This window comes from Duncaniella freteri (assembly GCF_004766125.1).
Taxonomy (GTDB): domain Bacteria; phylum Bacteroidota; class Bacteroidia; order Bacteroidales; family Muribaculaceae; genus Duncaniella; species Duncaniella freteri.
Genome location: NZ_SJSA01000002.1, coordinates 865,072 through 922,742, shown reverse-complemented (window position 1 = coordinate 922,742; position 57,671 = coordinate 865,072). Strand labels below are relative to the sequence as shown.

Annotated in this window: 60 protein-coding genes and 1 pseudogene (2 of these 61 only partly in view); 8 read left to right on the top strand and 53 right to left on the bottom strand. The window is 43.4% G+C overall.

Annotated features, from left to right (window positions below; translation table 11 throughout):
- From EZ315_RS14110 to EZ315_RS14090, 5 genes are all read right to left on the bottom strand, one after another.
- Positions 1-176, bottom strand: the beginning of a protein-coding gene (locus EZ315_RS14110) for a DUF3408 domain-containing protein (RefSeq protein WP_135472651.1). Its footprint begins 265 nt before the window's first position; 176 of the gene's 441 nt are visible here — the first part of the coding sequence; its start codon is at positions 174-176; its stop codon lies off the left edge, out of view.
- Entirely contained in the window at positions 173-1,255 is a 1,083-nt protein-coding gene (locus tag EZ315_RS14105; RefSeq protein WP_135472650.1) for a DUF6371 domain-containing protein, read from the bottom strand. Before EZ315_RS14105 ends, EZ315_RS14110 begins: the two co-directional genes overlap by 4 nt.
- 89 nt (positions 1,256-1,344) lie before the next feature.
- A complete protein-coding gene (locus tag EZ315_RS14100) occupies positions 1,345-2,712 on the bottom strand; it encodes a DUF3987 domain-containing protein (RefSeq protein WP_135472649.1) in 1,368 nt (455 codons plus the stop codon).
- Between the two features lie 3 nt (positions 2,713-2,715).
- A complete protein-coding gene (locus EZ315_RS14095; RefSeq protein WP_124075868.1) occupies positions 2,716-3,099 on the bottom strand; it encodes a helix-turn-helix domain-containing protein in 384 nt (127 codons plus the stop codon).
- A 187-nt stretch (positions 3,100-3,286) separates the two neighbouring features.
- A complete protein-coding gene (locus EZ315_RS14090) occupies positions 3,287-4,540 on the bottom strand; it encodes a hypothetical protein (RefSeq protein WP_135472648.1) in 1,254 nt (417 codons plus the stop codon).
- Between the two features lie 188 nt (positions 4,541-4,728).
- On the opposite strand from EZ315_RS14090, the gene EZ315_RS14085 reads away from it, so the two are divergent.
- Together EZ315_RS14085 and EZ315_RS14080 are read left to right on the top strand one after the other, a co-directional pair.
- Positions 4,729-4,986: a ribbon-helix-helix protein, CopG family gene (locus tag EZ315_RS14085; protein ID WP_135472647.1), complete on the top strand. Its 258-nt coding sequence runs from the start codon at positions 4,729-4,731 to the stop codon at positions 4,984-4,986.
- Positions 4,983-5,270 carry a type II toxin-antitoxin system YafQ family toxin gene (locus EZ315_RS14080; RefSeq protein WP_135472646.1) on the top strand — a complete coding sequence of 96 codons (288 nt, stop codon included), beginning with the start codon at positions 4,983-4,985 and terminating at the stop codon, positions 5,268-5,270. Before EZ315_RS14085 ends, EZ315_RS14080 begins: the two co-directional genes overlap by 4 nt.
- A 67-nt stretch (positions 5,271-5,337) precedes the next feature.
- On the opposite strand, the gene EZ315_RS14075 is transcribed toward EZ315_RS14080, so the two are convergent.
- From EZ315_RS14075 to EZ315_RS14060, 4 genes are all read right to left on the bottom strand, one after another.
- Positions 5,338-6,450, bottom strand: a complete 1,113-nt coding sequence (locus tag EZ315_RS14075; protein ID WP_135472645.1) for a site-specific integrase — start codon at positions 6,448-6,450, stop codon at positions 5,338-5,340.
- Between the two features lie 112 nt (positions 6,451-6,562).
- On the bottom strand, positions 6,563-7,423 hold the full coding sequence (locus EZ315_RS14070; protein WP_242452609.1) for a helix-turn-helix domain-containing protein: 861 nt from the start codon (positions 7,421-7,423) through the stop codon (positions 6,563-6,565).
- A gap of 721 nt (positions 7,424-8,144) precedes the next feature.
- Positions 8,145-8,795 (bottom strand): RloB family protein, encoded by a 651-nt coding sequence (locus tag EZ315_RS14065; RefSeq protein WP_135472644.1) that lies wholly within the window; start codon positions 8,793-8,795, stop codon positions 8,145-8,147.
- Entirely contained in the window at positions 8,782-10,125 is a 1,344-nt protein-coding gene (locus EZ315_RS14060; protein ID WP_135472643.1) for an AAA family ATPase, read from the bottom strand. The genes EZ315_RS14065 and EZ315_RS14060 overlap by 14 nt, the downstream gene beginning before the upstream one ends.
- Positions 10,126-10,896: 771 nt before the next feature.
- Between EZ315_RS14060 and EZ315_RS14055 the strand changes: the two genes are divergently transcribed.
- From EZ315_RS14055 to EZ315_RS14040, 4 genes are read left to right on the top strand one after another with little or no spacing between them, the layout of a single operon-like run.
- Positions 10,897-11,112 (top strand): hypothetical protein, encoded by a 216-nt coding sequence (locus EZ315_RS14055; protein ID WP_128712411.1) that lies wholly within the window; start codon positions 10,897-10,899, stop codon positions 11,110-11,112.
- 11 nt (positions 11,113-11,123) lie between these two features.
- Positions 11,124-11,582 (top strand): PcfK-like family protein, encoded by a 459-nt coding sequence (locus EZ315_RS14050; protein WP_135472642.1) that lies wholly within the window; start codon positions 11,124-11,126, stop codon positions 11,580-11,582.
- Positions 11,583-11,593: 11 nt separating this feature from the next.
- Entirely contained in the window at positions 11,594-12,856 is a 1,263-nt protein-coding gene (locus EZ315_RS14045) for a PcfJ domain-containing protein (RefSeq protein WP_135471742.1), read from the top strand.
- Positions 12,857-12,916: 60 nt separating this feature from the next.
- Positions 12,917-13,114 carry a DUF3873 family protein gene (locus EZ315_RS14040; RefSeq protein WP_135471743.1) on the top strand — a complete coding sequence of 66 codons (198 nt, stop codon included), beginning with the start codon at positions 12,917-12,919 and terminating at the stop codon, positions 13,112-13,114.
- 111 nt (positions 13,115-13,225) lie between these two features.
- Here the strand turns inward: EZ315_RS14040 and EZ315_RS14035 are convergent, their stop codons facing one another.
- From EZ315_RS14035 to EZ315_RS17010, 4 genes are read right to left on the bottom strand one after another with little or no spacing between them, the layout of a single operon-like run.
- Positions 13,226-13,564: a hypothetical protein gene (locus EZ315_RS14035; RefSeq protein WP_135471744.1), complete on the bottom strand. Its 339-nt coding sequence runs from the start codon at positions 13,562-13,564 to the stop codon at positions 13,226-13,228.
- A 20-nt stretch (positions 13,565-13,584) separates the two neighbouring features.
- On the bottom strand, positions 13,585-14,751 hold the full coding sequence (locus tag EZ315_RS14030; RefSeq protein WP_135472641.1) for a hypothetical protein: 1,167 nt from the start codon (positions 14,749-14,751) through the stop codon (positions 13,585-13,587).
- A 21-nt stretch (positions 14,752-14,772) separates the two neighbouring features.
- Complete coding sequence (locus tag EZ315_RS14025; protein ID WP_135472640.1) at positions 14,773-16,104, bottom strand: radical SAM protein; 1,332 nt, start codon at positions 16,102-16,104, stop codon at positions 14,773-14,775.
- Complete coding sequence (locus tag EZ315_RS17010; protein WP_394347035.1) at positions 16,085-16,927, bottom strand: radical SAM protein; 843 nt, start codon at positions 16,925-16,927, stop codon at positions 16,085-16,087. The genes EZ315_RS14025 and EZ315_RS17010 overlap by 20 nt, the downstream gene beginning before the upstream one ends.
- 204 nt (positions 16,928-17,131) lie before the next feature.
- On the opposite strand from EZ315_RS17010, the gene EZ315_RS14015 reads away from it, so the two are divergent.
- A complete protein-coding gene (locus tag EZ315_RS14015) occupies positions 17,132-17,905 on the top strand; it encodes an IS5 family transposase (RefSeq protein WP_135471221.1) in 774 nt (257 codons plus the stop codon).
- On the opposite strand, the gene EZ315_RS14010 is transcribed toward EZ315_RS14015, so the two are convergent.
- From EZ315_RS14010 to EZ315_RS13820, 40 genes and pseudogenes are all read right to left on the bottom strand, one after another.
- On the bottom strand, positions 17,888-18,655 hold the full coding sequence (locus tag EZ315_RS14010; RefSeq protein ID WP_135472638.1) for a hypothetical protein: 768 nt from the start codon (positions 18,653-18,655) through the stop codon (positions 17,888-17,890). The genes EZ315_RS14015 and EZ315_RS14010 overlap by 18 nt on opposite strands.
- Positions 18,656-19,655: 1,000 nt before the next feature.
- Positions 19,656-20,075: pseudogene (locus tag EZ315_RS14005) on the bottom strand (A1S_2505 family phage non-structural protein); the annotation flags it as partial.
- A gap of 67 nt (positions 20,076-20,142) precedes the next feature.
- On the bottom strand, positions 20,143-21,405 hold the full coding sequence (locus tag EZ315_RS14000) for a SanA/YdcF family protein (RefSeq protein ID WP_242452608.1): 1,263 nt from the start codon (positions 21,403-21,405) through the stop codon (positions 20,143-20,145).
- A 77-nt stretch (positions 21,406-21,482) separates the two neighbouring features.
- A complete protein-coding gene (locus EZ315_RS13995; RefSeq protein WP_135472636.1) occupies positions 21,483-22,076 on the bottom strand; it encodes a hypothetical protein in 594 nt (197 codons plus the stop codon).
- Positions 22,073-22,927: a tetratricopeptide repeat protein gene (locus tag EZ315_RS13990; RefSeq protein WP_135472635.1), complete on the bottom strand. Its 855-nt coding sequence runs from the start codon at positions 22,925-22,927 to the stop codon at positions 22,073-22,075. The genes EZ315_RS13995 and EZ315_RS13990 overlap by 4 nt, the downstream gene beginning before the upstream one ends.
- Complete coding sequence (locus tag EZ315_RS13985) at positions 22,924-23,490, bottom strand: hypothetical protein (RefSeq protein WP_135472634.1); 567 nt, start codon at positions 23,488-23,490, stop codon at positions 22,924-22,926. The genes EZ315_RS13990 and EZ315_RS13985 overlap by 4 nt, the downstream gene beginning before the upstream one ends.
- Positions 23,471-24,418 carry an ADP-ribosylglycohydrolase family protein gene (locus tag EZ315_RS13980; protein ID WP_135472633.1) on the bottom strand — a complete coding sequence of 316 codons (948 nt, stop codon included), beginning with the start codon at positions 24,416-24,418 and terminating at the stop codon, positions 23,471-23,473. Before EZ315_RS13980 ends, EZ315_RS13985 begins: the two co-directional genes overlap by 20 nt.
- 18 nt (positions 24,419-24,436) lie before the next feature.
- Positions 24,437-25,006, bottom strand: coding sequence for a hypothetical protein (locus EZ315_RS13975; RefSeq protein WP_135472632.1), 570 nt, complete (start codon positions 25,004-25,006; stop codon positions 24,437-24,439).
- Positions 25,007-25,019: 13 nt separating this feature from the next.
- On the bottom strand, positions 25,020-27,104 hold the full coding sequence (locus tag EZ315_RS13970) for an SEL1-like repeat protein (RefSeq protein ID WP_135472631.1): 2,085 nt from the start codon (positions 27,102-27,104) through the stop codon (positions 25,020-25,022).
- A 333-nt stretch (positions 27,105-27,437) separates the two neighbouring features.
- Positions 27,438-28,433 (bottom strand): J domain-containing protein, encoded by a 996-nt coding sequence (locus tag EZ315_RS13965; RefSeq protein WP_135472630.1) that lies wholly within the window; start codon positions 28,431-28,433, stop codon positions 27,438-27,440.
- 238 nt (positions 28,434-28,671) lie between these two features.
- Entirely contained in the window at positions 28,672-29,322 is a 651-nt protein-coding gene (locus tag EZ315_RS13960) for a S1C family serine protease (protein ID WP_370463972.1), read from the bottom strand.
- A 100-nt stretch (positions 29,323-29,422) separates the two neighbouring features.
- On the bottom strand, positions 29,423-30,058 hold the full coding sequence (locus EZ315_RS13955; protein ID WP_135472628.1) for an OmpA family protein: 636 nt from the start codon (positions 30,056-30,058) through the stop codon (positions 29,423-29,425).
- Between the two features lie 10 nt (positions 30,059-30,068).
- Entirely contained in the window at positions 30,069-31,688 is a 1,620-nt protein-coding gene (locus EZ315_RS13950) for a hypothetical protein (RefSeq protein WP_135472627.1), read from the bottom strand.
- A 3-nt stretch (positions 31,689-31,691) separates the two neighbouring features.
- A complete protein-coding gene (locus tag EZ315_RS13945) occupies positions 31,692-32,645 on the bottom strand; it encodes a hypothetical protein (RefSeq protein ID WP_135472626.1) in 954 nt (317 codons plus the stop codon).
- Positions 32,642-36,037, bottom strand: a complete 3,396-nt coding sequence (locus tag EZ315_RS13940) for a hypothetical protein (RefSeq protein WP_135472625.1) — start codon at positions 36,035-36,037, stop codon at positions 32,642-32,644. The genes EZ315_RS13945 and EZ315_RS13940 overlap by 4 nt, the downstream gene beginning before the upstream one ends.
- Positions 36,038-36,042: 5 nt before the next feature.
- Positions 36,043-37,437, bottom strand: coding sequence for an FtsZ/tubulin family protein (locus tag EZ315_RS13935; RefSeq protein WP_135472624.1), 1,395 nt, complete (start codon positions 37,435-37,437; stop codon positions 36,043-36,045).
- A gap of 3 nt (positions 37,438-37,440) precedes the next feature.
- Positions 37,441-37,899 carry a hypothetical protein gene (locus EZ315_RS13930; RefSeq protein WP_135472623.1) on the bottom strand — a complete coding sequence of 153 codons (459 nt, stop codon included), beginning with the start codon at positions 37,897-37,899 and terminating at the stop codon, positions 37,441-37,443.
- 4 nt (positions 37,900-37,903) lie between these two features.
- Complete coding sequence (locus EZ315_RS13925; RefSeq protein ID WP_135472622.1) at positions 37,904-39,103, bottom strand: hypothetical protein; 1,200 nt, start codon at positions 39,101-39,103, stop codon at positions 37,904-37,906.
- A 591-nt stretch (positions 39,104-39,694) separates the two neighbouring features.
- A complete protein-coding gene (locus EZ315_RS13920) occupies positions 39,695-40,897 on the bottom strand; it encodes a site-specific integrase (RefSeq protein WP_135472621.1) in 1,203 nt (400 codons plus the stop codon).
- A gap of 88 nt (positions 40,898-40,985) precedes the next feature.
- On the bottom strand, positions 40,986-41,513 hold the full coding sequence (locus tag EZ315_RS13915) for a glycoside hydrolase family protein (protein ID WP_135472620.1): 528 nt from the start codon (positions 41,511-41,513) through the stop codon (positions 40,986-40,988).
- Positions 41,510-42,040, bottom strand: coding sequence for a DUF3872 domain-containing protein (locus tag EZ315_RS13910; protein WP_135472619.1), 531 nt, complete (start codon positions 42,038-42,040; stop codon positions 41,510-41,512). Before EZ315_RS13910 ends, EZ315_RS13915 begins: the two co-directional genes overlap by 4 nt.
- Entirely contained in the window at positions 42,040-42,912 is an 873-nt protein-coding gene (locus tag EZ315_RS13905) for a toprim domain-containing protein (protein WP_135472618.1), read from the bottom strand. The genes EZ315_RS13910 and EZ315_RS13905 overlap by 1 nt, the downstream gene beginning before the upstream one ends.
- The gene (locus tag EZ315_RS16740; protein WP_242452607.1) at positions 42,909-43,574 is read right to left on the bottom strand and encodes a hypothetical protein; all 666 of its coding nucleotides are present in this window, start codon (positions 43,572-43,574) and stop codon (positions 42,909-42,911) included. The genes EZ315_RS13905 and EZ315_RS16740 overlap by 4 nt, the downstream gene beginning before the upstream one ends.
- A gap of 6 nt (positions 43,575-43,580) precedes the next feature.
- A complete protein-coding gene (locus tag EZ315_RS13895; RefSeq protein WP_135472617.1) occupies positions 43,581-44,165 on the bottom strand; it encodes a conjugal transfer protein TraO in 585 nt (194 codons plus the stop codon).
- Positions 44,166-44,169: 4 nt separating this feature from the next.
- Positions 44,170-45,045, bottom strand: coding sequence for a conjugative transposon protein TraN (traN, locus tag EZ315_RS13890; RefSeq protein WP_458692937.1), 876 nt, complete (start codon positions 45,043-45,045; stop codon positions 44,170-44,172).
- A gap of 155 nt (positions 45,046-45,200) precedes the next feature.
- On the bottom strand, positions 45,201-46,388 hold the full coding sequence (traM, locus tag EZ315_RS13885) for a conjugative transposon protein TraM (protein WP_135472615.1): 1,188 nt from the start codon (positions 46,386-46,388) through the stop codon (positions 45,201-45,203).
- A complete protein-coding gene (locus EZ315_RS13880) occupies positions 46,375-46,662 on the bottom strand; it encodes a TraL conjugative transposon family protein (RefSeq protein ID WP_135472614.1) in 288 nt (95 codons plus the stop codon). The genes traM and EZ315_RS13880 overlap by 14 nt, the downstream gene beginning before the upstream one ends.
- Before the next feature lie 8 nt (positions 46,663-46,670).
- A complete protein-coding gene (gene traK, locus EZ315_RS13875) occupies positions 46,671-47,294 on the bottom strand; it encodes a conjugative transposon protein TraK (RefSeq protein ID WP_135472613.1) in 624 nt (207 codons plus the stop codon).
- A gap of 23 nt (positions 47,295-47,317) precedes the next feature.
- Entirely contained in the window at positions 47,318-48,475 is a 1,158-nt protein-coding gene (locus tag EZ315_RS13870) for a DNA cytosine methyltransferase (protein ID WP_170957563.1), read from the bottom strand.
- Positions 48,476-48,489: 14 nt separating this feature from the next.
- The gene (gene traJ / locus EZ315_RS13865; RefSeq protein WP_135472838.1) at positions 48,490-49,488 is read right to left on the bottom strand and encodes a conjugative transposon protein TraJ; all 999 of its coding nucleotides are present in this window, start codon (positions 49,486-49,488) and stop codon (positions 48,490-48,492) included.
- A 29-nt stretch (positions 49,489-49,517) separates the two neighbouring features.
- Positions 49,518-50,156, bottom strand: a complete 639-nt coding sequence (locus EZ315_RS13860; protein ID WP_123486437.1) for a DUF4141 domain-containing protein — start codon at positions 50,154-50,156, stop codon at positions 49,518-49,520.
- Positions 50,157-50,166: 10 nt separating this feature from the next.
- Complete coding sequence (locus EZ315_RS13855) at positions 50,167-50,457, bottom strand: hypothetical protein (RefSeq protein WP_135472611.1); 291 nt, start codon at positions 50,455-50,457, stop codon at positions 50,167-50,169.
- A gap of 68 nt (positions 50,458-50,525) precedes the next feature.
- Positions 50,526-50,663, bottom strand: coding sequence for a hypothetical protein (locus tag EZ315_RS16415; RefSeq protein ID WP_170957562.1), 138 nt, complete (start codon positions 50,661-50,663; stop codon positions 50,526-50,528).
- Positions 50,660-53,167 carry a TraG family conjugative transposon ATPase gene (locus EZ315_RS13850; protein ID WP_135472610.1) on the bottom strand — a complete coding sequence of 836 codons (2,508 nt, stop codon included), beginning with the start codon at positions 53,165-53,167 and terminating at the stop codon, positions 50,660-50,662. Before EZ315_RS13850 ends, EZ315_RS16415 begins: the two co-directional genes overlap by 4 nt.
- Complete coding sequence (locus tag EZ315_RS13845) at positions 53,164-53,484, bottom strand: DUF4133 domain-containing protein (RefSeq protein WP_135472609.1); 321 nt, start codon at positions 53,482-53,484, stop codon at positions 53,164-53,166. Before EZ315_RS13845 ends, EZ315_RS13850 begins: the two co-directional genes overlap by 4 nt.
- On the bottom strand, positions 53,484-53,822 hold the full coding sequence (locus EZ315_RS13840) for a DUF4134 domain-containing protein (protein ID WP_135472608.1): 339 nt from the start codon (positions 53,820-53,822) through the stop codon (positions 53,484-53,486). Before EZ315_RS13840 ends, EZ315_RS13845 begins: the two co-directional genes overlap by 1 nt.
- A complete protein-coding gene (locus EZ315_RS13835) occupies positions 53,819-54,544 on the bottom strand; it encodes a hypothetical protein (RefSeq protein ID WP_135472607.1) in 726 nt (241 codons plus the stop codon). Before EZ315_RS13835 ends, EZ315_RS13840 begins: the two co-directional genes overlap by 4 nt.
- Positions 54,541-55,068 carry a DUF3408 domain-containing protein gene (locus EZ315_RS13830; protein WP_135472606.1) on the bottom strand — a complete coding sequence of 176 codons (528 nt, stop codon included), beginning with the start codon at positions 55,066-55,068 and terminating at the stop codon, positions 54,541-54,543. The genes EZ315_RS13835 and EZ315_RS13830 overlap by 4 nt, the downstream gene beginning before the upstream one ends.
- Positions 55,061-55,519 (bottom strand): DUF3408 domain-containing protein, encoded by a 459-nt coding sequence (locus EZ315_RS13825; RefSeq protein WP_135472605.1) that lies wholly within the window; start codon positions 55,517-55,519, stop codon positions 55,061-55,063. Before EZ315_RS13825 ends, EZ315_RS13830 begins: the two co-directional genes overlap by 8 nt.
- A gap of 4 nt (positions 55,520-55,523) precedes the next feature.
- The gene (locus EZ315_RS13820) at positions 55,524-56,282 is read right to left on the bottom strand and encodes a ParA family protein (RefSeq protein ID WP_135472604.1); all 759 of its coding nucleotides are present in this window, start codon (positions 56,280-56,282) and stop codon (positions 55,524-55,526) included.
- Positions 56,283-57,367: 1,085 nt separating this feature from the next.
- Here EZ315_RS13820 and EZ315_RS13815 point away from each other — a divergent pair.
- Positions 57,368-57,671: the 5' portion of a plasmid mobilization protein gene (locus EZ315_RS13815; RefSeq protein WP_135472603.1), read on the top strand. Its footprint extends 119 nt past the window's final position; 304 of the gene's 423 nt are visible here — the first part of the coding sequence; it begins with the start codon at positions 57,368-57,370; its stop codon lies beyond the right edge, outside the window.

Here is a 57,671-nt window from a genome sequence, read left to right as displayed (position 1 = left end):
TCGGCAGGAGGGGTGCTGTTGACAGCGTTGTCGCTGCTTACTGCATTGGTGGAGTTGATTGAGTTATCTGATTTCATAGAGTTATCAGGATTAAGGGTTGATACTATTGTTTGGGGTACATCAGTCAACTGAGTTGACTTGGATGCGGTTGTTGACGGAGTTTTCTTCGCTGTCATTGTTTTTCGGTTTTTGAGGGTTTGTGAATTGCATAAGTATCCGGGTTGTACCGTTCAACTGACACAAGAGTGAGTTGTAGTTCATCGATGAGCGTCTGTAAAATCGGATTACGGCGTATCATTGATTGCAGTATTGCTTGGTCGGGCTCGATTTGCAGCAGATAATCCGCTATGTCAAGTCCTGCTGTTCGCTCGTCATCGGTGGCAACCTCTTCAAGGAAGTTGAAGATGCTTGCCTCAATACCGAGACTACGGAGCAATCTCAGTTTCTGCCGCCACTGGTCGGTCGCGCCAATGTCGGGATACAGGATAACCTGATGACCTTTGAGAACACGGAGTGCGTCGGCATTGAAGCAACCGTTTTTACCACCTGTCGTCAGCCACACATATTCCGGCAGGTAATACGTCGCCACAAGAGCGGTCTTCTCGCTCTCGACAATGGCAACCGGTTTGTCTCGGTTCATCGGCAAGAGGTGTTCGCCGAAAAAGCACTGACGCAGATTGAAGTCGGGCATCTTTAACAGCGAGTGAACCCATGTCACATGATTGAATGGCTCCTTGACACGCTTGCCGTTGTCAGCATTGTAGAGCATGACTTTTCCTGTGCGGGTATCGCCGTTTACATCGGTTTGCCAGAACACGCATGACCCCGGCCAGTGCTTCGATGTGCCTACTCGGTAGTCCTTCATCAGACGGAGTGCGTCCTCGGCTCCGAACTTGGAGCGGAGGAACAGATAGAGATTGTTCTTCTCATATCCGTGCAGAGTCTGTGAAACAGTCTCTGTGGCAACAAAGGATGTCAGCTTTCGCTGCTCGGTCGGTTTGGCTCGCCATGCTGACGAAGTAGCGAAATCACAGTGCAAGGGCTTCGCCTGTGGATTACGCTCGAAATATTCCTTCGGCGAAAGATGATAGCCGCAACTCTGTTCGTGGTCACACCTGCCGACATCATCAGGAAACGAAATTTGTTTCTCGGTGTCGATATACCGGCTAAAACAACGTTTCTTGTGACAGGCAGGGCAACAGTGACGGCTTCCAACCCCTTTATAGGGCTGGAGAATGAATCTATGATTACTCATTGTCGAATTATGGGATTAAGATGGTGCTGTTCTTGCAGTTTCCGCAGTTTGCTGATTGAAACTGCATAAACTGCGGATAATGCACGGTGTCAAAGTTTGATGTATTTGCCATGCGAGGACTTCTGGAACAGTTTACCGAGATTGTTTTTCAGAAATTCCATAAAGGTTCGTTCTGCCATTCCGTTCTCCATAGCCACGGCGATACCTCCCCCTGTCTCAAATTCTTGGGGCAATGCGGTGACAATGGCCAACTGTTGGGCTGTGAGCGACAACTCTTTTAGAATTGTCTGTACCTTTACGGCTGATTCCTTGAAATACTCGGCAAGAGAAATGGCACGTTCTACCGATATGAGGTCAATCATATCTTTGCCGGCATCATTGCACGCCCAGCGTGCCATCTGAATTATCAGACAGAATCGTATGGCGTAGATCTGTAGTTTGCAGTATATACCGACAAGGGTCTCGTTAGGCTCGCAGTCGCAGATGTCCGACAGCTTATGTTGCCACTCGAACAACCGGGTCATGGCTTCATCCGTGAACGGTATGGAGACAGGCAGAATATCGTTATTCTGGTCAACTGCGCATTCCAGCTCCATAAGTCGGGAGAGTATGCGCTGCCATTCGGCGGCCACATCGAATGTCGGTTGCTTCATCGACCACCGGGTAGATTTTTCGTGGCGGAGCAGGACAAACAGAATGCGGTCAATAAAACCGTTGGCGGAGCGTTCCCCTTTGGCATGTTCGGAAAGAATGCGTTTCTGCATTGTGCCGATTACCGATATAAACGGACGCTTGATGAAGATAGAGCTGCGAGAACTTTTGCGGTCGGACATGGTGGGCTTTGCACTGAACACCGACAACCAGAATTGTTCCTCAGAGCCGTTGTTGTAACGGTTGAAGTTCTTGACCCATGCCGACAATTCGTCGGACAGGAGACACAGACCACGGCGATTCTGCGAATGAACGAAGCTCAGACCTTCTGGAGTAATATCAGACACAAGAAAACGGCGGCGGACAGGTTCACGGGGGCAGACCTCAATACCTTTTTCTGCACGTTCCTTCCGGCTCATTTCAAGTTGCTCCAGATATTCCAGATACTGTTTCTCGTAAATCCGGTTCTGTTCGTAGTCGTGTTCCACAAACGGACGCATTGCAAAACTCAACGGATGGCTCTTGTTGGCGCCAGGTCTTCCGATGAGAGCCATATATAGAATGGCGCTCTCGTCCCAGCCTTCTTTCATCCGCGCGAGATGCGTGTTGCCTATCGCTACCGACACCGCCGCCAGCATTGCCGCCGCCACATAATCGACAGGAAATCCATGGCAGTCGTTCACCTCCCTGATGATACGTTGTATTTTGGAGGGATAGAGGCTAATGGGAAAACCGCCGCCTGTGATTGCGGTGCAATGGTCAATGGCCTTGTCGAGCACGAGCTGAGGAGTAATCTTATCGCTCATAGGCTAACGGCTCAAACAGTTTCGTCCGCCTGGGCGCAGACCTTTGTTCATCTCGGCAACCATTTCATCATACTTCTCCTGCTGAGATTTGGGCTTGCCGGATGCCATGTATTCGAGAAGCTCGCTCTTAATGAACCTCCACGACTTGCCACCGGGATTCTTGTATGCCGGTATGATTCCGGCGCGAGCCTTTTCATAGAGAGTGTTCTTGCACTCTCCGAGTAGTTGACAGGCCTCCTTTGTGGTGATGAAAGGAGAACTGTCTTTTGATGGTGGAGCAAGCGCGTTGCGCAGCTCTCGTAGCTCATCTTGCAAGGCTGAGACTCGCTCGATGAGATAGACAACCGCTTCGGGCAGTCTGTCGAAAGTCACGGGTGTTGTGAACATGATGCAACCGAAACCTTAGGAAACCGTCATGCCAACGCGGCACGTCCGGGCTAAGATTTCGGTTGCAAATGTATAAGGAGGAAAAACAGAGAACAATGAGGTCTAATCCCTCTCAAAACGTTCTCCAAAACGTCTCCAAAGCCTCTCCTACTGGAGATATATGATTCTCCAATAGGAGATTGAAGTTTTATCCGGCAATAAGGTCGCCACAGTCTAGACTTCTTGAATCCTTACCACGTTCCATAGAGCGTTGAACGAACTCTGCCCACTCTTCGTCATTCATAGGCTCATCGTTGTCATTATCCATATCTCTATCCTCATCGTAGTCGTTAAGATCATCGTAATCGTCGCGTTCTTCATCTGCTGGTTCTTGGGCTTCCTCTGATTCGGCAATTTTCGATTTTTCTTCGGTAGAGATTGGTGGATCGGGTTTATAAGATATGGGAGCAGCCGTTTTAGGGATTGTTTCCTTAACGACCTTTTCAGTGGCAGGCTCAATATTTGATGCTTCTGTATTTGCGGAAGTGGTTGTATCCTCCTCGATATTATAATCCGCTATTGTTAGACCTTTGTCAAAACGTTCCTCAATTTTGATTACGCCTTGAAGAGGATTTTGCTTGAGCTTCTTTGGTAGTTGATTATCTGAAAGACCATCAAGGTGGTAATGGAACGTGGTCTTTAGAAAATGGTTAATAAAATTATTAGGTTTGCTAAATAGTCTTCCCATGTTCCAGCCAAAATGCAATAATGCCCACTTCTCTATCGGTGATGCGACCTCGATTCTTGCAGCCGGTATATTAGCCTCGATTTCCTCCGGAGTACGTGAATCCCAGTTTGGAGACGATGCTCTTTGAAACAATCCCAAACGGAAAAACAGCTTTTCCAAATCACAAGGTTTGACATATGGACCTAGTTTCTCGGCGGTGTATTCGCAGGCAAACCGATATTTGGCGTCTTCCTGCGACTGTACCAGAGATGCGGCTGATTCCTTCATGTCATTTATGTTGAAGGATACGACTCCGGTCTCATCATGTTTCTTTAATGATGCTTCCGGCGGGATTGCCGTTTCTTGCCGCAATTTAGTTACAACATTAAGCATCATATCCTCAAAATCGCCACGAGATAAGGGCCTTTCTTTGGACTGTGGAGTGGATGAATTGATGTCAATAACCGGTTGCGATACAGGAATCTGCTGTACAATCTTCGCTTCCTTTTCTTCTGTTTCGCCGATTAGCGGCATATCTTTGCCTGAAAGAAATTCGACGAGCAAAGCATATAGTGCAAGTCCGGCAACAATGACAATTAAAAAGAAAACGTTAGCATTGAACTCTGATTCTCCTTTTGATAAAATAGAGTGGCGGATGGTCAGTGCTGAAAAAATATCAACAGCAATCACCAACACAAGCAACCATGGATGATGGCCTTTGAATAGGTCTTTCATTCGCGTAATTGTTTAATCGTATAGCCTTAAAAAATGATGAGTTATGCAAACAAGGTTAAAACACGGTAACACTTTCGATTGTTCATCAGCTTTCACAATATGAATTTCAATCGGGAGAGCAACTTTCTTCTGATGGATTTGTTTGTGTTATATATTTGTTTTATCTTTGCAAACAAAATGATAGCACTATGGAAGCAGCAATTCAGAAAAAGGCAACAATGTTCCGTCTGAGCGTCGACCTAATAGAACGTCTCAAAGAGATGGCAAAGAAAGAGCATCGCAGTCTTAATAATTTTGTTGAGTGTGTGCTGCTTGATGTAGCGTATAATGAACCCAACGAAGTTACTAAAGCAGCCATTGAAGAGGCTCGTAGCGGAAAACTCCGTGACGTGCCGCCGGTTGATACATCCTCAGTAGAAGCCATGTTTAAGTCTATGGGATTATGAAGAAACTACACCCTTCGACTCAATATAAAAAGGACTTAAAGAGGATTCGAAATAACCCAAAGAAAGCAGAAGCATTACTTGAAGTTTTACGACTGCTGGAAAATGAATTGCCAATTCCAACGATTTACAAACCGCATATGCTGACAAGTGATTATGCGGGCTGCATGGAATGCCACATTCAAGGAGATTTTCTGCTAATTTGGATTGATCAGACTACCAATGATATTGATTTGGTGCGACTTGGCTCTCATTCAGAATTATTTGGCAAAGGAGATAAAAGATAGAAAATAATAGACCGAGACAATGCTGATAAGGCAATCATCTCGGTCTATCTTATTATTATTATTATTATTATTTCATAGTGATGGCGTTGGATGCCTCGCGCTTTTTCTCGCTGACTACGTCGGCGTAGATCATAGTGGTTTTTACGCTACGATGTGTAAGTATCTTTGATACTACATATACGTCGATACCCAGCGAGATAAGGAGCGTAGCAAACGAATGGCGAAGACAGTGGAACGAGAGCTTTTTCTCAATGCCTGCTGCCTTGACCCATTTCTTGAATGGCTGTTGTGCCATTGAGCGGCGGAAGCCTTTGAAGATAAGTCCTTCACCACGCTCTCCGCAATATTTCAGAGCCTCTTCACTTACCGGTAAAGTGGCCTCTGTTTCGGTTTTCTCGGTGCATAGACGTATGCAGTGACCACCGTCAGGACTTCGCTCAATATTATCCCATCGGAGCTGCAACAAATCACTTAGCCTAAGTCCGGTAAACAGACCGAATATAGATGCTTGTTTGAGGATAGGCACCTCACATTCGGTAGCATCGAGAATTTTCATCTCGTCGAGCGTCAGGTACTCCTTTTTCACCTCCTGCCATTTGATTCCTTCAAGGAAGTCATTAACGTTTTCGTTGATAAACTTCTCTTTATATGCCATTTTCAGCAGACAGCGGAATGTTGACCAATAGCCTGAAGCAGAGTTGTTGGATAACGGTATCTTTTTGTCAGGATGGCGCAGATTATGTGCGTAGAGCAGATACTCCCTGAAGTCTTCGCATAGTTCCGTTGTAATATCACCGAATGTGCATCGACCTCCGCAGAATTTTTTGAAATGGAGATAGACGCTCATCCATTTGTCATATTTGCTTTTCGCCTTCTTCTCGAAGTAGGCAAGAAAGTCCATCTTCTGTTTAGTCTTGTCAAGGAATCCGAACTGTTCGTTTACGAGGCTCTGATAACGGATGCAACGGATGGCCTCGGCTTTCTCCTCCATTTCCTGATTGAAACGGCGTTGTATCTCGTTGGCTGGTTCGGCAAAGATGACTATGCCGAGAGTTTCGCGGCGGGTCATCTTGTTTGTGTGGGGATTGCGTATCGCGGGATAATAATCGAGATAGAGCGATACCTTACCTCCGGCATACGGGCGACGACGGAGGAACACTTTGGTGCAGGTGTTTGTCATTGCTTTATGGGGTTTGAGGGTTTGAAAATCAGATACAAAAGTAGCGGGAGAAGCATGAGAGAACAATGAGTTCTCCAGCAGTCCCAAGGCTTCTCCAAAGTCTCTCTGGAGATTAAATCTCCGGAGAACCGAGGAGAGAATCAAGTTCCGAGCAGAGTATGAGAGTGTATTTTCCTTTCTTCACACGAGTGATGTTGTGGTATTTCAGATAGTGGAGGAGTTGGTCGCGTGTCAGCCCATACTTCTCCATTGCCTCTGGATAGGTGTAATATTCCGGCTCCTTTGGCGCGGTCGTACCCTTCGCCAAATCGAAGTGATACTTTGAATACATCACATAGTTGCCATGCTTTTTTTTCGGGATTCCCTCCTTTGATACGAGAGTATAGATTGCCGATAGCGTCATTCCATAGGCGGCTTGAATATCAGCCGCGGTGTACCACTCGTTGATTTCCTCCTTCGGCTGCTGATTGGCAAAGTAGCGGTCAACATGGCTTCGGCTCCAAAGAGTCTTTCCTCGGCTCTGAGTCTTCGGCCAGCCCTCACGTTCCGCAATCTTATACATCCCGGAGTTTGACACTCCGAATTTTTCCTGCACCTCCTTCGATGTGTAGAACTCAGTGATGGGCTCCCGTACCGGCTTCTCTCGTTTGAGATACTTATGACCTTTCTCGAACAGTTGGTCAATGTCCTGCCGTCGTACCAACGTTTTTCCTTTGAACTGCACGGTTGCGATAGCGTTGTCGGCAAAGTATCGGTATGCAGTAGCCCGGCTGACTCCAAGCAATCGGCATACCTGAGTGGGGGAAAGGAACTCAAGTTTCTCAATTTCTATCTTACCTTCAATCTGGGTTGAGTATTCCGCCTTGAACTCGCTGAGTTTCGCTTGCCGTTTTCTCTCCTTATAGGCGAGCCCGGAACATCTGTGGCTACAGTATTCCGTGTAGTCTTTCGTGCGACAAATTCTTTGCCACACCACTTACATTTTTTGATGATTTCAATATTACTGCTCATATTCGCTTTTATTGGTGGTTATTTCGCCAGTTATTTCGCTGAAAGTGTCTCATCGCGTCTCACTGCGTCTCATGGTGTCTCAAAAGTCCACGACCTTGCGACACGATGTGACGGGATTGACCGACTTGCTACAAATCGGGTACAAAAACACAGGTAAAAAGGGGTGAAAAGCGGTTATATTGCAGTATGAAGACGAAAAAAGCCGCTCGATAACGAGCGACTTTTCAATATTTTACACCAAATGGCACCAGTTGTCACCAATAGGCTACTTGCCGATGCACTAACCATAACTCCTTAGTAATGAGTCTCAGTTTGCTATAAAATACAAAGGCCGGTTGCATTTACGAAATCGAGGCTTCGCAGCCGCTTTTTTCTGCAAGTTCCGGACTGTTTCGGGCTTGTGCTTTGCAAGTGCAAATATACTAAAAATCGGCGAATTAGAACCTTAAAATACGAGAATTCTATTTCGAGTAACTCACTTTTTAACGTCCTATGGCTCAGAGTTACTCAAAATCGCCGATTTTGTCTCCTCACATCCTCTCTTGGAAAGTGGAGAAGATACTCCAAAGGAAGTAAATTTGGAATACTGTTGGCTGTAGTTCGCCTTCAGAAAGTAGTTAGAATTTCAATAGAAAATATCCTCAAACGATACTTTTCATTGAAATTTTTGCTATTCGTTGATCTCATTCTGGCCGTTGCCCAGTGATACTTTCCATAAGGAGATAAACTCGGGAGCCGATGGACTGAGGCCAGCGGTCTTGCGGGTTGTTGTCCAATCTTCTTGCTCTATCCATAGCTACATGAGTATAAGGAATGAGGCCCAACGCATCATAGTTTGACTCGGCGTAAGAGCCAAGCAAATCTTTCATGCGTTTCTTTAGCCAAGTTACACCGGACTTATTTTTCTTGTTCTGGAGCAGGGCATTCTTTGTCTCATCGTCATATTGCTCCACATCTTCCAAATGGAGCAGCAACCATAATTCAAAACAAGGATTACTCATGCAGAAATGCAGGTGGGAGTTCTGGGCGCAAAGCTGGGCTACCTGCGACAGCATCCGTTCCTGCCAACGGTCACGGTCTATGACAAGCCATAGTTCATCGTCATCTTCAATGTTGTATTGACGCATGAAGTCTGCAACTTGACGATGTACGCTCTCTGGAGACGACTCATCAGAATTGCGGTCAAGGACTTCCACATGCACATTAGGCGCGCGAAGCTCATTCTTGACAGCATTGAAATATATGGATTCGGTGTATCGACCTTCTCCGGCAATGACCACGAGACGGGCAGAGCGTACACCTTCAAGGCGGACGAAATCTTTACGCTTTCTCATCTCCGTTCCAGTTAAGAGTTTCGATAGGAGCAAAGAACGGGATTGCGCTGTAACGTCCCTGAAGATAACCCTTTTGAACATTCTCACGGGGCTTGTATTCAGCGAGTGAAACGAGCTTGGAGGCTCCGTCTTTATCTTTCTCCACAAACCATACCTCATCAGCCCGGATAAGATCCAGATTGAGAAGGTTGCATTCGTGGGTTGATATAATCAGTTGTGTGTCCCGCTCAATTGATAATTGCTGAAGATAACATTCAATCAATTTCTGCGACAGCAGAGGGTGCATACTGCGGTCAAGTTCATCAATCATGTAGTCTGACTCGCTTTGCGAGAGGTCTATAAGCATCGGTATGAAGTCGAGCAAACGGATTGAACCGTCAGATTCCTCATCCATTTCAAAGACCACTTCATCATTCGAATCGTTTCGATGAACCGCCTTCTGCTTGAATATTGTGTATGTTCCATCCTCCTTGAAGTCGAAGAAGAAACATTCATTGCTTTCGGGAGCGGCTACCAATGCCGTGCGCCCCGGAGTCGCGGTACTGATTATCTTTTCAAGCAATCTTTCAGGGAGGTTGGTCTCTTCCTTTGATTGAACCGGAAAGCGACGAACATCGACTATGCCGGTATTGAAGTATTGCAACAGACGGCGTGTCGATTCGTGAAACTTCTCATCCTGCTCTGCATTAAATGACAGACCACGGAAGCGTGTGCCGGGGAAAATTATCCTCAATCCGGTAGCAAACCATTGGTATGCTACTTTAATAGAACACAGCCCCTTGCCATTGCGCTCGATATATTCAGCCAAGAAACTTCTCTTGGCCGGAGTGCCTTCTCCCAGAAATTTCACAAACTGACCGACAGAATTATCACCATGTATGTCTCCAAATTCAAACTGGTTGCCATCGGAGTCAGTCTTACGGGTAAAAATCTTTTTATCTGACCGGGCATTTATCTCATACAGCCATTCCTCCTTAATCCCATTGGCAGAGAACTCAACGCCATAGGCAAAATATCTGCCATCAGTCTTGAATTCAATTTCAATTTTGGAAACAGGTTTTATCGGCTTTACCAGTTTGAACGGCTCAAAATCTCCGATGGGAAACCGACCGAGGGCTATCTGCTGAAGCAAAGCGATAGCCTTGATAACATTGCTTTTGCCTGAGGCATTCGCTCCATATATAATGCCAAATTTCAACGCCGAAATGTCATCACGCTTTTGAGCGCGACTTACATGGGCAGGATGCACAGAACCTTTGCCAGCTACAAAACTTACAGAAGTCTCATCCTTGAACGAGTATATGTTTTCAAATGTTGCTCTCAGTATCATTGTCGTATAATTTCAATTATAACGCAAAGATACGACAAATATTTTACATTACCAAGAAATTTTCTAAATGCAAAGAGATGAAAATTGCCGTTATGTGACATTGCTTAGTGCATTCTTATATCATCGGTGAGAGGCGGAGCGGTCTTCCGTGTTAGCGGCGCGATGCCGTCAAACAGCATAGGGCGATGCCTTATGCTCTTTGACCGCATCTCGCCTATGGGTTGTGGCTGAACACCGATAACCGGCAACGCCTCATGGTGAGCATCGGGGACGCTGCATTTCACCTCCGAGACTTATTGCCGTTTATCCGTGTTCCGGGACACCACAACCTGTAAGGAGTTTTACGACCGTTCCGTCACTCACCGATGAAACAGCATTCCACGGGTCGAGACACTGCCGACTCCGTTTCTCTACATCGTCAGAGACTCGCCTTCCGGGAATGACACCGACTATTATTCAGTGATTATAAATTCCCCAAATCAGAAGTAAACAGTACCAATATGTCGTGGTTCGTTTTCACTGGGGCGTAAACTTAGCTCCAGTTTTTATGCAGTCAGTACGACTTAGGAAGCTCTGCTTGCTCGTAGTTGAGAACGTGCGGAGAAGGGATATTCTATATCCTTTCAGCGAAAAAATCTCCAGACCTCCCGTTGGTCAGCTCGTATTTTTTCACCGAAGGGCGAACATCCCTCTACTTCCTCCGCACGGGACGGTTTCAACGAGCAAGCAAAACTTCGATAGTCGATAGACGCATAAAAAAAATGTCGCACGATGAAAACGAACAACAACATATCAGATAGACGAGGCAAAGCATCCATCTCCAGTCTCAACCGCATAAAAAAGGTTGTCAAGTGGGTCGCTATCCTTATCACCTCAATCATCGGATTGGTGTTGTGGGTTTTCCTCCGACCGATATTCCGAGGCGTTGGTTGGGTTATCTCAGCCGTTTCAGCACTCCTTATCATCTATTGGTTACTCACCCTATAAAAATTACGACTATGGCTACAATGTTGAAATCAAACGACACTGCAATCGCAGTAATGCAGCAGATGCTCCAAGAGCGTTGCATCGCAGAACCCTCATTCGCTATCAAAATGGCGAACCCCTCAAAGTCAATGGAGGGAGCTGTCAACTATCTGTGTTCCCAAATCCAAAAGAGCGGTCTGTGTGTGGTGGATGACACTACCGTGATGAACCTATTGGTACATTACTTTGACGAGAACGAGATTGAGGAGGGAGGAAAGGTCAACTGCAACATCGTTGTAGGTAAGCCGGAACTCTCCGAGGAAGACAAAGCCAATCTCAAGGAACAGGCTATGGAGCAGTACAAGGAAGAACAACTCCGAGAAATCCGCAGGCAGAACCAGCCAAAGGCAACCGCACCCAAGCACACCACCGCACCGAAAGCAGGTGAGGAAATCAATGTTCAACCCAATCTCTTCGGAGATGACTTCTAAAGCATACGACTATGAAACCGAGAAACAAGAAGCAAGAGCAGATATTGGCAATGAGTGGGCAGCTTCGCCCACTCACCACCGCCCAAAAGCAGTGGGCACTGACCCATACAATCGACAACTATGCCCTTAAATTCAAGAAAGGGAAAGCCGTATGTCTGATATGTGGTCACGAATGGGAAGCCGAGGAAGGAATGTGTCGTTGTCCACATTGTGGCGCAAAGGTTGAGGTCAAGGCTACCACTCAGCGAGTTGTAAGGGAGAGGTCATACTTCAACATCATCACCGCAGTCAAGGGTTTTCAAGTAATCCGAATGTTTCTGATGATTGTGGAGTTCCGCAAGGGTATGAAGGCAAATCCCGGCTTTGTTGAAATCGGCTCCTATTGGATTGACAAGCACGGACACACCACAGTTGTAGGGCTTCAGCGCACATTAGGTCACTACATTGACTCATTCGCTTTCGGCTCTCCATTGGAAATCAGACACGACAATGACGCATTTTGGCACATCGCCAACCAATGGGTATATCCCCGAATCAAGGTGACTGACACAATCAAGCGCAACGGATACACAACGTATGCCTATGGCGCTCACCCCGTGACTATGTTTCAGCAGTTGCTCACCAACCCCAAGGCTGAAACTCTGATGAAAGCCGGAGAGGGAGGGTTGTTCCGCTACCTCTGCCACCACCCTAAAGAGGTTGACAAATATTGGGACACAATCAAGGTGGCACGCAGGGCAGGTTACAAGATTGACGACCCGCAGATGTGGTTTGACTACATCAAGATGTTGGATAGAATGGGCAGAGACCTCCATTCCCCCACGTTGGTAGCGCCAAAAGACCTTAAAGCCGTACACGATGAATATGTGGCAAAGGCTGAACGTCAGCGTATCAAGGAGCAGAGAGAGAAAGACCGCAAGAGAGCGGAGGAAGATGAAGCCAAGTTTGAGGAACTCAAAGGCAGATACACCGGATTGGTGATGACAGACGGAGAAATCGTTGTCCATACCCTCAACTCCGTAGCCGAGTATTACGATGAGGGAAGCCGTCAGCACATCTGCGTAGGTTCATCATCCTACTACCTCAAAGAGAACACATTGGTATTCACCGCCAAAATCAAGGACAAGACAATCGCCACGATTGAAATCTCCCTCAAAGACTACTCAATCATTCAATGCAGGGCATTTGCCAACAAGGTCTGCCAATATCAAGACCGCATTGCCCAAATCATCAGCGACAATATCAAGATGATAGCCGAGAGAAAGAGAGCATAAGTTTAATCCGACCTCCACCGCACCGGTGGAGGTCACAATACCCCACCAGCTATGACACACATGACACAAAACGGAATATCGACCACGCAGAGAGGTCAAGAGCAATACGAAGCCTTCTACTATACTCATAGAGGTGAACGAGTGGAACAAATTATGTATGATTATCGTACCGAGTATGGCGAACTATTCTCCGTGGTAGCACCCACCCTTAAAGAGTGCCGACAGAAGCGAGACGAATGGCTCGCCAAGAAAAAATAGCCAATAGTCGTAATATACGCCAAAGCGGTGCAGCCCTGTGAAGAGTTGCACCGCTGATTTACTCTCAAAATTTCCAAAAATTTCGGCCGCCTTTAGAGGCGGCGAATACCATTAGTAATCCATCGGATAACTTAATCCAACATGAGGTTCTGAAATTGGCAATTGTTCCTCCAACATAATAGTGAGCTTTTCTTTAGTTACTACGGCTCCTACATCATCTGCAATTATAAGGTTTGCAATCAACATCTTTTCTTTTTCTTCGCCTGACAGTTCAGTCCATGATTTACTCTTATGAGTTTCCCAATAATCCCATGCAGAAATTTCAGTTTCTTTTTTGTATGCAATACCTGAAGCTACGCAGTACATCATTAAAACTATAATGCAGATGAATACTATCGCAATAATAATGAAACCTAATATGATATATACAATTGTTGCTAAAAAGCTCATGTATCGGTAGATTAAAAGATTTATTTTATACAATTTGTTCGCATTGCAAGGGTTATGGTTTCTCCGACTAAGGCTATATTGGCGAGAAGATAGCGTCGCTTACCATTCCATGATACTGTATGACCTGCGATTTCAGCGGTTTTTAGCAGATGTTTTCGTAGGTCAGTGTCGTTGAAATATGTGGCACAGCCTATGCCGAAGGCTGTGCCTGACGGACTAAGCCCGAAGATTATAGGCCCGGCATCCATATCCATTCCAAGAAAGCCACTGCCATCGGGATATTCCTTGAATCCGGTCAGCCATGAATCTTTCAGAAAAGCTTCTTTGAGATGTGAGTATTGCTCTTTAGCAAATTCCGAGTCTATCTGCGTGAGGTAATATGTGTTGAGAGTTGAATAGGATCCCTTGATTGGTGACAGTACAGAGGTGTTACCATCAAGAGGGAGAAAAGAGCGGAGCAACCCTGTTTCGCTGTCAATCCATTCCGATTTAGCCCGTTGAATCCAACGGTTGACGGTGTTTTGGTATTTCCCATTGTTTAGCTGGGCATAATCTGTGAGCGCTACAATGGCAACGAGCATATCGGGTATGTATATGTCCTCACCGGGATATGTAGGAAGATTCATACATTCAGACTCCAGTATCCGGCGATTCATCGCTTTACAAAGTGAGTCATGGAGCGCGTTGTAATTATCACCTCCGCCGATTTTGCGATAGTTGCCTATCATCCATGCCAAATGGCTCAGATATGATATATGGCTCTTATCTCCGGCAATCGAATCTAACGGATCTTCTCCCCAACGCATCTTGTCATATAGTCTCAGTTCCGGAGATTTAACTATCTGAATGAGGCTATCTATTGTATTTATTGATTCCTGTTTGGTTTCGGGATAAAGAATCGAAATGTTAGAAAAAGCCTTTGAAAACATAGAGCAGGAATACAATGCCCATTCGCCTTGAAATTGCAGTCCCAATCCTCCCGGCATTTCCTTCAACAACTGTCGAGGCTCAACGACAATTTTATCTACGAGCCAATTCTTTCGCTGAAGAATATCATTCTTCTCTTTCTCATGCTTTCCAATGCTCCAACACCCCCATGCAACCCACACGACCTTAATCAATACCAGTATGGTTAAGGTGATGAGAAATAGTTTGTGCTTTAGAATCCAATCTTTTATTTTATCCATAAAGGGTATCATCAATATTTTTCATTTATGAAGATATGAAGGGTTCTGGTTGTTCGCGTATGCCTCGATGTTGTTAATTGGATAGAACATTGAAAGAATCGCACCATAGTATCTGAATCCTTCCTTTGAAATTTGTATTCTATCTCCGGAACAAGTAATTAAATTTTTATCATAAAGGAATTTCAGCACATCGGTGTATATTGACACGAATTGACCATCCATTATTTGATTGGCCGTTGGCAGAGAGAACCCACCAGAATATCCGGATATGGCAATGAATTTTGCAAGGAGTTCTTGTTTGGGCAACGAATAGTAGATGTTTGGTTCATAAGAGTCATTGAATCCGATTTGCGTCAAGATGCTTCCGTCATTTTTCCCTATATTGTAGGACAAACCGTTCATTGACATACTTTGTGCTGAAATGCCAAATCCTTTATATTGCCATCTATCCAACATTCTATGCCTGAGATATGACGAAACGCCGTAGTCCCCGGTATCTTTGCTGAATGTATTCTGACCGAAGTCGCTTTTGTATCCAAGTCGGATGAGACCATCGTATAAAAGACAGTATTGCTCATAAGATGTTTCGCTGTTCACCGAAAAGGCAGAGCCAACTTGATTAGTTCGGAATTCATACACAGTAACTTGTTCGGGATTCAGGAATGATATTGTTTCAAGATCATTGCGTATTGTATCGGCGGTCTGTCCCGGCAACCCATACATAAGATCCAGATTTACTTTCTTGATTTTAGTGGCGTGAATCTTGTCGATAGTTTCCTTCATTGCTGTCGCATCAACATTTTGCCTGTGCAGCGGATTCACTACAGATTCTACCACAGACTGAATGCCTAACGAGATTCTTGAAATCCCGGCTTTTCCAATTACGGAAATTTTCTCATCAGATAGAGTCTGGAACGTGGCTTCAATGCTTGGCTCATAGTCTGCGGTTAGAAGTACGCGAGAAATTAAATTTTGATATTCATCCAACAGCATGGAGAAAGCCTTGTCGCATAACGACGTCGGCGTTCCACCCCCTATGTCAAAGCCATATAGTTTTATTTCAGGATATTGCCTGATAAATATTTCAATATCCGAGATAAGGGCTTTTATATATCTGAATTGCATTTCTTTTGATGGAACACATATCCGGGTGTATTCACAAAACGAACATATTTGCTCGCAAAAAGGAATATGCACATAGAACGCCATAGGCTTAATTGCCTCAAATGGTAGTTCTCCGGACACGCTGTATTCGACCCAATCCTTTGGAGAGATTGGATACGAAGTATTGAACAAAGGATTGTTTTTCCTTGATTCAAACAGACTCTCAATGTCAATATATGATGTTGTCATCGTGGAATCCCTGTCTTAAAAATTGGCCATCATACATCAATGATGATTCACAATAATTGGGATTGGCGTAGTTGCGCATATATACCTCCAAAATTCGTCCATCGTGATTATACAGATAGTTGCTACATTTACAGTCGACTCCTCGGTTTCGGCTCTCTGTAAAGTATAGATGAGGTATTGAGGTGAAGTCTATTTCATCAAAATCGACATATCTTTCCTTACAATACTTGTTTACTTTCATAAGAGAAACAAATCCGATTCGCGGCAATCCAAGCGAAATGGCGAACTTCATCATCTTTTCAACCTCCGAAGTACTATCTATGTAGTCTCGAATTAAATTACAGCTGGCATTAACCCTCTCCAAATCTATATTATCAAACGCCAATGCACTTTTGGAAATAGGAACACCGTATATCTCGGACAACTTATCTTGGTTGTAATGATGCACAGATATCGAAATGGAGTTCCAACGAGGATATCGCATCATTACTTGCGAAGCCGGTAGCAGTCCGTTTGTGTTCAGATGTAAATGTATATTGTGGTATTGCTCTAAGGTGGCAACCTCAAGGATTTGGTTTACTATTTCCGGATATACGGAAGGCTCACCACCTGTTAAATTGATACGATTGATAATCACCTCTTTGTTCCTTAGTTCATCAACTACCTCCCATAACTTAGTATGATTAAATTCTACTATATTATTATGTCGATCGCCATTTGAGCAGAAAGCGCAGCGGGCATTGCAACAATCAGTAACCTTTACGAATAGATTGACTGCTTTAGGAATAGGTTGAGGCCGGCAATGTCCATGAGCACAACTCATCGACTTCAATTGAATATGCTTACCGAATATTATTGTGCACATATTATTCTGATATTACCGATTTAAGATAAGAGATTGGTTCCAATAATATTTTTTGTGAAATCTCTCCATTACTTAGAAACTGTTTAAAATTAGAATTGAAAAAATGTTATAGGGCATAACAAACCCTCAGCCAAAGTGTTGAAGGAGAAAAACATTGTTCACATGCATAGAATCAATCTCTATCAGACACTTTTGACCGAGGGTCAATGGTCTTATATAAACAAAGTATTCTTCGAAAATGATTGTCGCAAACGTAAAAATTCACTACGGAGCCTATTCGAAGCGGTATTATACCTACTGGTCACAGGATGTCAGTGGAGGATGCTTCCGCACGATTATCCCAAGTGGCAACTGGTGTACTATTACTTCCGAAAGTGGTCCAAAGAAGGTAGAATCGAACATTTGCTCAACAAACTTGTACGAAAGGTGAGGAAGAAACGAAATCAATCAGAAAGTCCCTCTGTAGGAGCATTGGACGCACAAAGCGTTAAATGGGGCAACCGTAAGAGTGACAATGGATTTGACGCAAACAAGAAAGTCAAGGGCATCAAACGTAACATAGTGGTTGACCGCAATGGCTTTATTCTTGCCCGGACAGTATGCAGTGCATCGGTTCATGATTCCCATCAGGCTCACCCATTGTGTAATGCAGCAGACAGAGAGTGGGAACGGCTTGAAAAGGTTCTTGTTGACCGGGGTTACCGAGGGGAGATTGCTAAAGATATTGAAAAAGATTTTGCAATCAGCCTTGAGGTTTCCAATACTCCAAACGGGACTAAGGGATTCATACCGAAACCTCTCAGATGGGTGGTCGAGAGAACTTTCTCATGGCTTGACTGGTTCCGTCGCCTTTCACGCAATTATGAAGAATCAACCGAGGTCGCTGAAGAAATGATTGATTTGGCTGCCATAAAAATTTTATTGAATCAAATTTAAACAGTTTCTTATAAGTTCAAATATATTATCCACTTCTGGGAATTGGAACTCTCTGTACGTGCATGATAATTCTATCAGTTGAGCTGACGCTGATGCACATTTATTCTCCATGCTCGTGCTCCAGTATGATTCAATAAGAGCAATATGTATATTCAGCCCCAGATTTTTTAGTTTCTTACATAGAAATTGCGCGCTATCAGAAGTGCCACCACATCCATACGACATACACAATCCAACGTTATTGTCTATCGCATTGTCCTTTATAAATTTTAGTATAATTGGCTCAAATACATCAATCATTTGGTCATGCAATCCATGATGTATCCCAGCCCCACGATTGGTGCAATCTGAAACGTTAATCCAAAACTCATTGTCCGAGGACTCGATTATTAGTGATTTATATGCGTCATTTTCGTTTTCACGGATGATTTGTGCCATCAATTTATGGCCTTCTTCATCTGATGTAGAGCAATAATCATAGATGCCAAAACTGTGAAGTCCCAACTCACACCTGTCATATATAATTGTTAGTATTTTATTTCCGGCGACAATTCTCAAATCATGTATGTCGAAATGATCAAGCGTATAACCATCCTCAATCAAATGGCTTACAAGATTATCCCAATTGATGCTCATTGGCATAGGAGTTTTGTCAATGAGCTCATTCATGCAAATTTCCGAAGTGGGTGGTGCATCATTTGATAAAACTTTCTTACACCCAAATATTTTCTTTAGAAGACTGAATATCATATTTATATCTTTAGAGATTAAGCTTTTGCTTTTGCCTTAATTCAGTAATAAATTTTCGTTTTGCTTCAAGATTTGCAAACTCCATTATTCCATTTTCTCTCCATGTCCCAAGAATTGGAAGTGATATATCAAACTTTGGAATGTAATAACCTTGAATATTTTCATAGCAAGGATCTGTTTCTAAAATCTCAGCTGCTATGGTATATTCAAGATAGTGTGGAATATGATTGGGACCCGCACCTTCACCACAAGAAGTTGCATATCCTCCTTTTTCAAGCCCGATGTACACTGGACCGGAACCAATACGCTTGGGTATAAATGCACCCCAACATGGATTTTGGTCATAGTCGTGTGACAATACTGCTTCAAGACCATATTTCCGAAGTCCGCGTTCATGCCTTTTGAACATGAGTTCGTCAAGACAATGCGGATCTAAGGTCCCGTCCTTTTTTTGAATCCTGCTCCAGTTCTCTTTAAGAAATCGTCCAAAATAGAATAATGGATAACCATGTCCGGCACGAATTGGAGACATAACGTAGTCACAATTCGGACTACAATGAGAGAAATGGGTTATTCTGGATTGATTTACATCATTTAAGACCTCCTCTGCAGAACGATAATTGCGGAACTGATTTAGATATACGATGAGATTAAAAAGTTTCTCTCTACAATGCAATTCATATGCTTTGTCCATTTCATTACCGTAAGAGTCATGTCCCAGCAGAGACTCTTTCAAGATATTTACATTAAGACAACCATCTTCAAACAGATTCTTTTCGTAAATTATATTCCAGAAAATCCTGACAGCAATAAACGCCACATCATCTCCATTCCTTTTGAACCGATCAAAGTATCGCTCAAGGTATGACATCACCTCTTCAGGGGATTGAAATCCCATTACTTGGTTTCTGGCAATCACCAAATCAGCGAAAGTTCTCGTAACACCATGTGTATGAGTCAATAAGTTTTCTCTCATGACATTTTCAACATGGTCTCTGCAAATAATATCCACAAATTCTTTTGGCAGACGTATGTTTGAGAGGCCAAGAGCATTCTTGAACAATGGTGCAATCTCCTTTAGTTGAAAACCAGCGATTCCACATCCAATCTTTGTAACATAGAAGGTCAAAGCCCGTTCTCTCTTTGCTAATTCAATGAATCTTTCAACGTATGGCTTAATCGATTCCACTCCACCTTGCATTGTTGGAATGGCGTATGAATTCCCTTGTAATCCTTCACCCTGTCCCCAGATAGCGCCAAAACGATTTATGGCGACACGCGCGGCACCACCAGCATGATGCCCGGCAAGATTACTACCGAATACGAAAATGTCTCTCCTTCCTAATGTAATGATGTTGTCAGGCGTATATTCCGTGTCAAGAGACGTTTCACATACACCGAAGGAACAAGATTCGTCCATTGGTGACGATGGTGAGGTAACTTCCTTATTGCAATTCTTTTTGAAGAGGTCTAATAGTCCCATAAAATTATTTGATTTTTAATATTACGAAATTTGAGGCGTAGGGCAACGGTCGGTCGTGAAGATATTTTGATGAGGATTTGTCGGCATTCAAGCGGTAGAAACAATAGTTCCAACCTTGGCCCATATCGGTGTATAGAGCCTCTTTGACTCCCTGCGAGAGCAATGCGTTTATGAAATGACCAAACGTTACAATGCCTTGGCTTTCATATAGAGCCAACTGGTTTTCTTTGTCGAGGCATAGGGCACGGAAAACGTTCTTATTGCCCAATTTTCGAGCCGTATTCACACCTTTACTATGGTGTATCATCATTTCCTGTGCAAAGCCCATTCCTCCTTCTCTTGCTGCCTTTTCCATTGCTGATTGATAATCGTCATAGAAGAACTGTGGACCGGAAAGTGGTGACCATGTGAAAGCACCGGTGTTTCGCTTGCAACGATAACCTCTATATATTTTACCTCCCGAAACATGGTTTCCGGCTATGTTGATGTGTCCTTTGCCCGATGTTGAGCCTGTAAAGGCTCCTGCAAAAGCCAAAACAATAGAATCGTTGTCAGCTGACGGAATTTCACCGCATATCATATCCATAGTTAAGCGACTCATATCTGGCTTCAGGCAAATTAAATCTCCATATTCTGTTTGTATATGTGATTCTGACAAGAAATCCAAATTTGACTCAGTAAAATCACTGACCATTGACTCCTTGATGTCGGGTTGCACATCTCTGACAATATCAATGAAAAGTTTTACGCGAGCAAGGACCTCACGCCCACGATTACGCCACCATGATGTACGACGACCGGGAGTCTTGGCATTATATCCGATTGCATCTATTCCAAGATGTTTGGCTTGATACAAGGCACGCTCGTTATGGTATTCCTGCGAAATTATTACGATTGAGTCCTGCCGATACACATCACGCATCTTGGCGATAGAGTTCAAGGTGCGAGTGCCGTCATAATCGAGAATTATGCGCACGGAGTCAACGCCCTGTTTCATCAGCGAGTCGCGCATAGCAATCGGTTCGTCATACCCATTCTCTGAATTTCGGTAATCACCACCACTGACCACAAGCCAATCAACTTTACCGGCGTTATATAGGTCTGCGGCCGCTTTTATACGATGATCAAAGTAATAGTTCCTTCGCCCATTCCATGTAGATATGGGCGAAGTGCCAAGCACAAGCCCGACCTTACGATGTGGAATATCCTCAACATCGTCATGAAGCCTGTCCTTAGCGGCATGGCCAACCATTCGGTCGCAAACCACAATTACTCCAATGAGAATTAAAACCAATATTCCAAAAGCTAATGCTATTTTCTTTTTCATGGAGACTCTATACTTCGCTATTTCAGTTTTATTGTTGACAATATCTTATTCCAAAGGCGGTCAGATTTCTCATCACCATAATCGAAAACTCCACTTAGGTAATATAGATCATATTTGTCTTTTATAACAACGTATTGATCTTGGATAATCGTATCGCCACCTAAATCGTATGCAGTCCAGACGTTACATGCTTCGTGTTCATCTACTTGCAAGGAATCTCTTACTTCGCTGATGTATATACATGTTGAATCAGCATCGGCTCTCATAAGAATCATACTAACCCAATCGGAAACAGGATTGTTTGGAGCAAGCCAACGAGTTGCGCCTTTGACTAATCGAATTTTGAAGGAATTGTCTGGAGGATAGAACTCAGTAACACCAGACGTGATTCTAAGAGAATCGACAATATGTTTGATTTGCCAAGTCTCACAAGTATCTGTTGCCCATGTCCAGCCTTGTGGAAGCAGAGCGGAAAAATATTCATCATCATATGGTACAACGAGAGAATCTATTGACAACCCTTTGGTTTTGTTTGTCGATGTCTTTGGCTTATTATTACAAGCCGTCATCATGATAGCGGCTGTAAACACTAAATATAATAACTTCCTCATTTTAATCCTTGCTTTTTAGCTATATTTTCCCAATACGAAGAGTCTTCCAACCCAATCTCTGACATTTCAATTATTGCTTCGGGATAACCATATTTAGCAGATTGGCGCAAGCATTCTATTCCTTTTTCATAATCTACGGAGGTGCCAACAGCATTCATATAGCACAATCCAAGATGCCAGCCCGCACTGGGAAGTTCTTTCCCATATTCAAATGCCTTCGTAAGCACTTGGAACGCTTTCAGACCAATGGTCTGTGATTTTTTGTCAAGAGCCTGATTATAGAGTTCATTGCCATAAAACAAAACACCGCGTGGATAATTTTGCATTGCAGATTTCTCCCACCAAACCATAGCACTATCAGTACCCAATGCAAATTGAGCAACTTCTCCATACTCGCACTGTGATTCCGCATCACCCAACTGGGCTGCTCTGCGCAACCAATACCATTGTATCGGTATATCTTTGCCCGTCACGGTATCTTGAACAACAATTTCATGTGTAATATTTTCACTCATTTCGTCTTCAGAAGGTAATCTTGCTCCTTCGGGCTTCTTATCGGGTTCTCCATACCATATCCAGTCACCATCCGGCGTAATTACTTCTTCTACCTCTACATACGCGTCAGCAGGAGTGCCATATACAGAATCGTAATAGTGGAATAGATACCGACAGGCAGCTATATCTCCTTTCTCGCCAGCTTTCTCCAACGTATTAAGAGCAGATACCGTATCTCTCTTTTGAAAAAAAGACTCCGCCTTTTCAATCGCATTTGATTTGGGGAACAATTGGGTTGCACCATAAATGCCACCACAACACACCAATGCAATTAAAATATATAATAACTTTTTCATAAATCTGTATATGTATTAAATTTCCAAGTCATTACCATACCACCTTCTTCTGAATGGATGGGCCGGATCCTTATGTAAGGTCGATCAGGTAGTGTATCATATAAATTCCAATGATAATAGTTCCATTCAGGCTCGCCATTGTCATCTATGGCTGGTTCTCCATAATATCGGGATATTTTAGCAACTAAAGAATCTATTGCCTGTTTATCTTGTCTTCTTGTTAAAAACAAAAAGCTTTTATTGAGACAGAATTTCACATTGGCAAATTCTACAACAGCACTGGCGAACTGTCCGTTATGTTCCTCAATTGTATCATATTTTAATATACCTACATCTGACAATTCTTTTATTGCAAATCGTTCATCAAGGAGTATTTTTGTCCCAAAGATAATAGCAGAATCTATGTTATAAATACCATTATTTGATATAGAATCCACTTCCAATAAGCTGTCTGAACAAGGGTCTGGATTTGTAGTGGAGTTCTGCTTGCACATTACACAACCGAGAGTAAAGGACAACCAGAAAGAAATTAACGTTATTTTCTTAATTGCTGTTTTTTTCATTGGTGGCAAAGCTTATGAAATTATCTACTTTGTGTCGATACTCTCTTTCTTTGTATAGGCTCTTAATGTAGTACTCCGGAATTGCATTATACCCGTATTTTGCGCCGAGGATTGCACATGAGATTGCTGCGTTGGTGTCGGCATCGCCACCTTCGTTTACCACCGCAAGTAGTCCGGATTCAAATGAGTTAGCGTGCCAGTAGCACCAAAGAGCTGCTGCAAGAGTTCGTAATGTATAGCCGATTGAATGAGTTTCATCCAAATCCAATTCCGATATGTACTTACGTTTGTATGCTAAATCAATCCATTCCTCGAGGCGGACATCGTATTTAGACCCTATGTTTTTGATCTCCTCATAAGAAAGGGGCTTGTCATTCCACACGAGATTATGAATGATGGATGTAGCTATAACGCAAGAGCCAATACATCTTGGGTCATAATGTGTAAGTCTGCAAATATCTTCTGTTTGTTCAATGAAATTATTCTGAACCAATCCTACTATCGATGTTCTCATCAGTGCACCATTTGCAGCACTTTGTCGTCGAGACAGCTCCCACCAAAGACGCGAACATTCATCGTGCTTTTCAACATAATCACCCATAGCAAGGACCTTGAATGTATGGGCACCGATACCCATAGGCTCACCGTCGGCCCAATCTTTGAAGTTCTTTGCTACCTGAAGAATATCAAATTTACCGTTATCAAAACCATTCAAGATGCAAAGCATCATATCTGTATCGTCAGTCCATGCTCCTTTATGCCAGCGACGGCGATGAGCATCTTGAATGATGTTCTCGTATCGCGATAGCCCATTGGGATAGTGTTTATGCACTTCATCCTTATTCAGGAATTCAGTCCCTAATCCAAGAGCATCACCAACGGCTTGCCCATAAAAGCAACCGAGCATTTTATCCTTTATAGCATTCATGTTTGTATCACTAAAGAATCAATACTCCATAATCGTGGTTGAATTTCCTTCATTATCCGTTATGACCGTCATGCCTCCTCCCAGATCCATTGTATTGTATGAATTCCCATTGTTATCGGTTGTAATGGTCATCCCGCCCCCTAAATCCATAGTGTTATATGTATTACCGTTATTATCAGTAGTAACACTCATCCCACCACCTAAATCCATTGTATTATACGTATTTCCATAGTTGTCACTGGCAACTCGCATACCTCCCCCCAAGTCCATAGAGGTCATGCTATTGCCGTTAGTATCATAGATGGTGTACATCCCGCCTCCCATATTCATAATGGTATATGTTAGACCAGAAGTAGTATGAACGAAATAAAGACCGGACTCGTCATCAAATTCAATATTCTCAACATCCTCGTCGAATTCATCTTCAAAATAGTAGCAGACATCATTATATTTTTCAACATCGAGACATATTTCATTTACGTCAACTTCTCCAGTTCCAATACTCTCTTCTTTTGCCTTGTTTGAACAAGATGTTGACAGTATAGATATGGCAATTGTAGCCACATAAAGCATGATATATTTTCTCATATTTTTTTCAAAGTTAGAAACAGATGCCGCAGTCATACTTATAGAAAGTGAACTTGTCCTTTGCTACAACGCTTGCGGTTCCGTCAGCGTTAAACTTAATCCGATAATGTTCTCTGATTAGACCCTCCCAATCGTTCCAATAAGAGCAATACACGTCTGCATAACTCTTATCCGAAGCAAGCTCTACTTTCGGTAGTAAATTGTCATCCTTCAGTAAAATGGAAAAGTCATAATTTTGAATAGGCTTAATCTTTGTTATATCATCAGGATTAAAGATGAAATCGCGGACAATGTAACCACCGTGCCAGAATACCGGCATGACAGTATGTGCCGTCAATACCAGATAGAGCTGAAATGCACCCATCGCAGTTTTATCTACAATGAGGTGCTCAGGTATTAGTTTCTCTTCGGTTCCGGTCTCATTGTAAACGAAGAAATGACTTTCATCACCAATGGATTCTGTTTTTACCGATGCTATGTAAGCCCCAAGTTTAAGACCATCTTTAAGACGGATGCTTTTCGCCCGAAAAAATAGTTCTCCCTTATCTTTTATGTCTGTCGTTTTACAGATGCTATTAACTATAATGTCATGGATTGAGTCCCCGGCCCCGGAGAATATATTGAACTTGTCCAAGGATGAAATGAAGCTTCTCGCTTCATTGAAGATGTTTAAATACGATGAATATCGAGAATCGTTTTCGAGTTTAAGCAAACGAGACAAATACATTCTAGCACGGTCAATATCTTTCACTATAGGATTGTTTGCCAAATCTTCTCCGAGGAAATACATTACAGCTAAGTTCCATAAGCAATGAGGAGACGGTGACGCAGAACCAGCCACATACTTTAACCATTCGGCTGCTTCTTTATATTGTCCCTCATTAGCCCAATAGACAGTAAAGACATTTATCATTGAATCGAGGTTGCCTTTTTCCGCTGCGTCTATAAAAATTTTGAGGGCTTCCTCACTGGCTCCATTATTAGCTGTTATAATACCTTGTCTATTTTTTTCTTTTTCACAAGGGTCATCGTTTTCAAATGTATATTGCCCTTTAATTCGAAGGACGAAAGATTTTGATTGGGTTGATGAAATTACATGAGCCTTTTGCTTTACTTTATGAAATGGATCAAGACGATACCGAGTGTCTGGCATTAACTCAACCAATCTTCCACAGTCAGGGCAGATGGTCAATTTACCGGAATATCCGACCGGACCTAAATCCATGTAGAAATCATACCAGTCGATGAGAGCAGAATCAGTGCCACAGGACGGACAGACCAAATGATTTTCTTGCGTGTCAGAGTCCCCGGTAATGTATTGAGATACAAAATCCAATGATAGCAGAGGTCTGTCTATATCATTATATATGCAACCATAGTCCTGAAGATGTGAGGGCGCAAAAGTTATATGGTCAATTTTTTCATTCTTGATGAAAAAGAAAATCACCATATTGTTATATCCCTTGATTTGCACAGATACAGAAGGTCGGCACTGATTCGGATTCCATGCCACATCAACCTTATACCACACCTTTTCATCATCGGCCTTCTTTTTCCAAGTTTTGAAGTACTCTATGATAGTTTTTGCTCCCGAAAACGTTTTGCGTTTATATAGAGTTAAATATGTCTTATCGGATAGTTTGTCTTGTATTGTAGAATAATCACCACTGACAAAAGCTCGGGCAAATGCTATCGTGATGGCTTTGTATTCTGAATCTGGCATATTAGGTTCAACGCCAATCCGACCATCTATTCGACTTTTACAATTGAATATTTCTTCAGGTGTAAGAGAAGACTCATAGGCTTGGCCATAAACATCATCAAGACGGATATTCTTATTGAATTTAACATTAAATTCGTCTATCGTCATTTTATCACTACCGGATAGAATAGTATCCTTGGGCCAATATTTGAAATCATCAGCTTTTAACGGATGAGCTTTCCCTTTTCGTTTAGGTAACAAATCATGAAAACCGTGCTTGATAATATGGTCAATTGAAATAACTATGACACCCACAAAAAGAACGATAATTGTGAGAGGCCCCAATGCTACTGTTAAAAATTTCTGTCGTTTTGACAAGTTACTCTTGAAGCCCATTATTATGGCGACTAAAACAATGACACATGCCAAATATATCCCAAACCAAATCATGTTCAAGTTATTTATATGTTTCTATCTATCATTCTATATATAATTATTCATTGGCGCATTTGCCACAAGGTTTTCTCTTCACTCTTTTGGCTCTACTAATCGTTACTTCTTTGATTGCTCCAGTACAATGTGAAGTCATCAAATAACAATCTGAATTATTGTGGTAGGCGTATGCTTGTGGACCGGTACATACATAAACGATTTGCTCCGTATTACATGATTGTAATGAAATCATGATAACGAAGAATGACAATATAGAGCATACTCTACGGACGGTATTTATCTTGGTGATTCCCATTTGAATGTTCTTATGACATTGTCAAGGTCTGAAGCCCATCGGTCACTATCCTTTTCTCGGAACGTTACAAGAATTTTAGCCATTTCACTGTAGTTGGACAAAAGATAGAATTTGCATTTCACAGGGCCATCATCTCCATTCCGTCTATAAGAGCCTTCTATCGCTTTAGTCCCATCTATATCAATCCACCGCCAAGTTGGACGCTCAATATATGTGTATGGCTTAATTTCCTCGTCAACCATTTCCCGGAGATTTCGATAGTCCTCAGAGACTAATCCCGGAGATTCGTAGTGGTGTTCGACCTCTCCCGCTGAAAATGAGAAATGTTGTATAAGCACTCGTGCATAAGTATTATAGGCATCTTCTGTCATTGAAGACAAATCCTTTTGTTGGAATACCGCATCAGCACTGCTTATTAACCCAATGTTATTTGACATCCATCTGGTGTAATCGTCGTAATCATTTCGCAGTTCCATAGTATTTGGAACAGAGAGAGAAAAAGCATTGTCAATCTTATATTCAGCCCAATCAGACGGCGTTGAGAATGATTGGATAATTTCAGCATGAGAACTTTTCTCTTGCATATATGCTTGAGAACAAGTCCGAGAAATCGTTCCTAATGCTGATAGCAAAAAGAATCCACATATAATTGCGGGCCACTTGTTCTTTTTTCTCTTCTTTGGAGCATTGGATAATTTATCGTTGATAAACTGCTCCGCTTTTTGCCGTTTCGAAGCAAGAAGTTTCAGCAATTCCTCGTTCACAAGGTTGCTGCTCAACGCGTAGTCGTATTTTTTCTTTAGTTCCTCATCAGACAATACTAAAAATGCCTCATTAACAGCAATAAGCTGTCCTCTCATATCTTTATCCAAGACATGAGAACTAAGTTGTGTCGTGACTTCCTTATACTTATCTAAAATTACATCTTGGGAATCTTCGTATGAAGACAATCCCAAGATGTCGTAGTAGTTCTTCATCTTTAGGATGATTATTTACTTTCTTCAGTGATGTCAAGAGCTGGAGGTGTAACGTTTTCTTCCTCTGGATTGAGCTTTTTCAAGCACAATGCAAATATCAACCCAATGAGAGGGAAAAGAATTGCGAGAATGTAGTATCCAGCACCTCTATTCTTTTTTGAAAGCAGAATACACGCAGGCACTGTAAAGATTAGCCAAACTAAAAGTAATTGCATGATGATATAATGATTTAGGTGATTTATTTACAGTTTATATATGATTTAATGGCATCAATGCTCCATGCATAGTTCAAATTTGCTTGTGATCCATCTGCAAACGTTCCAGAAGTAATGCCCACCACTTCACCGTATTCGTTGATAAGAGCTCCACCACTACTACCATGATCGATGAGTGCTGATATTTGCATAAGATTCTTATCGCGCCATTGTGAAACTTCTCCGGACGAGAATGTATTCTCCAATCCGCGGGGACTGCCGATAGCGAATACTTTTTCCCCCACCTGCGGCTTATATTTTGCAAGAGGGATAAAATTGGTGTTTGACACATTTACTCGGAAAACAATAAAATCTTCGTCCTCGCTACTGTGAATTACCTCAGCCACCTTATATGCCTCATCACTGTTAGCAAGTTTGATTTGCTCCGCACCTATATTCGTGCCATGAAATACATGATAGTTACTGACGGCGAGTCCATCAGAGTTTATGAAAAATCCAGAACCCTGATAGCCATTGTATCCATCAGAGGTAAATACCATGAATACGGCAGTATTATACTTGGCAAAGATTTTTGATCCGTCAAGTTTATTCTTATCACCACGATTATTGGAAACCGTAACATTCAAATTGCGTTGACTGCCACGTGTAACATTTGACTGCTGGTTATTACTCATTTCGGAATTTCCCGAATGAGAAGCTACCTGAGGTCTGTTGTGGCCTGACTTATGTGCGCAAGATACAAGACACAAACTTGTGAGTATTGCAATTATTAGGTTACTTGTTTTCATTCGTTGATTCAAAGATGTTCTTTGGTAAGATGTGTATAAGAAATCGTTGGTTCTCGGTTTCAACACTCTCTCGCATAGAGTGTGTATCAAGTTTACCATCGCCACTGCCTGAAATCAAGATTTCACAGTTGTTTTCAAAAGAAATTCCTTTCTGTTCAACCCAAAACCTCATAAGTGCCAACGCTCTTTGATAACTTAACTCATAGTTATAGAGATAGGGGTCACGAGAAGCCTGTCCCTCCACAATTAGCACATATTGATTTTGGCTATGATTTGAAAGAAATTTTTGAATTTCCTTTCCTGCATTTTCAAGATTTGATAGCTGTTCTTCTTTGTCAGGAGCTATAATATCATTGAGATCTGCCTTCCCCTTTGGGTACTTACCCTGTACATTTAGGACATATTTTTTGTAGTCCGGTCGATAAATGAAATAATCAGATTTTGTTAAGTCTTCTGTTGAAGTTGCTATCTCTTTTATTGCTTGAAGTTGAGCTTCGGTAGCCTCCATTCGCTTGTGTAGTAAGACAATGACAAGTATAAACAGTACTAACATAACAAAAAATAAACTCGTCATGAGGTCTGAATAACTTGTCCAAAAGAACGATTCTTTTTTCTGTGCCATTGTCTTAGTCTTATTTAACAGAATCAGCGTTAGCAGTATTGTCAACTGATGAATCAGCGGTATCTGTCACAACTGGTGTGGATACAGGCGTAGATTGAACGGTTTCATGAAACGTAGGCTGGGACTGTACCGTTGTTTCCTTGGGGAAGAAGTAAACTACAACATTGAAAACACACGCAGCTGCAATTATTACCAGTGCTGAAATTGCAGTCCATTTCATCCATGATGGCATGGAGGGACCGGCTATTACTGTCCCTCCATCACTACTAAGTTGAGCTGTTACTTTTGCAGTCTGCATTGATTGTTTTAATGCAAAAGAAATGTCAGAAGCTAACTTGGCATTGGATTTTTCCACCTTGTCAATCAACTTATCCAAGCGAACCGGGATAGATGAAATCTCTTCAAGTTGTTTTGCCAATTGAGGCATATTAGACATTTGGGCACTGAACTGAGCGTTCATCTGAGTCATAAATCTTTCAAACGCTTCTTTTTCATCTTCAAGTATCTTTTTGAAATGTTCACTTTGTTCTACAAAGCGTTTCTGCATTTCATTGACATTCTCAGAAGTGGATTCTTTGATATTTTCCAAGGAGTCCTGAAGCGTCTTATCTGCATCTGCGGTAGTTTTTGCAATTTCGCTCTTATGACGACGGAAGAAATCTCTAATTTCTTCAAGAATATGCAGTCTATCAGCCTGTTCTCCAAACTGAGCTTCAAATCTATGAATTGCACTTGTGTAGCCCTCAATATCATCAAGATATTCATTGAAGGCTTCGAGTTTGTCGGTACACTCTTTAAGTTCTTGAAGCACACGCACATTCGCTTTAGCCATTTTCATAACATCCATGTCATGAACGGCTTTGATTATATCCGCCTGTATTGCGTATGATTGATTAACAGCATTAAGAGCATTGCCAAGATTAGAAGTGTTTTCCTTGAAGGTATTGTTAAATTTATTGAGATTCTTGACAAGGTTATTCAATGCTTGCGACGTATCTGAGGGCAATTCTGGAAGAAGTTCAGATTGCATCCATGCGAGAAATGAATTTTTCCCATTTGCCTCTTTCAGTTTGCAACGCTTAAAAAGCAGTGAATTGGCGGTTGTGAGCAAGATGCCTATAATTGAAGCAAGCATAGCCCATGCAACACCACTAAGCAGTGCATTGATACCTAATGCAGCATTCTCTGAAGCAACATTTATGACACCACCGGAACTACCCATTAAAGTTAGAATAGCATCCGATTTCAATAAGTCAGTAAGACCAATAATAACACCTGCCATTGTTCCGGCAAGACCCCAATACAAAGGTATAGGAGTCTGTGTCGCAATGTCGTTTTCTACCGAATCGCAATGGCGGTCAACGGCGTCTTTAAGCAAACCAAAATCAATAACTGATCCTGAATTATTTCCGAGGTACTTATTTATTGAGTTCTTAATCGACTCAAAAATTGTGTTCCCTGCGCCATATACACCGTCAACGAGATTTGTCTGCTTGTTACGACGAAGACGCCACGATGACTCTTCAGAAAAAATCTTACTGAATTGATTCATGCGCAACAGGTTCTTTACGAAAAAGAATACCTGAATACAAATGATAGCTATGATAATAACAGGTACTAATGCGTGCATGGCTTATATATAAAGTGCAATTGTTGCTTTCTTGGTTATTATCCAACGATCTCCATCCTTTTTTGCTTCTCCAGGAAGTATAACTTTCATTTGTGTTGCTTCTGAAGGAGCACATCCCTGAAAGTCAAGAGCCATTTTTATAGAATCGTTGGATTTCAAATCATTGAGATATTGGGTACCTTCCAAAGGTCTGAATTCAGCTCTGTTATTTCTGACTTCAACAGTAAATCGAGAATCTGATTCACGAATGTCAGACAAACGCTTAAAGTATGCCTCTGTTAAAGACATTTGAGTAGGGAGCCCAAAATAACCCGATTGTTCGTTGACAGAAGGACGTCTTATTTCAGTTACAGGACTGCTCATAACTGCGTTTTGTGGTTCGTAAGCTGAGCCCTGATTCATTCTTTCAAGTTGACGTTCAATTTCATATATTCGAGAAGTCAATGAAGTGTATTCACTATTGCTGAGGCCAGAACTTGTAGTTTTAGTACGTACTGGCACAGTATTTGTTTTCTGTTCTAATGAATAAACTCTTTGTTCTATTTCTCCTATATCTTTACGATGCCGGTTAGCGCGTTTCTGAATTGAACTGAGTCTGATTAGCGCAATAATAGCAACTAATAAAGCAATCGCTGCAATAACCCACGAAATCAGGTCATATAAATGAGACGACCCTTTCAAATCTGATATTTCCTTTTTAACCTCGACGAGGTTATTAGCATTCGCCTCCTGACTCTTGGATAATGATTCAATCTGAGATACTAAAACGTTGATAGAATCTAAAACCTGCTTTTTTTCACTGGAATCCAAAGGTTTCTCCCCAGTCTGTGACTCAGATTGTCCGTTAGTGGTGACTGATTCCGGGTTGTTAGTAGCATTGCTATCTTCACAGCCAGTCATAGCCATTCCTCCAATAATGAGGACGACCATAATTATGAATGTTCTCAATGTTTTCATCCTTGTGAACTTCTTAAAGCGTTAAAAATTTCAGTGGACATTGATTGTAGTACGCCCTTTATTGGGTAATAGAAGAACGTTTCTTCTATTACATCATCGGCTTCCGTTTCTTCCATACGTTGCGTAATACCTTTATCGAGGAATGTTGCAAGGTCTTTTGTCGCTGCTTCTTGAGCAACTTTGAATGAAGACATTTTAACCCCGAAATTCTTATCGAAGTTAAACGCATTATTCATATCAACAAATAGAAATCTGAAGAATGCCTCGACAGCCTTTACAGTCTTGTCCTTATACGCATCAGTTATAGTTGCGTATGTATCCATATTACTAACGATTCCGGTGCAATCGCTCTTAAAGACAATAGTTTTGTCCCTGCTATCCTCTTCTTCAACCCCAATAAGTCCACCCTTGCAAGTGGAATCTTTGGGATTAGAATCTTTTTCAAGACCAAGTAATTCAAGTTCTTTTCCATACGGTTTGCCAAGAACCTTCTCAAATACTAACTTGGTATATTTTGCAAGTATTTTTGAGTCGGTTGTAATGACGCGAATGACCTTACTGCCATTACCACTGAAAGATATGTGTCGTGGTACGTCCAAACCAAGAGATTTCGTTATCTGGGCGATGTGATAGATAATCGAGGTATAGAACACGATGAAGACAATCTTGAAATCCTCATCTTCTTGAAGAAGATAATTAAAGTCGATAGCCTTATCGTTGATGCCAACTGCTCTGGGAAGAGAATTATCCTTTAGCCCAAATAAGAACGATGCCATATTAGATGGATGTTCATTGTTGGTACTGTTGAATACTCGAATCAATTCTGACAGATTCTTTTCTTCAAGAAGTTTGATAATGTTGCCTTTGTGATAATCCACAATCCCATTGTGACTATCAAGAGTTGAGAATGAGTTCTCAAACAAAGCATTTGACGCGAATCTGAACGATGTAACATAATTGATGACCTTATCTTTCGCGAATGCGATGTCCGTAGTGCCACCACCAATGTCCACATTCACAAGACTGGTTGCCGTTGAGTATCTCTTGAAGAAATATTGAATTGGAGCGGCAGACTCTGTCATGCTATTCGTCACTCCATCACCAAAGTATTCCTTGTACGCCTCATCCCATGTTTCTTTTAAGCGACGCAGGCGCTTGGGTGCCATACTGATGGGATAGAACCATGTGATTTTAGTTCTGGAGAGATCTCCATTATTCAACAATACTTTATTGCGAATTATTAACATTAGAGTACGGACGTATGATTCCATAACTCGCATATCTTCCCCGTTACCCCATTTGATGTTGTATTTGAGGTTGTTATACGACAAATCCGAGCGTTTGTCGTATGTAAACGGTAAGTTTACGAGAGTGAATGGATCAATGGTCTTACTCCAATCCACCGTCTTGGCACATGAAAGGACGGTTCTTGTTGGAAACTTAAAGTCACCGTTGCCAATTTCACCGGGAATAAAATCCTTTTCTATGAGTTCCGTCTCTGCTTGCAAGTCTTCCAGATAGCCATATTCATTCTTCTGAGGAATGAACATTTCACATAACTCTCGGTCTTTCTGAGTAAATGAGAATACTTTGGGTGCCTCTCCGCTCTTGCGATATTCTATATGAGTATTTGATGTGCCGAGGTCAACAGAAAATTCGTATGACTCTACGTTTCGTTGTGGCTTAAATACAGGCACAATAAGTCCTCTATATGTGTTGCAGCTAACTTGTATATAGTCGAAGTTTTGACCCTTGACAAGATAGTTCTCAGCCTTTATGAGAATCTCTTGATCCTCATTTCGGCAAGACTTAAACGGCATACCGATTTTTTCAGCATCAGCATAGAATGTGAGTTCTATCTTTGTACTTGATGCTTGGATGCACGAAACATTATAGATTGCATCTGCCGCATTATTGAAGCGTACCTGCGGCATGATGAAACCCGTGAATCTCAGTTCGGTCACGTTGCCGGCATTATTTTGAATGTCCGCTGAACTATTATTATAGTATATGCGAGAATATTCTATGTAAGTAATATTTCCGGCTCCCTTAATGGGAATACGTATGGTTATGTTTACCGAATCACCGGCAAGCAGTTTCATTTCGACCATTGGTTTCCCGTCTTGCATATTGCCTCGAAGTTCTTCAACTGTGAAATATTTGAAGAACAAGGGTTTTAATGGCAGAAGAAAAGCCAGTTCAGGCTTGTCTATTTTGATATGGGCATCAAAATAGTTCGCGGTGTTGAGAGCATGGGGAACCTTGATAATTGTATCTTCAAGGAAATCGCTGATTGTAAGATATGGATGGATGGAGCCCTCAAATGGTAACTGTCGTCTTGATAACTCTGGTTCAGTTTCCTTATAATTTGCTCTATTGGTGTTACCCCATTTGCCTGTCGTATATTGTAACTGGCTATAACGGTTGCCGGCCTCAATAGGCAGAACCAAAGGAAGATTTTCAGACTGTTTAGAGGTCTTGATTACAAAATCGCTTGAAGTTGAAACAGGACGATGAGCCTTCTTATAGAGCGTATAGCCTAATACCTCTACAAGATCATTCTGCTGAATATCCTTTACCTCTATAGAATCAAAATCTTTGAGAGCGATGGCACTTACGCTATTCAACTCATTCTTCTTATTTTGATCCTCAATTGCTTTATACGTTGCATTTAGATACGCCTCAACTTCAGGAAATAGTCCTGCAAAATTGGAAATACTCTTTCGTAGAGCAAACAAATATTTGATAAACTCAAAATCACGCTTGTATAGTGGCTGATACTCACTGTCAAACGGCTTATCCTCACCAAAGAATATGTCATTAACATAACTAAGGTCATTTGCATTACTGAAGAACAGCGTTGCAGGAGATGTAGCACCGATAATATTTAGTTCATCCGGGCCTTCAAGATAATTCAGAAGGTAGATATTCTTCAGTTTATCGAAGTTGTAGGTTTTAGAGTCAGAACTCATATATTTTTTCAGGGCATCAGCCAAATACTGATGTCCAGCTATAGATGATTGTTCCAACTCGGTAAGCATTAGTGAGTGATCCCACTTGATAATCTCGACCTTGCCGGTATATTTATCAATATTGAAAAATATTTCCGCTACATCAAGCGAATCCGAAACCATCTTATGAAAAATGGTTTGACCATCTAACGCTATTTTTCTGGTTCTTTTATCGGGTTTACAGATTTCCTTAAAGGCTGTCTTTATAAGGTCTATGCGAGCGAATGGCGAGGGGATAGAAGTAATCTCATGGCGGGCAGATGCTCCGTCAGGATCTTCTATCGTGTCGCGACTTGCAGAATTATAGGGAAAGGCTGGACTGTTGTTCCAGTCCTCATAAGTGGATGTGCCCTCCTTATATAATCGGAATATCTTTGACATAGTGATTAGTTGCTTAACTTTTCTTTTACAAGTTTTTGGGTACCGAGATAGAACATCTCAAGGAATTTGTTCTCCTTACCACTACTCTTGCAATTCCTGACCGCTGAATTGAGTCTGTCCGTAACAAGATTATAGTCTGAGAATTTACTCAAAATCCTTTTGGGCTTAACGCCTTCGACAAGGTCAAAAGGCTTATCACCACAGGATAGATTGAAGAGGTATAAGGAGCGTTTATTCTCGCGCATCTCTTTAAGCCATTCATGGTATTTGCGGAAAAAATCGGTAAGGTCGTTGAAGAAAATGCTGTTATACAAATCTTCAAAATTACCATTATTTGCGTTGAAGGAGCTGGATTTATATGTTTCGGCTTTGTACGTGAGGGCGTTTGACATCATTGTGAACTGAACCATCGGATTGTAGAGCATGTTACGCATCCTTTGATAGAACGAATTAAATGATACTGTATCGGCCCCATCCTTAATGCCCAATTCCATATTTGATGTGCCCGTATAGGTACTATTGGAAAAATCCACTATAGCAGTCGCTCCAAGGAACTCTATTAAGTGCGCATCATTCTGTTGAGCGGAACCACCTTCATGATTCTCATATGTCTTTGCCACATCATCAGCGAGATAGTAGAGGGCATCAATAGAGCCATTCTTGCTAATATTGCTTTCGTAATAAGCAAGAGCTGATTTAGTCTTTGATATGAACGTGGATGAATCAATTTCACTATCGTCATCCTGTTTCAATTTGAAATAAGGAAGAATAGTGATTGCGCCTATTGTGGCACGATTGATAATATCATGATTGGGAAAATTTTTGCCGGTGCGAAGTGTTTTTAGTAGCAAAGGGAATCCACTCGCACCAGTCCCGCCAAAAATGGAACTGATAATGAATATGCGATCTCCATCACTAAAATCACTTGCAAAAGTCTCAAAATCGGAAGAATGTGCTATTTGATTCAGAACAACACTGCCAATATTTGGATTACCCTTAAAGCCTACCTCCATTGACGATTGGAGATTCTTTTCTGAAAACAACATCTTTGTCAAGGCTTGATTGGCTTTGTTCATAGACGCATAATCAATGAATTGTTGGAATGATTTGTCATCAGTATCATTGATTAAGAGTGTATAGTTCGGAATAATCTGCTTTATTTCAGTACGGAAGAAGCGATTCTCATTTCCTGTACTGAATTGAAGATTATCACGAATTGCAGAATACTTATTGAGCAGACTAACGGTTCGAGTCAAATCTGCATTTGATGTATCAGGATCAATAATGATTGGCACAATCTCGTCTGCTCCGACTTTAACACCCGAAGCTAACATCATTGTTAGGGATCTCAGCACTCTCGACCCAGTGCCACCAATGCCGAATATAAATAGTTTAGACATAGTTTAGAATGGTGCTCGTGAACAATTAGAACTCCACCACTTGAAAATGAAGGAGAAGATTATGAATGCGAGGATTGAGAGTATCATATTGGAAACACCAAAACAAAGAATCTCGGATTCCCCTATGTTTAATGGAACCTGCAAATTTGTCGAAGGGTCTATACCAACCATCTTGTTGTCATAGTTGTCTTTTAGAACCCATTGCCATCCAACGATGAAGTTTACAACGGCATTTGCCCCTAAGAAAATGAGCCATCCCCACCAGTTGGTCAATCGTGGATGATTGACAGCATAATAATAGATTAGCACCACTGCAAGGCTAATGCCAAACATGGTAAATCCAATTCCGATGAAAGAATTGTTTTGTGAGAGTGGAGAGGATGCCCCCCACATATACTCAGCAAGTTCAAGACCAAAAAAGTCCTCAAACCAACAGTATATACTTCCAAAGAATTCGCCCATATATTTATTTGCGTTTAACGTTAAAATTAAATGTAGTGCTTATTTTCTCATTCTTATAGGCATCGGCAACACCTTGAATAAGGTATTTAATGCCTGTTGTTTTATTGAGATTTTCTTTTATATTAGTTCCTGTTTCATCATTAGATTCTGAAACCCAAGAAGACAGTTTTGGGGCATGGAATGTCAAGCAATCCTGAGCAATAGTAGTCCCTTTCGGGATTGTGAATTTAATGAAATGCGAATATTTACTTTTTGGATCTGAAATCGGATAAATCCCTTCTACTACTATCGTGGAGTTATTGAAAGTGTAATTACTTTTGTCTTGTACCATTCCATCAGGTTGCAGTGTAGCGCTGAAATCTGCTTGAATAGTGAGATGATAGTCTCCATGAGAAGAAACTATCGTTTTACTTGTCAGAGCATTGTTGAAGATAACATAAGGAACTGCCGATTGGTTGGAAAATGCAACGATTCCACTAAGGTCATACTTCGTCAATTGAGAAAGTGGAACAGCTGCATTGAGTTTGGCGAGATAATTTTTGTTGCCAAAAATCCATATATAATATGGACGCTTCACATCTTTAAGCATTTCAACTGACCCATTAGGATAAAAGTATTTTCCGTTAAAGTCCGAAGCCAGTTTTAGTATTTCGACTCCCAAATCAGGAACTCTCTTTTGTGCATTTATTACCTCATCCTTAATACGAATCTCACAGTTTGTAAGGAACTTTTGAGCATCTTTGGCCGGCAAATCCAATATACAATCTGATACAAATATTGCAACAGTTGTATCGTTCACCGTTTCAAGAACCGAAGCAATAATACTACCCAAATCCGTGTTTGCCGTATTGCCGCCAGCCTTGCGGAATGATGCTGGATTTAAGGCTTTTATATAGGATGTTAAATTGCCTTTATAAGGTATTATTTGACTATTTATGTAATATAGTTGAGTAGTGTTAGTATTGCGATTTAAATCACTGACATAATCATATACCGCATCTTTCAACTGTGATCCATCACACATATAGCCATCCATACTGCCTGAATTTTCTATAAAAACCTTGACACATGGGTTATCATTTGGAATAGAAGACGATACTGGAGTTGAACTAACTTCTATTTTTTTACTGCCACAACTTACCGCAACTACACCAAACAGTGCAGCCAAGCCTATAAGGGATGTTATGATTAGTTTATTTTTCATTCTGTATGAAGTCGTTTAATAATACTCTCTTAAAAAGAGTTTTGGATGTAAGTTTAGATACTAAATGATAGGTAGTTACATCTAAGTTAGATGCCCATTCGCTAAACAGATCCTTCAGAGGAGGTTTCGCTCAAGCAGATTTTTTGCCGATGATTATCTGATTCTCAAGGATTTTTTGTAACTTTGCACGTGGTTAAGTATCTCTTTTTAAGAGATTTGAATATTTGCTAAACACACGGAATGATGGAGGGGCACAACCCGTGGGAGCCTCCGTGATTTTCTGATATATGATGGTTCGTTTCGTCATGTCTATTTGGTTGTTTGTAGGTAACTCTAAACAAGAGATTGGGATTTTTTAGTGCTCGCTGATAATCATGGAGATACTGATATTCGCTCGTGATATTTGCTCAACAAAGTGGCTGTAAAGACTTTATATGTTGTAAAACATAATAAATTTGATTAACGGTTTTAGTCCTCATTTCCAGATTTTTTCGTAACTTTGCAAACTGAATAAGTATCTCTTGTTTAGAGATTTGGATGATTGCTAAACAAAATAGCCTCGATGCTGGAGCACCGAGGCGTTCGTGTGTTTTATAGGGACTTTAGGATTAGACTATTGGCTTTGTCAACGACTGAGGTGTCAAGGGAGGCGAGGTAGATTTGGGTAGTGGCTTCGCTGTCGTGGCCCATGCCTTCGCTGATTACGCTGAGGGGGATGCCCTTTGCTTTTGCGGCACTGGCCCATGAGTGGCGGGCAACGTACATCGTCAAGGGGATGTTTATTCTGACCAAGTCGGCTATCTTCTTCAAGTTGTGATTGATGTTGTAACCGATGTTGCGGTAGGCACATCGCTCGTTGATACCATCTGTCTTGATGATGGGTAACAAATATTGCGTAGGATTGTCGGGATATTTGTCGAGGATGGCTTGCATTTCCGGCGCCCATGCGATTGTGAGCTGCTGTCCGGTCTTGCGACGGCGATAGACAATTGATCCGTTTTTAAGGTCTGTTTTCTTCAAATAAGCCATATCTATGAAACTCATACCACGAAGATAGAAACTCATCAGGAACATATCGCGGGCGTAGTCTAATGGCGGTGAGAGTGATAAGTCCAATGCCTTTATTTTCTTTATGGTGGGAAGAGGCAATGCGCGTTTAATGGTCTTGTCTACGCCAGTATAGACATGACGGAAAGGATTGCGGTTCTCGATGATGTCATCCTCAACTGCCCGGTGATAGACCGCCCGAAGAATGCGGGTGTAAAAGGATATGGTGTTAGGAGAATTGCCACGCTGCTTGTGCCATGCCTCGTATGCTTCCATTATCTCGGAGGTCATGCAATCGAGCATGATGTCTTCGTCTTCTCGGAACTTCTTAAAGCTGTTGAGTGCAGCTGTATAGGTTTCGGAGGTTCTTGTCTTACCGTGTTGCTTGAACTTGATAATCAAACTCTCCATGAAGTTGAACAATGAGTATTCGCTTGCATATCTGCGAAACTCGTCAATCACATCATCGGCGGTATAGGACAATCCTTCTGCATCAAGGCGTTTGTCAATTTTGGTCAGTCGCTCTACATCCCAGCGGATTCTCTCGCGGATTGAGAGAATGAATGATTTCCTTTCGCTGGATTGCTTTGTTGTTACCATTGAACGGTTTTCATCCCATTCATCAGGCATTACATGATACTCAGTGTTTAGTTGACGGACTTTTCTCTCATGGATAATCTGGTAGTAGATTGCACCCTCATGGTCTGCAATCGTTGATGGTCGGTATTTTACTTTTATTGAGGCCATAGTGTATCGTTTTTTAGTCTATAAGATACGACAAAGGGACACACCCCGAATGGAGTGCATCCCTTCGACGCAACTTATTAGACTGTTATTAAGGGAGAAAAAGGGCGGCAAGTTCCGTTAGCCTCCGAGTTAACAAACCTTTGTGTTTCTTGCCTTTGTAATGGCAATGGGAGGTGTAGGCTTTGAAGATGTTGCGGTTGCCGGATTTGAGGAGGCGGAGGACGCTGGATTTGTTGACTACACCGGGGCCACAGTTGTATGCGAGGGCAGCGAGGAGATATTTGTCTTTGCCATATTTCTCGTACAGGGCACAGAATTTGGAGTAGTCTTTGCGAAGAAGTGCGTCAGCCTGCGCTTCGGTTAGTTGGCAACCACGGCGGTAGGGTTCGCCCGGCTGAACTTGATGTCCATATCCAACGTAAGGCCAATGCTTCGGCTTATGGAGTGTTTCAAACTTCTTGATTATTAGAACTGCACGCTCAAAGAGCGGCAATTCCATTATGCTTCTTTTTGTTTTCTGCTCCCTTGCGGGGGCAGTTCGCTGTGAGGCGGCGTTGCCGGGCATTGTTCCCACGAGGGAGAACAATGCCACAAAGAGTATCAGAAGTTTCTTCATTTGCCGATGGGTGTTAGTGTTCCGGGATTGATAGGAGTCACAACCAGACTTCCTGTGCCGCCGTTGTCGTCGCTGTCGTTGTTATTGAACTCAAATGTTTGTTCCCAGTGGGTCCCATAATTATCCTCTACCGTGACCAGAAGTTCGTGTGAGCCTGTGCTTCGGGCGGTGTAGTTGAGTCGGAATTGTTTGGATTCGATTAGGACGCGGTCATTGTTGACGAGTGTCGGGCCATCGACAAGTTTCAGTGTACCTTTCCCCTCATACTGGAAGTATCGGATTGTGTAGAGGGTGTTGGTGTAATTCCCTTCGGGGACGATGGTCATACGCAGTTCGACTGTTTCGCCATTGGCGATTTTGTCGGCGTATGGCATAACTTCCACGGTGAAGGGATATGACTGCTGCACATCGAGGTCGTCAGAACATGAGGTGAAAGAGAACACGAGAGCGAAGAGGACTGCCCAGCATCCGAAGAAACAGGCGGCAGTGACGCGGATTGCGCCGATTCTATTGAGGATTGTTTTCATCAGAGTTTGAGTTTTGATTTTGTTGTCTGTTTGGGATAAAGCGACATGAGATAGTCGTTCAGATCCTTGTGATTGGGGTAAAGTGCGGACTTGTCCATTACCTTATCGCCTAACTCCTGCTGGAGTTTGACGAGTGCGGCTCGTCCGGCATTGTCGTTGTCAAGGTAGCAACTCACCACGCAGTATTCTCTCAGTGGAGCAATGGCTTTATTCAGATTGGATACGGAGTTAAGCACGATTGTATCCGTACCGTCATTATATCCGAGCCGTTCCGCTGAGAGAAAGTCGATGAATCCTTCAAAGACATTACATCGGGCGTTGCCATTGGCGATGTGGGTGATATGCTTGGGTGGATAAGAGCCTTTGAAAAAGGAATTACGTAGTTCATAGCCATGCGCGTTATTCTCAAAGCCGATGGCATAATACTTCTTACCATGCAATTCATAATTGACCTGCACACAATATCGTTGTGCTATGTCGCGTGGTATGCCACGGTCAGCAAGATATTTCAGAAGAGCCGGAGCCTCCAGTCTGGAGATTTCAACATTTTCAAAAGTTGGTTCTTCCTTGAAAGGCATTGGCTTGTAGGGCTTCTCCACAGCCAACTGCATCTTTTGGGCGATGAACTCCGCACGTTTGATGAAGTCTGTTTCGCCTGTCAATTCTCCGGCAAGATTGAAGATGTCGCCACCGGCACCACTCCCAAAATCGTACCATAGATTTTTGCGAGGATTGACATGGAAAGACGGCTTTCGCTCATTGCGATATGGAGAGTAGAACCACAATCCTTTGCTGTCGCGGCGTGTCGGCTGATAGCCGAGGTGGTTGAGGAAATCCACCAAAGGGATTTGTCGTATAGAGTCGATGTTCATAGGCGCATTTTTCGTTTAGGTTTTGGCGGTTTTTCCTCTGGTTTGGGAGTCTGCTTTTTCTGTAAGGCGTTCATCTCACCGGCAATATATCGGTTTAGTTCCGACTTGTTGGCACAGCCCGTCAGTTCATACGCGAGGTCATAGATTCCACCATTGGCACCAGACTTGGTATCACGCCATAAGTTCGTGCGGATATTGATAACCATCGCACCTTTGGCCGATGAGTCGTAGGGAGAATTGTAGATTCTCAAATCGCCGTCGGCGGCTACCGGGTGTTCCTGACCCAATGCCTTCATAAAGTCAGTGAGCGGTATCTTGGCAATGTCGAGGTGTATTACCTGTGGCTCAATGGCTCTTTTTGTGAGCATTTCTTTGGCTATTTCATTCTCGTTCATCATCTTGACAATGTAGCCGCTAATATCCTTCCGATGGTCGCCCCTTGCTGTAAGTTCCGCCAAATCATATAAATTCCCGGATTCATCAGTCCCGTGATCATACCAATTATTCATTTTGGTGTCAACCACTAATAATGCCTCTGCATCATCACGGTACGGAGCATAGTAAAGTTTCAAATATCCATAGCCGCCAACTGACTTTTCGCCAAGGGCATCCAAGAATGCCGTAATCGGCATCCCCGGAATATCTTTCTCAGTATATTTCATAGCCTGTCAGTCCATCATAATTCTAATGCCCAGTCCGTAGGAGAAATGGCAGTGCCCCGTTGAATTACCGAAAATGAATCTCTCTTTGAGATTGGCGGTGAGGGCGATTCTGTCTGAGAGATAGAAATCGGCTTGAAGATTGACCGCTCCACCATATATGAATGCGTCGGTATTGTGGAGCGTTGCACCGTCAGACAACAGCGTCTTACCCCAGTTGACCGTTTCATATCCGGCAAGAGCAGAAATGCCACCATAGAGATGAAAGAACTGTGAGTAGTTACTGTATAGGTGGAGATTATATCCCGCTTCGCCTATAAGCTCAACCACAGGGATTTTACCTTTCTCTCCGTAAGGTTTATATGTCTGGAGATACTCTCCGCCGAAAGTCCATTCGTGAGCATTGTTCCCTTTGAAAACGGAGTAATACACTCCGAAAGAATAACCGCAGTCACGGGCTGAGCCGGTATAGAAACCGTCAACCATATTAGCCTTGACTTCTACCGACCTCATGCCGGGAAGTGTTCGCTGAGCCATTGCCCGGCCTCCGAAGAGGCTGAGCATGGCGATTGTGGCAATGATAAATTTCTTCATAGGCTTATTGGATTGAAAGTTCATCAATTACATTGGCTCTTACGATGTCTTCATTATCGACTACAAAGGACTGATGGCGACCACCTTCTTTTTCGGCGACCTCAATAACGAGCTGCTTGTCGTCGGGGATAGTGAATTTCTCCAGAGCGAACACTGTGTGTTCAGTTGATTTGCCATGTACGACCGTCACATAGTTCTGGGCGCGTAGCGGTTCAAGCACCTGTTCCTGCATGGCAGTTCTCTTTATAACTTTCTTATCCACAATCTTGAACGACACAAAATCAATGTCGAAAGTGATGTTTGATGTGTTCTTCAGTTCTGTGTGGAAATAGAGTAACCCGTTGTTGGTGTAGATTGATTTGAGAAGGAACTGTACACCGAAACGCTTTGAGCCGATATGTTTGATTTCACGCTTGTTCTGTTTGTATATGGATTTCATAATCAGTTTTACAAGCATAGGTGACTCCTGACCGAGTTTTTCCAGATAAATCTCCTGCGCGTTGTTGGGGCGGTTCACAGCCTCACCGTCATGGAGAAAATCAGTCATCTCGATACTGAGCAACAGCGGTTCTTTGGCGAATTTTACGTTAAATGTGTAATAGCTACCATCTTCAGTGATAACCGAAAGATTGGTTTCCTGCTTGAACGACTTGAAAGCTGATTTTACACGCAGCACATTCTTCGCACCATCGGCGAGTCCGGCAACAAGGTTCTCATTACCGAGATCCACGTAGGTAATCTCAGCCGGGAAGATGATATGCGTGGTTTTGTTGTAGCATACCTCCAGCGCATGAGGCGGAATCATTCGGTCAAAGCCGACTTTTCGGGTAAGACCATCGAATTTGTCGCCGTCGGTATAGTTAGCACCGTACACATTCATATCGTGTTCGGCGACCGTTTCAGTGTCAGAAGACACATTGTTATAGGTGTTTTTGACTGTTTTTGCGTTGACAGCGGTGGCTGCTCCGAAGAGCGCCACTGCCACAACGAAGAGTTTTGTGATTGTTTTCATTCGTTGTTGGTGTGTTTTGTTGATTATTGCTCAACCTGCTTGAGCATCACTTTGTAGCCGGATTTCAGATGAACTTTCACCTGCCGGACTTTCTTGGTAAGGTACTGGCCCACGCCATTAAGGAGACCGCGACCCACATCGGAAACAATCTGCGCTCCGGCATTGGTGGATACGTTGATTGAACTACCGACGGTGCTACCCATATTGGCTCCGATTTCTTTCAGTGCGTCAGACTCCATAGAGTTGGGAATGTTGATACCCTCCTGACCGTCTGAGTCATATATAGCGAGGTCAACCTCCATGATACAACCCAATGCATCAATACTTTCAATCGTGATTTCAAGGCGTTCCCCTTGCAATCGTGCCGAGCCGACAATTATTGTATTCTTTGGCAACAGAGAGTTGCCTATCCACATAGGTTCAAGGGTTCTCAGTTTCACGCTCTGACCGTCAATTACCGACTGGTCAGAGGCTATGCACGCTGAAATGGTATTCTTGAAATTCTGACGCTTGCCGCCGACAGCGGTTGAGAATGACCGTTCAGATGTTGCAGCACTGAGAGAGGAAACCACATTGCGGTTGACCTGATTCACCGGCATAACTTTACGCTCTTTCTCCGGCTCGTCCACAATGACCGCTTGCTGACCGCCATTGCCGGTGCCGAGGTATTGCGCTGCCAACTGATAAGACTTCTCCATCAGCTCCACTTCATTGGGCTGCTGAGTCTGCTGCTGGGCGTAGGCATTCTGCATTTCCAGTTCATCAATCCGTGCTTGCAATTCAGCAATCTGTGCCGCAGATTGGTCTTCGGGAATGTAAAAATCTTCAAGCGATGCTTGGACTGACTGGTATGCCTGAGCGGACGATTCAATTTCTGACGATACTGAATCAGGTTGAGACGCTATTGTATCAGCAACCGCCTCCAGTGATGCCGCATCTACGGCACGTTGATTATGTTCGGCTTCCAGTGCTTCCGCTTCATAAGCCTCAATCTTACGCTCGTGCATTTCCTCCGAGGATCCATCAGGTAATTCCGTATTGGCACGGCCACGGGATGAATCATCGTCAGACGAAGGACTGAATATCAGCCAAAGACAGGCGATGCACGATAGGAACATCAGAGGAAATACAATAAGGTATTTCTTCAGTTTCTCCTTCTCGGCGGCGTTTCTTGGTCTCAGTTTCGCTTTGAGTTCGTCAATCCACTTCATGGGCAACAGTATTTACAGGTTGCTGAATGTCTATTCCTTCTATGTGCTCGATGTCGAATGTATGCCGGGCTTGACGTGCGCCCATTTTATAGCAGGCATTCCCAAACACGAAGAAGGCTACGAGAATGAATACCGAGAACAGAGCGGTTACGACAATAAGCCGTTGCTTATGGGGCAACTCATCACACTTACCTTTCAGAAAGTTAGAGAGACGTGTTTTTGGCGAGTGCCACACCTTATTATATATGGCACTCCGTATGTTGGATAATTTCATCTTGTTGTTTAGCGTTTGACGGTCTGTAAATCCTTGTTTTCAAGAATTGTCAGACCTTCGATTATAAATCCGTTTGGATTATCGTCAGAGCGGGATGAGTTTGTGAGCCTACAGGTTGTAATCAAACTTCGCATAGTCACATTGCTCTGGCGTATAATCATTTCTTTCGCGTATGTCTTGGCTATATAGGGATAATTATTGAAATCACATACAACGCTGTCAACCTGAAGAACTTGGTTGATATTGCCGGCGATTATACGGTTGTAATATCCCTTTTCGACAAAATCGGTATAGTAGTTGTATGCACTCTTGTCGGCCAGTATCAGCGCACGGTCAATGTTATGCTGAATTGCTGATTTGTCCGGAGATAGAGTGAAAAACAACTCATGGAAACGGCGCACGTGTTCGCGAGCCTCCGCCGGACGGTTTTGACTCATGTCCTGTGACAAGGCAAGCATTAGAGACTTGCCATTGTCAAGGACATAAATCTTCTCACGCTGCTTCTCTGCAAAACTGAGAGAGAAACATACCGATGAAATGGCAATCACAGCACAAGCACACAGCATCACTATTCCGAACAGCCTGATTTGGCGAAAGGAGGTTTCTATGTTTTTGAGTGATTTGAATTCCACGTAAATTTAATTAGTAAATGTTTTTATAAAAATTGCAGGATGTGGCTTATAACATCCACTGTCCATCCGTTGCCGAGCATTTTATAGATCTGAGGTTCACTACATACCCATTCATACCAGTCTGGAATTGTCTGAAGACGGCAACATTCTTTTGGAGTCAGCCGCCTCAGCACCATATCATCGCCATTGATAATCAGGCAAGCCGCTGAATTGCTTGAAGTGGCAAGCAAACAAGGGGCTTTACCTGATAATATAGGTCTGAATCCTCCGCCAAACTGTGGTGACACTATGGCACCGGAGATAATTACGGTTGAATCAGTTTTCGATGAGCAATCTCTGATTGCTCTACCGTTTTGTATCGCAGACACCGGGAATCTTTCAATCTCGGGAGACGGACGGATGATATGGTTTGAAATCCAATTTTCCGGACAGAAACAAGATACAGGAGCCAATGCGTAAGTTTCGCAAAAATCAATATCTCTGAACAGTTCCATGAATTGTTCCTCAGATAATGACTTTTGGTTTTCAGATTCATAGGCAATCTGTTTCTCCAATTTCTCAATGTCCTTCCTTGAAAGAAAATATCGAGTGTCAGCCACATCATCAAGCACATCACGAAGGTATATTCCCTTATCCTTGGGCTGAGGGATTGCAGTGAAAACTGTTTCGCCAAAGAGATGTGGAGTTGCTGCGGTCAGTATGTTTGTCCAATAGAGACGGAGTCGGTTTTGCGCGGACACAAGAGATGAATTGATTGCGACAGGCTGTAGTCCCAGATGGCTGCTTATGACATTCTCATACTCAGCACGCATCCTGACATTTTCCAAAAGGAATTTTACATCTGGATTGTAGGCTCTTATCTCATTGAGAATTCGGACATATTCAAAAAACAGCACGCTTCGCGGATCTTTGAAATTCATCTGTTTGCCGGCAAAACTGAATCCTTGACATGGAGAGCCTCCAATCAGCAGGTCTATCTTGGGCAGATTAGCAGCCGAAAGATTTACAACGCTTCCCAGTTGAATGGTGTCGGGAAAATTGTGAGTTGCCTGAATTATGGCAGCCTTATCAATCTCTGATGCAAAATACTGTTTGACCTTTATTCCGGCTTCCCGTAGGGCGATGGCACCGCATGACATGCCGTCGAAAAGAGACAGCACTGTCAGACCATTGCTGTCCATAGTCGTATATAAGGCTATTTGAGCAATTTCCCGGCGCGACCTGCAACATTTCCAGCGACTCCACCTGCAATTGAACCTGCCCATGAGCCGCCTTGTAGAGCGGCATTATTGACATTCCTGTTATAGCTACCCATGCCACCGGCCTGAATAATCCAGCCTGCTACAGTGGGAATTGTGAAGTATCCGATGATGCCAATAATCATGAAGATGACATACGCACTGTTTGTCCCGTCAATGTCAACATTCGGATTATTAGTCAATTCCGAAATGTCATTCTGCAACATCAAAACTTGGATTTTGGCGAGTATTGTACTGAACAGGTCAGCTACCGGAAGCCAGAGGTAGGTCTGAATATAGCGACATATCCACTGGGGTAGAGTTGACTGAAATCCATCCCATACGGATAGAGCAAAGGCAATCGGTCCGAGGATTGACAGCACTACCAAGAAGAATGTTCGTATGGTATCTATCGTTAGGGATGCAGCTTGGAAAAGCATTTCCAGTAGTTCGCGAAAGAAATTCTGAATAGCTTTCTTCACCTTATACATTCCTCTTTCAATATACATTCCGGCGGCAGTACCTATTTCAGTTACGCCCAATTCGTCAATCTGCCTGTCAAATTCAGCATCATCAACCAAATAGGCGGTGGAGGGGTCATTCATCATCTGTTCATACTCCAACCGGTCTTTTTCCTCTCGATACTTTTGCATATCGAGTGTCTGACCTTCAAGCATTGATGCCGTACCCTGCACAATCGGAGACATTACCGTGTTGATTGTCCCTAACACTACTGTAGGAAAAAACATGATGCAGAATCCAATAACAAAGGGGCGAAGCAGAGGGAATACATCAATCGGTTCGGCTCTTGCGAGTGACTGCCATACGCGGTATGCCACATAGAACAGCGCACCTAATCCGGCAATTCCCTGAGCTACCCCCGACATTTCTTCACACAACGGCATCATCTCATCATAGAGCGAGCGGAGGATAGTGTGCAGGTTTGAAAAATCAATGGCACATAAGATAGTATTGGGCATAGGCATTACCAGTATTTTTCAGATCCGTCTCCATACAAGCTGACAACCCTCTGGGTATCGGCCTTTTTCTTTGCACGGAGATATGACACGCTGATGTTCTTGTTGGTGTAATATGCCGTGAGATTCTTCAACCGCTTCATCTCCTTGTAGCAATCATCGACAACATCCATACGGTCTTTATCAGTCATGGATAGAGTCGTGATATTGACGACCTGCTTTAAATCTCCAAGCACGCCATTGGCTTCCTCCAATATTCGGGTATATCCGGACGCGATTGCCGAAAGTTCCGAAGATGTGAAGTTCGGATCCGTGAGCATCTTCTGGAAGTTGTTGACGTAGTAGCCGGAGATATTGCCGAGCATCAGGATTGTCTGTTGCACCTTTCGGGCATCGCGGACGAGATTGTTGACAGACTGGAGAGCATCGTAATACTTCTTCGCCTGCTGGTAAATTTTCACGGTCTCCTGAAAATTTTTAATCATATTCTGAGCCGTAGATGTTTCCTGAACAAGTGATTTGGAGTTATTTACGATGCTTTGGGCGATGTTTGACGGGTCAATCACCGTCCACTGGGCATTGGCTTTGCCCACTCCAAAGAGTAGGGCGAAAGCAAATACCGTGAGAAGAATTTTTAATTGCTTCATTATGGTTCGATTATATGATTGTTACTTTGGGTGCATCATCGGGATTGATTCCTTTTGCATCCTCGTTCTGCTTGTCCGCTGAATGATAGTCGGTCATGAAGATTCCCTGTGGTGTCACGAAAATCTCATCACCACTTGCGGTGATACCGATTGTTACCGGCCCGTTAGTTCCGTTGAATGTTGCCACACGGTCTGAGCTGGTAGGGGTAAGAATGTATGAACGTTCCTTGCTTCTGAAGCAGCCATACTGTTTCACAGTCACGACATGGATTCCTTTGATTTCATCGAACTCAAAGACCATGTCTTTGTTTTGAGTCCACCAACTGCGGTGTTTTAGGTTTTTGAAAAAATTATTCACGATTTTGGGTTTTAGTTGATTTTGGAAGCCATGCCTCCGATCATCTTTACTCCCACGTAGAGCAGGAGCAAAGGGAATGTTATTAGAATTGTCACACTTGCCAATATCCCGAGAGTGAGAGCGCCAACAGTTTTCAGAAGTATTTTCATGTCGCGCCCTCCCTTCTCGCCTGTGCCATCATGCGGATAGCCATTTCGAGGTTGCCTCCGAGTTTGGCGGCGAGCCGCTGCACTTCGACCTTCTCTGTCTCCTCAGTGGTATAGCAGTAGTATTCCTCACCCGACACCTCCGTGGCATAGACGGCTGATTGAGTGCCTCCGAGTCCTATCCATACCTCTTTATATAGCCGGTTCGGATTGTTCGCCATGTTGATACTGAGAATCTGGGCTTTCTCCTTGTCGGTAAGACCGAGCAGCTCCTGAATCTGGTCGAAACGGTTCATATATTTGCGTTGATCCAGAAGAATCTTGCAGTCGGAGTTGTTGATGATGGTCTCCTTGACAATCGGTGACGAGATAATATCGTCAACCTCCTGCGTAACCACCACAGCCTCACCGAAATACTTACGAACCGTCTTAAACATGTACCTCATGTATTCTGCCATATTTGCCGTAGAAAGAGCCTTCCACGCCTCCTCGCAGATAAGGACTTTACGGATACCTTTCAGCCTTCGCATCTTGTTGATGAAAGCCTCCATGATGATGATAGTCACTACAGGGAAAAGGTCTTTATTGTCGCGTATCGCGTCAATTTCAAAGACCACAAACCGCTTGTTGAGCAGGTCTATGTTCTCTTTTGAATTGAGCAGGAAGTCGAAGCGACCGCCATGATAGTATTGCCGGAGTGTAGTCAGGAAATTGTCAATGTCGAAGTCCTGTCTGTAGATGGGTATCGGACGGTTTGCCATTTCAACCTTATATTCGTCGCGCATGAACTCATAGAATGAGTTGAAGCAGGGGACGATTTCCTTGTCTTTCGCCATCTTGTCGAGGAACATTGACAATGCCGAGCCTAACTCACCGGATTCCGTCTTCGTCACCCTGTCATCCTCAGATTTCCAAAGGGTCAGAAGCAGCGTCTTTATCGAGTCTTTCTTCTCCACATTGAACACCCCATCATCCGTGAAAAACGGATTGAAAGATATGGGGTTATCCTCCGTATAGGTGTAGTAAATCCCGTCCTTGCCATGAGTGCGGTTGTGGATCAGATTACACAGACCTTCGTATGAATTACCTGTATCAATCAGCAATATGTGCGAGCCTTGCTCGTAATATTGTCGGGTGAAGTGGTTGGTGAAGAAAGACTTTCCGCTACCCGACGGACCCAAGATGAACTTGTTGCGGTTTGTTGTTATGCCACGTTTCATCGGTTCATCGGAGATGTCAAGATGCACCGGCTTTCCGGTCAGCCTGTCCACCATCTTTATTCCGAAGGGCGATAAAGATGAGCGGTAATTGGTTTCGGCAGTGAAAAAGCAAACCGCAGGTTCGATGAACGTGTAGAAGGATTCCTCCGCAGGGAAGTCAGCCTCGTTGCCGGGCATCGCTGACCAGAACAGCGTCGGGCAGTCGATGGTGTTATGCCGGGGCATACACCCCATTGTCGCCAGCTGGCCGCCCACCTCATTCTTGATTCGCCGCAGTTCCTCGGCATCATCCGACCATGCCATTATGTTGCAATGGCAGCGCACCGAGATAAGGCTGTAAGAATGAGCCTCGTTCAAGTAGCGGTCTATCCATTCCTTGTTGATGGCATTGCTCCGGCTGTACTTCGAGAGGGAATTCATGTTCCTTGCAGTCTTCTCAAACCTTGCCAAGTTCTCGTCATGGTCATCAATCAGGATATACTGATTGTAGATGTGGTTGCAGGGAAGAAGCAACCCCACGGGGGAAGCGAAACTCAATCGGCAATCAGAGCGGTCAGTCGATAATCGTTCATATCTGTTGTCGGTGCTGACCTTACCGGGGAGATCATTTGTGTCAGAAAGTGTGTGCAGGCACAGCATCTTATCACCGATTCTCATCTCCTTCGCCGAGAGGTCAATGTCTTCGAGGCAATTTACATCACCCATTGATAGCGACATATATTTCTCAATGATTCCGGAGGTGGATTCTGTTCCGACAATCTCATCATCTGAAAGGCGACGCAACTTGATATAGCCGGTATCGTTGATGATTCTCTCAAACTGTTCGACCGACTCCATGAACTTCACAACCATCTCGTGATTCAGTTCCTTTGGAGTGAGCCGCCCACGGCAGAGGGTGGAGAAGTTGCTCTGCTGGCGCATCCTCTCCTTCGTTGTCTTGGTAAGGAACAGGTAGCATTTGTGGGCGAGATATGGCCGCTCGTTGAAGTGGCGTTCAAAGCTCCGGTCAAGGAATGATAAATCCTCCTTCTGTAGTTCCGGCTTGTAGGTCTCGCTCATGAACCAGTCCTGCTTATGCACCACCGAGAAGTGAGGCAACACTTTGATTGCCTTGCACCATGCGGCGTGCATCGACTCATATTCGGCTGACGTTACGGTGAAAAGTTCCGGGAGGCTCACCTCAAAGGCCACGGTAATGTCCGCGTCCTTTGAGATGATGCAACCGTGTTCCACCGCAAGCAGCGGGAGTTTTGACTCCAGCGTTGTCGCTCGTAGTGTGTTTCTCATTTTCTTTTACTCCTGATTAGTCGTGTGAGGCGTAGGCGGTTGATGATGTAGCGCGGATGATATTTCACCGCCGAGAGTTTCATCAGACCATATTCGCCATACTTGGCATTGAGATGGAAGGTAAGCCACACAAGGATTGAGGTTGCCGTGACACCGAAGCCGATGCAGATCCATTGCGATATTCCAACGATGTACATGATGACGAATACCACGAACATTGCAAGCAATCCTCCGGCGAAGATGAACAGATACTGCGCTTTCAAACCCTTGTACTCGACACTTCTTCCGATGCCTTTATTGATAGAATATTCAGCCATCAGAGGAAGAATGAGCGGAGGATTGTGGCGGCTACAATCAAGAAGATACAGGCACCGAACCAAGAGGCGGCAGTCTTGCTTGTGTCGGGGTCGCCACTCGACCATTTGGAGTAAACCTTGATGCCGCCGATAAGTCCAACCACGGCACCGATGGCATACACCAGTTTCGTCCCCGGGTCGAAATAGGAGGTGACCATTGAAGTGGCTTCATTGATGCCACTCAACCCGTTGCCGGCAGCTGACGCACGAGTTGCGCTGAGGAGCGCGGTGAGAAGTGCCAGAGTCAGACGGCACTTGATATTTGAGATTTTATCTTTGAGATATTTGAAGGGATTCATCTTGTTGTAGGGGTTAAGGTTTGAGATTTTGGGATAAAATCAGAGATTATAAACTCGTCAAATGAATTGACTGAGACTTTTTCCGGAGTGGTTGTTTCAATCTTTACTCCGAGGGCTTCAACCTTACGTTGGCACTCATCGAGTTTATCGAGGATATATCTGGGAATATGATCCATCAGTTCTGTATTCTTGAAATTCGCAAAGACACGGACCACATACTGATGTTCCTCTGTTGTCGGCTCAGTCTTACGGCCAAGAATCAATTCAGCACGGGCAAGTTCATCGAAGTCAGCGCCTGTTGCATTGGGAACAGCGATGGAATCATCACTGTCGGATATTTCATCAGCAATGCGTTGGTCTGTCTCAAATGCAGCTTTTATCTCTTCTGGGGAGAGTTGGGCAGGTTTTACAGACGATTCGGTTTCGTCAAACTCAACATCTTCAATGTCCATCTCTTCAAGAAACTCAGAGACTGCATTTTCAGATGCTTTAGCGGCAATCCTACGTACATCATCCATTGAGAATTTGCTTTTGCCGACACCTGCCTTGCGTGCTGGTGCGGATGTAGGCTCATGCTCTGTTACATCTTTGGGATTCTCACCTGCATCGACATTCTTATCAACTGATTGATTGGTTTTGTACCTCTTCAGAAAATCTATGGCAAATAGGACGATGAAACCCATGTTGAGCATGAATACCACTGAAAGAAGTATATCTCTCATGGCTGACTGTTAAAAACATCAGACTTCATGGATTCAAGCAACTCTTTGTTCTCTGCAAGGTGCGTCTTGATGATTGCCTCTGCGAATGATCCGATGGTGACACCATTACCGGTCCAAGATACGATTTGCTTCAGAGCATCTGCACAGTCAGCATCAAGATGTACCCACGCCTCATTGCGTGACTCAATACTGGGTTGCAGATATTGTTCTGCATACTTCTCGTATGTTAGCTGGAACTTTTCAAGGTCACCGACAAGTATCTTGTTATACATTGCCCGACGCATATATTCGTGCAGGAACTTGTATTCCTTGAAATGGTCGGCGATGATAGCGCTCACGTATGCCCGAACGGTAGTGCCACCCATTGCAATCAGATTGACAACGTCCTTGATTTCTTCAAGCATATCGGTGGTGACACCAATGCAGCGTTGGTGACGAATCGGCCGCCGGGTGAAGTATTTCCGGGCATACTCATCTTTCGTCCAAAATGAGATACCGGATTTATTGGAAGAATTGTTATTCATCGTTTTGGTTAAAAGGGTTTGGTGTTGACTGCCTGCTCATCATGCCATTGATTAGCCCTGAGAACTGGGCAAAATGGTATTCAAGCAGGTTGTGAATGAAAACCGACAATGGGAACCGGTCATAGCCTTCCCCGAAGCAGCGCATGAGAGCCTTCAACTTTTTGCAGTCATCACGGCTGACGTAATAGGTCTTGCCGTATCGCATTGACTCACCAAGGTTGGGTCTAAGAAAAATTTCCTGATACTCCAATGGTGTCATCGCCACATCATTGTTCCGGCTCTGTAAAATGATACTCTCAGCTTCTCTTTCATTACTTTTTGCCTTTTCCACCGTGGTGAGTTCGGCTTTCGCTTCGGTAGTCCCTCGGTCTCCTTTTCGCTGAGGTGACACGGGCTTGTATGAGTCGAGGAAATTGTCGGGTGTAATCTCGCCATTGTTCTTCTTCGTCATAGCGTTACATTGCAGTGATTTTTAGAAACTCATCGACCAGTTCCTCAACGCCGCTCCCTCGGAGCTGTGTCTTGTCAGGGGGAATAAGCGTTGACCTGAATATGGCGCGTTTTAGTTCCCTGCTTCCTTCCCTGCGGAATCGGACACTGTTTGGCAGACGCGTTTCCATTACGTTGATGCCCAGTTCGGCCATGAATTCATCGTAGATACGATAGAGTTCGGTACGTTCACGTGGATCAACCATATTCCAGACGACACTGAGTTGCCGGATTGCAGAATTGCCCGATGTTATCAGGGCATTATTGATGTAGTTGCAGAAACTGATGCCGCTTTCAAGCGCATACCGGTCGGCTGTCATTGGACATAATACGTAATGCACATTGCGCAGAATATCCACCACATCGAAGTTGTTGATTGTGCCGGGGAGGTCGAAGAACAGAAAATCAGGGATGCTGTTTCCGTCGAGGTACTCCTGAGCGGTGGCCAGCGCATCGGTGAGCGATGACATCAGAATCGGATATGCCCGTTTCTGAGTTTTTTGGAACACATCGAAAACCTGCTTGCGTAGAAATTCACTTTCCTCGCAATCTTTGATTTCCCTCTCCCTTTCGAGATAGAGGCTATGTTGGGGTGAGTCGCAATCCACTACGGCCACTTCGTAGCCTTTGACGAAATGCAGGTAGCTTGCGAGAAGAACGGTAAGGGTTGATTTGCCGACACCCCCTTTCTGAGAGGACACGGCAACGAGAATGGGTTTATTCATCTCAACATGTGTTAAGGGTGAAAACTTCAGTTGCTTAATCGCTTGACCGCATTCTCACTCAGTTGAGCAGGCATCTGATTGGTCAACTGCCCACATGAGCGAGCAGACAATCAGTTGCTTGGTTGAAGTCCTGACTAATCAGACCTTCAACTAATCAACTGACCAATCGCGCAACTGCGCAATCGGTTGATTGATTGGGTATGGCTTCAGGCAAGCGGAGATGTGATTAACCAGTTAATCAATCATGCAGTCAATCGCAATCCTGCCGATTTCGGCATTAGCGAGGTTGACGTTCTGACTAATCAATCAGGCACACAATCATCCGGTTGACGAGGCAGGCACACAATCAGTTGATTGAGGCTTTACCCGGTCAATCTATCAGATGAATAGTCAATTGGGTGGGAAACCGATTGGATAATCATTCGGGACCGGCAACACTTCATTGCCAAATGGATCCAAACGGCGGTCAAAAGGTCGGTAACATTTACCATCCACGCATAAGTCAAGGCTTACTGCGCTGAAAATAAGGGGTGCATTGACAGTGCTTTAATCAATTGCTTGATTGGCTAATCAGTCATGCGACAAAAAAATCATAGTATTAAAAGAGAATTCTCGTGCCAATCGGCTCAGGATTTTGCCCCTGATGAGAGGGCGTTTCCTGTCGTTAACGGTGCAAAGTAAGGCATAATTCCCGGTTCCGACCAAACATTTTTGGCCGGATATAGCACAAGGTTGTACATGTATATCTCGGTATATATTTCGTATAGCACAACCATCGGGGAACTCATAGTAACTTTGCATCGAGCAACCGAAGCAAGTTCTTCAGTGCATCAAAGGCTCATCCAATCGGGACCGGATAGAGCCACTTTTTACAGGTTACTTTCTTTATAAGGATTGTGTCCACAAAGACACAGCAAGGTGTCCAAACAGTTACCGTTTGGATTTCGGGTAACTCAGCCGTTCCCACGAAATGACCTTGCCGTACCGGGACTTGGGACCGCTCCAAAGTCGCAATCCCCATAGAAAACCTGCGGTGCCATAAGAATGAATAGAGCGCGTTGCGCAATCCCAAAAACAGAAATACAATGAAACCAGATAAAACCGTTGGGCGACCTCAGTCGCCCAACAGATGCACACATTGCGTCATGGTGAGGTTTGATGACCTCGAATTTGATGCTTTACAGCGCATGATGGAAAAGGCCGGTGAGACCGTAAAGGCCACTTTCATCAAGCAGCACCTCGCCAATAAGCCATTCAAGGTGCTTGTGACAGACAAGACGCTCAGCCTTTACACCGCAAAGTTGGGCGAATTTTTCGCCCAGTTCCGCACGTTGGGGGTCAATTATAACATAGTGGTAAGGGAACTCCGCACCGGATTCAATGAGAAAA

What these genes read in the sequence shown, in the direction of transcription:
- EZ315_RS13830 (WP_135472606.1), bottom strand. Translation starts at nt 55,068, where the DNA reads ATGAATAACAATTCTTCCAATAAATCCGGTATCTCATTTTGGACGAAA.
- EZ315_RS13985 (WP_135472634.1), bottom strand. Translation starts at nt 23,490, where the DNA reads ATGAAAAAAACAGCAATTAAGAAAATAACGTTAATTTCTTTCTGGTTG.
- EZ315_RS13955 (WP_135472628.1), bottom strand. Translation starts at nt 30,058, where the DNA reads ATGGCACAGAAAAAAGAATCGTTCTTTTGGACAAGTTATTCAGACCTC.
- EZ315_RS13970 (WP_135472631.1), bottom strand. Translation starts at nt 27,104, where the DNA reads ATGGGCTTCAAGAGTAACTTGTCAAAACGACAGAAATTTTTAACAGTA.
- EZ315_RS13910 (WP_135472619.1), bottom strand. Translation starts at nt 42,040, where the DNA reads ATGAAAACAATCCTCAATAGAATCGGCGCAATCCGCGTCACTGCCGCC.
- EZ315_RS13850 (WP_135472610.1), bottom strand. Translation starts at nt 53,167, where the DNA reads ATGAGAAACACACTACGAGCGACAACGCTGGAGTCAAAACTCCCGCTG.
- EZ315_RS13825 (WP_135472605.1), bottom strand. Translation starts at nt 55,519, where the DNA reads ATGACGAAGAAGAACAATGGCGAGATTACACCCGACAATTTCCTCGAC.
- EZ315_RS13845 (WP_135472609.1), bottom strand. Translation starts at nt 53,484, where the DNA reads ATGGCTGAATATTCTATCAATAAAGGCATCGGAAGAAGTGTCGAGTAC.
- EZ315_RS14025 (WP_135472640.1), bottom strand. Translation starts at nt 16,104, where the DNA reads ATGACAACATCATATATTGACATTGAGAGTCTGTTTGAATCAAGGAAA.
- EZ315_RS13930 (WP_135472623.1), bottom strand. Translation starts at nt 37,899, where the DNA reads ATGGGCGAATTCTTTGGAAGTATATACTGTTGGTTTGAGGACTTTTTT.
- EZ315_RS14010 (WP_135472638.1), bottom strand. Translation starts at nt 18,655, where the DNA reads ATGATATTCAGTCTTCTAAAGAAAATATTTGGGTGTAAGAAAGTTTTA.
- EZ315_RS13935 (WP_135472624.1), bottom strand. Translation starts at nt 37,437, where the DNA reads ATGTCTAAACTATTTATATTCGGCATTGGTGGCACTGGGTCGAGAGTG.
- EZ315_RS14030 (WP_135472641.1), bottom strand. Translation starts at nt 14,751, where the DNA reads ATGGATAAAATAAAAGATTGGATTCTAAAGCACAAACTATTTCTCATC.
- EZ315_RS13870 (WP_170957563.1), bottom strand. Translation starts at nt 48,475, where the DNA reads ATGGACAGCAATGGTCTGACAGTGCTGTCTCTTTTCGACGGCATGTCA.
- EZ315_RS14040 (WP_135471743.1), top strand. Translation starts at nt 12,917, where the DNA reads ATGACACAAAACGGAATATCGACCACGCAGAGAGGTCAAGAGCAATAC.
- EZ315_RS14080 (WP_135472646.1), top strand. Translation starts at nt 4,983, where the DNA reads ATGAAGAAACTACACCCTTCGACTCAATATAAAAAGGACTTAAAGAGG.
- EZ315_RS13945 (WP_135472626.1), bottom strand. Translation starts at nt 32,645, where the DNA reads ATGAAAACATTGAGAACATTCATAATTATGGTCGTCCTCATTATTGGA.
- EZ315_RS17010 (WP_394347035.1), bottom strand. Translation starts at nt 16,927, where the DNA reads ATGAGTTGTGCTCATGGACATTGCCGGCCTCAACCTATTCCTAAAGCA.
- EZ315_RS14015 (WP_135471221.1), top strand. Translation starts at nt 17,132, where the DNA reads ATGCATAGAATCAATCTCTATCAGACACTTTTGACCGAGGGTCAATGG.
- EZ315_RS16740 (WP_242452607.1), bottom strand. Translation starts at nt 43,574, where the DNA reads ATGAAATATACTGAGAAAGATATTCCGGGGATGCCGATTACGGCATTC.
- EZ315_RS14045 (WP_135471742.1), top strand. Translation starts at nt 11,594, where the DNA reads ATGAAACCGAGAAACAAGAAGCAAGAGCAGATATTGGCAATGAGTGGG.
- EZ315_RS14095 (WP_124075868.1), bottom strand. Translation starts at nt 3,099, where the DNA reads ATGTTCACAACACCCGTGACTTTCGACAGACTGCCCGAAGCGGTTGTC.
- EZ315_RS13905 (WP_135472618.1), bottom strand. Translation starts at nt 42,912, where the DNA reads ATGAACATCGACTCTATACGACAAATCCCTTTGGTGGATTTCCTCAAC.
- EZ315_RS13860 (WP_123486437.1), bottom strand. Translation starts at nt 50,156, where the DNA reads ATGAAGCAATTAAAAATTCTTCTCACGGTATTTGCTTTCGCCCTACTC.
- traN (WP_458692937.1), bottom strand. Translation starts at nt 45,045, where the DNA reads ATGAATGTGTACGGTGCTAACTATACCGACGGCGACAAATTCGATGGT.
- EZ315_RS13920 (WP_135472621.1), bottom strand. Translation starts at nt 40,897, where the DNA reads ATGGCCTCAATAAAAGTAAAATACCGACCATCAACGATTGCAGACCAT.
- traM (WP_135472615.1), bottom strand. Translation starts at nt 46,388, where the DNA reads ATGAAGTGGATTGACGAACTCAAAGCGAAACTGAGACCAAGAAACGCC.
- EZ315_RS14050 (WP_135472642.1), top strand. Translation starts at nt 11,124, where the DNA reads ATGGCTACAATGTTGAAATCAAACGACACTGCAATCGCAGTAATGCAG.
- EZ315_RS13895 (WP_135472617.1), bottom strand. Translation starts at nt 44,165, where the DNA reads ATGAAGAAATTTATCATTGCCACAATCGCCATGCTCAGCCTCTTCGGA.
- EZ315_RS14090 (WP_135472648.1), bottom strand. Translation starts at nt 4,540, where the DNA reads ATGAAAGACCTATTCAAAGGCCATCATCCATGGTTGCTTGTGTTGGTG.
- EZ315_RS13940 (WP_135472625.1), bottom strand. Translation starts at nt 36,037, where the DNA reads ATGTCAAAGATATTCCGATTATATAAGGAGGGCACATCCACTTATGAG.
- EZ315_RS16415 (WP_170957562.1), bottom strand. Translation starts at nt 50,663, where the DNA reads ATGAAAATACTTCTGAAAACTGTTGGCGCTCTCACTCTCGGGATATTG.
- EZ315_RS14100 (WP_135472649.1), bottom strand. Translation starts at nt 2,712, where the DNA reads ATGAGCGATAAGATTACTCCTCAGCTCGTGCTCGACAAGGCCATTGAC.
- EZ315_RS13915 (WP_135472620.1), bottom strand. Translation starts at nt 41,513, where the DNA reads ATGAAGAAACTTCTGATACTCTTTGTGGCATTGTTCTCCCTCGTGGGA.
- EZ315_RS13965 (WP_135472630.1), bottom strand. Translation starts at nt 28,433, where the DNA reads ATGAAGAACTACTACGACATCTTGGGATTGTCTTCATACGAAGATTCC.
- EZ315_RS13835 (WP_135472607.1), bottom strand. Translation starts at nt 54,544, where the DNA reads ATGAGAGATATACTTCTTTCAGTGGTATTCATGCTCAACATGGGTTTC.
- EZ315_RS13990 (WP_135472635.1), bottom strand. Translation starts at nt 22,927, where the DNA reads ATGAAAAAGTTATTATATATTTTAATTGCATTGGTGTGTTGTGGTGGC.
- EZ315_RS13975 (WP_135472632.1), bottom strand. Translation starts at nt 25,006, where the DNA reads ATGAGAAAATATATCATGCTTTATGTGGCTACAATTGCCATATCTATA.
- EZ315_RS14060 (WP_135472643.1), bottom strand. Translation starts at nt 10,125, where the DNA reads ATGATACTGAGAGCAACATTTGAAAACATATACTCGTTCAAGGATGAG.
- EZ315_RS14075 (WP_135472645.1), bottom strand. Translation starts at nt 6,450, where the DNA reads ATGACAAACACCTGCACCAAAGTGTTCCTCCGTCGTCGCCCGTATGCC.
- EZ315_RS14105 (WP_135472650.1), bottom strand. Translation starts at nt 1,255, where the DNA reads ATGAGTAATCATAGATTCATTCTCCAGCCCTATAAAGGGGTTGGAAGC.
- EZ315_RS14035 (WP_135471744.1), bottom strand. Translation starts at nt 13,564, where the DNA reads ATGAGCTTTTTAGCAACAATTGTATATATCATATTAGGTTTCATTATT.
- EZ315_RS13925 (WP_135472622.1), bottom strand. Translation starts at nt 39,103, where the DNA reads ATGAAAAATAAACTAATCATAACATCCCTTATAGGCTTGGCTGCACTG.
- EZ315_RS13980 (WP_135472633.1), bottom strand. Translation starts at nt 24,418, where the DNA reads ATGAATGCTATAAAGGATAAAATGCTCGGTTGCTTTTATGGGCAAGCC.
- EZ315_RS13840 (WP_135472608.1), bottom strand. Translation starts at nt 53,822, where the DNA reads ATGAATCCCTTCAAATATCTCAAAGATAAAATCTCAAATATCAAGTGC.
- EZ315_RS14055 (WP_128712411.1), top strand. Translation starts at nt 10,897, where the DNA reads ATGAAAACGAACAACAACATATCAGATAGACGAGGCAAAGCATCCATC.
- EZ315_RS13855 (WP_135472611.1), bottom strand. Translation starts at nt 50,457, where the DNA reads ATGGTCTTTGAGTTCGATGAAATCAAAGGAATCCATGTCGTGACTGTG.
- EZ315_RS14065 (WP_135472644.1), bottom strand. Translation starts at nt 8,795, where the DNA reads ATGAGAAAGCGTAAAGATTTCGTCCGCCTTGAAGGTGTACGCTCTGCC.
- EZ315_RS13960 (WP_370463972.1), bottom strand. Translation starts at nt 29,322, where the DNA reads ATGAGTAATAACCAGCAGTCAAATGTTACACGTGGCAGTCAACGCAAT.
- EZ315_RS14085 (WP_135472647.1), top strand. Translation starts at nt 4,729, where the DNA reads ATGGAAGCAGCAATTCAGAAAAAGGCAACAATGTTCCGTCTGAGCGTC.
- EZ315_RS13950 (WP_135472627.1), bottom strand. Translation starts at nt 31,688, where the DNA reads ATGCACGCATTAGTACCTGTTATTATCATAGCTATCATTTGTATTCAG.
- EZ315_RS13880 (WP_135472614.1), bottom strand. Translation starts at nt 46,662, where the DNA reads ATGAAATTATCCAACATACGGAGTGCCATATATAATAAGGTGTGGCAC.
- EZ315_RS13820 (WP_135472604.1), bottom strand. Translation starts at nt 56,282, where the DNA reads ATGAATAAACCCATTCTCGTTGCCGTGTCCTCTCAGAAAGGGGGTGTC.
- EZ315_RS13995 (WP_135472636.1), bottom strand. Translation starts at nt 22,076, where the DNA reads ATGAGGAAGTTATTATATTTAGTGTTTACAGCCGCTATCATGATGACG.